Below are 57,671 nucleotides of genomic sequence, written 5' to 3'. Positions count from 1 at the left end.
ATTCTTCTCCGCTTCGTTTGTTTCTATTACCTTCTTAACATATCCGTCGTCTTTTAACGCCGCAATGGCACCGACTAAAGATAATGAATTAACGTTAAACGGCTCTCTAACCTTATCCATTAAAGAAATTAACTCTTTGTGCCCTATTCCGTAACCTATCCTGAGTCCGGCCAATCCGTAAACCTTAGAAAATGTCCGTAAGACAAGCACATTTGGAAAATCGGCGATATCCGCCTCGTCTATTAACGAATTTCCGAAGTATTCGATATAGGCCTCGTCTATTACAATTAAGACATCATCTCTAACTTTTTTAATAAAGTCTACAATCTTATCGTTTGAAAAAAAAGTTCCGGTAGGATTATTCGGGTTTGATATGAAAACAATTTTAGTTTTATCGTCTATTAATCTACGCATATCGTCTAAATCAAGCGAATAGTCCTTCAATTCGCTCATCTTTAACTTTAAGCCTAATTGTTCTCCGGCAAGATAATATGCCACAAACGACGGAAAAGGAGAGAGCAGGTTTTCGTTCCTTTCGCAAAAAGTTCTGACGGCTATGTCTATTAATTCATTGGAACCATTTCCCAATATAAAATTTTCCGGCTTTAATATACCAGTCTTTCGGCTGTTTTGCCCGGTATCTTTATTTTCGTTTCCGGCTTTATTTCTGTCTGAATTAAAAAACCCGACGAGCCCTTGTTTTAGGTAAAACCCGGAACCGTCAGGGTATCTGTTTAAGTTCTTAAGATAGGCCCTTATCGCCTTAACGGCTTCCGGCGACGGTCCGAGAGGATTTTCGTTTGATGCAGATTTTACTATATGTTTAATCCCCTTCTCTCTTTTGACCTCTTCGATCGGCTTTCCGGGAATATAGGGATTAATTTTATAAATATAATCCGGCGCTTTAACGTTAAAGGATTTCATGGACTATTTATTTTATTTATTATTTATGCTTTTTACCTGTGTGAACCGGTGAATTTAAGAGTCGCGGCGGGTTTCTTAAGCGAATAATCCTTCGGTTTTGCTATTTTTTTGATGTCTTTGACTGTGTCTTGAATAATAGACCTTTCATATATCTTAACCCATGCGCAGTCCAAATTTTCGTCTATCTCGCATTTATAATTTTTCATGCCGCCGCAAGGACCGTTTAACAAACCTTTTGGGCATAATGTTACGGGACATATTCCGCCTGTTTCGTTTAAAACACAGTTACCGCACAGCGAACACATCTCTTTCAGCGAGGACAGATTTTCGATATTGCCTAAAAATACGGTATCGACACCAGAAACTATTTTTATTGTATCCGGCAAAACGCCGACAGCCGACTGTACTCCGCTTCCGCATGACAAAACCAAAGCCGTTCCTGCATTAGATATACCCTCTTTATTATCCCTTACCGCTTTTCTTACCTTTTGAAAATGACACATGGCGTCTATTACGTAAGTCCCTTCTATCGTAATATTTTTATCTTCTAAAATAAGGCGCATAGCTTCAACTTCTTTGCGTCCGCCCGTCCTTGAAGTATCCGAACAAATGCCGCACCCGAATATAAAAACAGAGCCTTTTATCTTTCCGATAATTTCGTCTAATTTTTTCTGTTTAGTTACAATCATTTTGTTTTATATAAATAATGGTTAAATCAGACATGCTTCCGCGGGTCTTTGTTTTTTTTCATCATTACAGATTTAACCGTATTTTCCATCAAAACAGCAACGGTAACCGGACCGACCCCTCCCGGCACAGGCGTTATTTTGGAGACTTTATCTATAACTCTGTCATAATTGACGTCTCCATAAATTTTTCCATTAATATTTGAAATTCCGACATCTATTACAACCGCTCCTTCCTTTATGAAACTCTCATCTATCAAATGCATTTTGCCTGTAGCAGATATTAAAATATCCGCTTTTTGCGTAAAAGATTTAATATCTTTCGTAAAAATATTAAGAGATACGACCGTAGCAAATCTATTTATAAGCATAAGGGCCATAGGCTTGCCCGCGATATTGCCTTGCCCTATTATGACGCAATTTCTTCCTTTGACGGAAATATCGTAGTAATCCAACATCTTAATTATTCCGTATGGAGTACAGGGGTAAAAAGGAGAATTATCCGTAAATATTTTTCCGGTGTTTAGGGGATGAAAACCATCCACATCCTTAGCCGGGCTTATTGCCTCCATTACAGTTCTTTCGTCAATATGACGCGGAAGAGGCAATTGAACGAGTATGCCATGGACAAGGGGATCGTTATTTAATTCCTCTATTCTGTTTATAAGATCTCTTTCGGTAAAGGATTCTGGATAAACGTCCTTCTTGGATAATATTCCGCACCTATGTGCAGATCGTTCCTTATTTTTTACGTATACTACGGAAGCATGGTTGTCTCCAACGAGAATAACCGAGATTAGCGGAATAATTCCTTCACTTTCAAGCCTTGCTATCTTTTTAATTAAAGACGCCTCTATCTCCTCGGCAATTAATCTTCCGTCTATTATTTTTTCTTTAGGATCGGGATTATTTTCGGTCATTAATCTAAAAATAGGCTAAATTAAAGCATATCGAGCAATGTTTTCATCGGCAATCTTTTGAATTTTTTCTATCTCCGCCTTGCCTGCTTCGTCCTTAAACAGATGTTTAAACCTTCCCTGAAGTTTAAGGTATTCCTCCACCGGAACCCTTCTGCTTATCTTTTTAACGGAAATTATTTTATCGTATTCTGCCTCAAACAGGGGATAAAGACCTGTTTGAACGGCAAGCTTGGCAAGCTTAACGGAATATCTCGGCTCATATTTCCAACCGGGAACGCATGGAACATCCACCTGTAAATATTTAGCGCCCTTTATGGACTTTGCCTTCTTAACCTTTTTCTGGAGATCCAATGGATAGCCCGCCGAAGCTACCGCCGTATAAGGAATTCTATGTGCCATAGCAATTTCCGGCATATATTTTTTAGGTCTGGAATTTCCAAAAGACTCTTTTCCTGACGGACTCGTGGTAGTATAAGCATTTAATGGGGTCAAACCGCTTCTTTGATAACCCGTATTCATATATGCACCATTATCGTAACAGATATACAATATATCCTGATTTCTCTCGAACATGCCACTAAGTGCCTGAATCCCAATATCCGCCGTCCCGCCATCCCCGCCTTGACCAAGAACGGTAATACCGTCTTTTTTACCTGTAATTTTAAGTGCGGCTTCTATTCCGGAAGCCACTGCAGCAGAATTTTCAAAAAGGGAATGTATCCACGGAATCCTCCATGACGATTCCGGATAGCGTGTAGAAAAAACCTCAAGACACCCCGTCGAAGTGGCTGCAATCGTATTTTTACCCAGAACCTCCATGATCAGCTTAACGCTCATAGACTGAGCGCAACCGGAACAAGCGGTATGCCCCATAGTAAAAATCCCGTTATGTGTTTCCTCTTTTGTCAGCATATTTATTTTTCTTTTTATGTTTATTTTATTTACTACTTTTTATTCAAGTCGGCGCAATCCTATGAACTTACCGTCGACGTTCTCTTCTCTTTCCGCTCTCATGGCAAGGTCGTATATATTCTTTGGAGTAATATCCCTGCCCCCAAGACCGAGAATATATCCGTTAACGTTGATCGAAGTCATTTTATTCTTATATAAGGTATCTCTAATTTCCACTGAAAGAATACCCCCTTTTCCCGGAGATACGGCTTTCTCTATTACTATGACATTTTCTGCGTTTCTAAGGGCGGAAACAATCTCGTCTTCAGGAAAAGGTCTAAACGAACGTATCTTTAAAACGCCTATCTTTTTGCCCGATTCTCTCAATTCGTCAACCGCATCCTTTATAGTTCCGATTACGGAACCCATCGCTATTATTACGGTATTTGCATCATCCATCTTATAAGTATCCGTTAGAGCCCCGTGGAACTTACCGAACATATTTTTAAAGTCTCCTGCTGCTTCTACTATAACCTTTTTTGATAAGTTCATGGCATTATAGAGATTGTATCTGGATTCCATATAAACCGACGGCTCGCCGAGCGTCCCGAAAGAATAAGGATTGTCAACATCGAGTTTATATTTCATATTTAAAGGGGGAAGATATTCTCTCACCTTTTCTATAGAGTCTATCGTTTCTACTATTTCAAAAGTATGCGTTAAAACAAAGCCATCCACATTGACCACTACCGGAAGCATTACGTCGGGATTTTCGGCGATTTTAAACGCCTGAATATGCATATCGTATGCCTCTTGGTTATTCTCCGCAACTAACATAATAGCCCCGGTATCCCTTATCGCCATTGCATCCTGCATATCGTTCCAGATATTTATCGGTGCGGAAAGCGCCCTGTTTGCGACAGTCAAAACAACCGGAAGCCTCATGCCCGCAATATTATATATGACCTCTTCCATATATATAAGCCCTTGGGAAGCCGTAGCCGTGTAGGTTCTAACCCCGCAAGCACTTGCACCCAGAACGACCGAAGCGGCGGAATGTTCGCTTTCGACCATAATAAATTCGGATTTCAGATTGCCGTCGGCAACCATTTTTGAAAGATGTTCAACTATGTGTGTCTGCGGCGTTATAGGATAAGCCGAAATAACATGCGGCTCCACCATTCTGACACCATCGGAAACAGCCATCGAACCTTCAAGAACCTGTCTCATATCGTTATATCCGCCATTATATTATATATATTAAAATTATTTTTCTACAAGAATCATTTCTATGTCGTTAACCGGACACTCTTCAACGCATATCGCACATCCCTTACAATAATCGACATCGTAATCGTATATTTTTGTTTTCTTGTCGCCGTAAACAACGCCTTCCGGACAAAAATAAATGCACAGATTGCATCCCGTACATTTTTCATGTTTAAACACGGGGTTTTCATTTGCAAAAGAACCGGTTTTATTCAGAAGCGCCGTCCCCGGCATAGCGATAATTCCGATCTTAAAATCCACTCATGTCTCCCTTTATGTAATTATAAGCAACCTGAGCCGCTTCCGCATTGAGCCTGCCCAACTTTGAACCGAACCTGTTTTCTATTTCTTTTTTAATAGATTCTATATCGACGTCTCTGCTTATTGCAGAAAAAGCCCCAAGTAGTGTAGTATTAACAATGGGTTTATTCAAGATTTTAAGCGCGATTTTTAATGCAGGAAATAAGATAACACCTTCTTCACCGACTCCACCGAGCTCTTCGATAATATCCTTCATACTTATTTCGGAATTTATTAAAATCTTTCCGCCTTCCTTAATGCCTTTGTAAACCGGAACCGACTTAATAATAGTTGCATCCTGAACTATTATATAGTCCGGATCATATATTTGATGCCTCGTTCTTATAGGTTTATTGGAAAACCTCACAAAGGCCTGAACCGGGGCACCCGTTCTCTCCGATCCGAATGACGGAAATGCTTGACAGTAATTTCCATCGTCAAAAAAACTTAAAGCGAGAATGGAAGCCATCGTAACAGAACCTTGACCACCCCTGCCATGTATCCTAATCTCTTTCATCATGAAATCATCCTTGGTTTTTTTATATGCAATAAACCACAAAGATCTTAAAAAATTTTATATTGACGTTTCAGAGATTATACATTTTCAACCCCACCTATGTCAATAATTTTCCTAATTTTACGAATTTCTATTTTTCAAATTCGTCTAAAAAATAGGGAATTTTATCCTCTATGCCGTATGCCATTACATGGATCCCGTGTACCATATGTTTTAATCTCCTTGCAATCCCGGCGGCAATTTCAATCCCTTTTTTTAATGGTTCACCCGCATTTTCAAGCTCGTTTATGATCCTGTCGGTTATATAAATTCCCGGGATGGATTTATTCATAAAACGGGCTGTTTTTGCGGATTTTAATATATATATTCCTGCAATGATCTTAATATCTTTATATTTTTTATAAAAATCGTAAAATTTGCCGAACTTATCCGTATCAAATACTGCCTGAGTTTGAAAGAAATTGCATCCGGAGTCTATCTTTTTTTCAAATTTTATGAGTTGCGGTTCCAGCGGAACAGATTCCGGGTTGACCGCCGCCCCAATATAAAAATCAGTGCAACCGGCAAGTTTATTACCGTTCATATCTACTCCGGAGTTCAATCCTTTTATTATTTCGATTAAGTTAACCGAATCTATGTCGTAAACGGCCTTTGCGTGCTTGTGGTCTCCGAATGAAATATAATCGCCGGTGAGGGTTAAAATATTTTTTACTCCAAACGCGGCAGCACCTAATAAGTCCGATTCTAAGGCCATGCGGTTTCTATCCCTGCACGTCTGCTGAAAAATAGGCTCTCCTCCAAATTGTTTTATGCAAATGACTCCGGCAAGGGAAGACATTTTCATATTTGCGCCCTGATTATCGGTAATATTAAATGCCGTAATACGGTCCTTTAATAATTCATACGTAGCCCGTATTTTTGAAATGTCGGTTCCTCTTTCCGGAGACAATTCCGATGTATAAACAAACTTGCCATTATTTAAACCTTCTTTTAGTTTATTACCGGATTTCAAATTAATAGGCATCATAAAATTACTCCCTCCTCCCCGTCAAGGACATGCCGACATACGAATTATATAATCTTTGCGGCGGATTCGTATGAACCCAATACCTTTATAAATATAGTATAACTTTCTACGGCCTTTAATGTCTCCTTAAGTTTTTCATCGGATTCATGGGAACTTACGTCTATAAAAAACAGATAGTCCCAGTTAAACTTTTTAGAAGGCCTCGATTCTATTTTGGTTATATTAATTTTATTTTCAAAAAACGGTTTCAAGATTTTATATAACGCTCCTACAGAGTTTTTAATAGAAAATAAAATAGATGTCTTGTCGTTACCGGTTTTAGATGTTTTTTCGCCGTTAGAAATAATTAAAAATCTCGTAAAATTATTGCCGTAATCCTCAATATGCGGAAACAGCACGTTCATGCCATAAATCCTACCGGCAACCTCCGATGCTATTGCAGCGGAGCTATCATCCCCATGTGCAGTAATACAGGCGTCTGCGGTCGAAAAAGCATCTATCAGTTTCACGTTTTTAAAGTTTTCTTCGAGAAATTTTCTACACTGGCCAAATGCCTGGGGATGGGAATAAATCCTTTCAATCTTTTCTATATCTCCTTTCCTTGAGAAAAGAAAGTGACTTATAGGTATAACCTCTTCACCTATAATGGTTACATCGGAATTCACAAACATATCAAACGTTGCATTGACCATGCCTTCTATCGTATTTTCCACAGGAACAACGCCGTAATCGGAAAATCCCTTCGATACGGAGCTGAAAACATCGGAAATAGTCTTAGCCGGCATAAGCATTCTGGAGAAACCAAATCTTTTAATGGCGGCAAGGTGTGTAAATGTCCCCTTGGGACCAAAATAGCTGACCCTTATGCCGGACTGTACGGCAATGCAGGCAGAAATTATCTCTCTAAATATATTCTGTAAATGCTCGTCTTTTAACGGTCCTTCGTTGCTACCCGTTATATTTTTACAAACCTCGCCTTCCCTTGAGGGATTATAATACGTTTTATTATTCGAAGACTTTACTTGGCCGATATTTAAGGCAATTCTACCTCTTTCGTTAAGAAGTCGTACAATCTCGCGGTCTATTAAATCAATATCGTTTCTTAATTTTTTTAGTTCGTCCATTCCATTGTTAATTTAGCGGTTTATTTTTCTATTTTCTCTTTAAACGTAGTGTATTTTACATAATTTTTTAAGAAAAGCAAAGTGTTTTATATATCCGCAAAGAAGCGAATAGGATATTGCCCTGTCACTCTTTCTTTTTTTCCTTGACGTAGGAGATTATAAGCGAAACGAGTTCGTCATTAGACTCCGTGGCAAAAATATTCTGAGCATGTACACTTCCCTTAAAAAAATGAAGGGTTTTAGGGGATTCGGTGATCTCATGCATTTTTCTTATGCCTTCCGCAAACTGCTCGCCTTCCGTCCCAAGATAATGAATCGGCACATCTATGAAACTTACACCTTCGATAAAAACGGGAGACAAAACGATAACCGATTTTATTTCCGAGGGCTTATATAGCTTAGATGCGTTCAATACCGCTCCGCCGCCCATACTTGAACCCAAAAGAGTAATGCTTTTTACAAAATCCAAACCCTTGGCAAAATTGACTGCCCCTACGATATCCTCTCCGTATGCATTTGCGCCGGCACTTCCCTGCTTTGAATTTCCGTAACCTCTAAAATCAAACGACAGGGACGATATCTTATTTTTCAAAAGAATATCGCACAGGTCGTAGTAGCTTTCTTTATTAAAAACCCTTCCGTGTGCCGTTATGACGATATTGGGATAAGAACCGAATAAAGACCCCTTGATATCCCCGCCGTCAGCAGTTTCAAAATCAACATCTCTAAAATTCATGTTCATAACCGTTCACCTTAAGTTTATTATGCTATATTCATAATAATATCACTTAAATATCGGGTGTTTATTTGCAAGAACCTCATTAACTCGCCCCACCTTGGTTTTTTGAGGAGATTTAACCGCTTTAAGCTTTTTAATCTTAAATCTGATCGCCTCTACGGCTTTTATAAAACTGTCCAAGGTCTTTACCGATTCGGTTTCGGTAGGCTCTATCATAATTGCCCCGTGAATATTTTTGGGAAAATATATGGTAGGCGGATGAAAACCGTAATCTATCAAGAGCTTTGCAAATTCAATGGTAGATATGTCGTTTTTCTCAAGCGCCGCATCATTAAAAACGCATTCATGCATGCAAAACCCTTTCTCAAAAGGATCCGAGCCTTCAAGTATCTTCCCGAGCTTTTTCTTGATATAATTCGCATTCAGTATTGCAATCTCGCTTACTGACGAAATATTATCCCTCCCTAGGGAGAGAAGATATGCATACGCCCTTACAATGACGGCGAAATTACACAAAAAAGGCGCAATTCTTCCTATGGTGTGCTCTTTATCTTCCGAAATTTTATAACGGGCGTTGCCAAAATTTACATACGGTACAGGCAAATATTCTTTTAATAAATCGACAACCCCTATCGCACCGCTTCCGGGTCCGCCTCCCCCGTGAGGCGCAGAAAACGTTTTATGCAGATTAAGCTGAACCATATCTATACCCATATCGGAAATCTTCACATTGCCTATAAAGGCGTTAAAATTAGCCCCGTCCATATAAACAAGTGAACCGTTTTCATGCATAATTTCGCTAATCTTCTTTATGTCCTTTTCGAAAATCCCAAACGTATTCGGATTAGTAATCATTATACCTGCAACATCTTTGGAAATATATTCTTTTACGTCTTTGGCATTTAGGGTTCCGTCCGTGCCTGTTTTAATTTCTACGGGTGTGAACCCCGCCAAAACCGAACTCGCGGGATTAGTTCCATGAGAGCTATCCGGAATAAGTATTATTTTCCTGCTCTCGCCGTTGGAATCAAAATATTTTCTAATAATCTTTAATCCGGAAAATTCCCCTGCCGCGCCGGCTTGAGGTGCAAAACCAAATTCGGCTAATCCCGTGAGCTCGCATAAAATAAGATTGAAATCGTGAATAATCTTCAGCGCCGGTTGAACTAAAAAATCAGGGGTCAAGGGGTGCAAGTTTTTTATGTTGCCGAGTGAAACTATAGTCTCGTTTATTTTAGGATTGTATTTCATCGTACAAGAACCAAGCGGATAGAAAACCGAATCTACAGACATATTCCAGCTTGAAAGCCTGGTAAAGTGCCTGATTACCGTTGGTTCTGACACCTCCGGAAGCCTCGGCGCCTTTTTTCTGATAAATTTTTTATCTATATACACCCCTCCGCTCTTTTTTAAATCGGAGGAATTTAAGCCGGAGCATGGGATGCTTATACCTGTAACACCCTTAGAGCTTTGCTTGCTTAACAGCTCTTCGTCGAAAAACAAACCTTTAATTCCCGGAAATTTTAACATATTTATTATTTTAACCCCATTAATCCGGCAAATACATATACTGCCGTTTCCATATCCCTTACGTTAAAACCGCTTTGGCATTTTCTACATACCCGTCTATATCGCTCAGATTATTATTCTCTGTTACGGAAATTAAAATATCGCTTTCTGAAATTTCTATTCCCGCCAAAATCTCTCTTTTCGCCATATCCTCTATGAATCTCGCAACGTTGACGCCGTTATTCAGAATTCTTAGAGAAAATTCGTTAAAAAAATCACCCGAATATAGCAACTTGAAAAGTTTGGTTTCTAATAACTTCTCCTTCAATATATGAGATAATTTGAGATTTAAAAGCGATATTTTACTGAATCCCTCCTTAGAGCAAAGAGATAAGTATATCGCCGCCCTGACTGCGTTCAAAGAGCTATTGGTACATATATTGGAAGTTGCCGCCCCTCTCCTTATGTGCTGCTCCCTCGTAGAAAGAATAAACGAGTAAGCATCTTTGTTTCTATTATCTTTTGTTTTACCGACTATTCTCCCGGGCATTTGCCGAACATACTCTTTTTTTGCACCGAACAATCCCAAAAGCGGTCCCCCAAAATTCATATAATTTCCGAAAGAATTTCCTTCTCCGGCAAATATATCGACATTATAAGACCCGGGTGGAGATATGACTCCAAAGCTGTAAGGTTCGGTGGAAGACGCAATAAAAAAGGGTCTCGGATTAAAGCCGTGAATAACCGGCTCTAATTCTTCCAGATCTTCTATTACTCCAAAATAATTGGGCTGCTGAACTACTACCGTCGCCCCGCTTTTGCCTTTCAATCTTAGTTTAAGCTTCAAATCTTCTATATTCGTCCTGCCCGTTTTATCATTTAATACGACATTTTCTATTTTTATGCCGGTATCGCCTATAAAGGTCTTAACAACCGAAACAAAACGTGGATTCACACCTTCAGAAATTAGAATTAAATTATTATTGCCCTTAGAAAGCCTTATAGACATCAAAACCGCTTCCGCCAAGCTTTCAGCCCCATCATACATAGAAGCATTTACTACATCCATTCCGGATATTTCGGCTATCATAGACTGAAATTCGAACAGCGCAAAGAGCGTACCCTGACTGACCTCCGGCTGATAGGGCGTATAAGGCGTATAAAATTCCGACCTTGAAATCAAGCTGTCTACTGCCGCCGGGATGAAATGATTATATATACCGCCGCCGGCAAATATAGAAAATTTATCTTTATCGGGAAGATTTGAATCAATATCGGAAAAAAACCTGTATAGAGTCTTTTCGTCCATATATTGCGAAAGTGTCCTTAATAGACTTTCGTCCATTAGAGGAATATCTCCCATAATCCTGCTGAAGAGCTCATTTTTATTCTTTATTTCTATAATACGATATAGCCGTTTAATGTCTTTTTCTGAATTGGGAAAGTAACGAAAACTATTCATGAATGGAGGTTATAAAAGATTCATACGCATTTTTGTCCATTAGCCCATCCATATCGGAAGAATCTGACACCTCTGCCTCGGCGATAAAACCGGTATCGTAGGGTTGTTGGTTGATCAGTTCGGGGTTATCGTTTAATTTGGAATTGATGGAAATAATTTTAAGACTAACGGGTGCATAAATTTCCGAAACAGACTTGACTGATTCTATTTCTCCTATTTTATCGCCCTTCTCGTAAGTCTTGCCTACCTCCGGAAAAGAAACATACACTACGTCTCCCAGTTCTGATTGCGCAAAGTCGGATATCCCGACATAAAACTTATCGTTTGCATTCTTTGCAATCCATTCATGGGACTTTGCAAAATAAAATTCACCGTTTATCGCCATTTTTGAACCCCTTTGATATTTACGCTCTAATATTTTTTATTATTATCACAATATTCGGCATTCGTTAAACGAATGTAGTCTGTTTCGTCCCGGCTAGTTCTAATTTTCTGATTTACGATCTCTTAAAATTTCGATGAAACGGAGGCGTAACCACCTCTGCCTTTTCGAAGTTGCCTCTAATATCAATAAAGAAGTCTTTCAAAAATAAAGGATCTATATTGGCATCCGAAAGATAAGCACTGCCTATCGGAAATTTATTGGACGGACTGTAAGTTCCGCTTGCAATACATCCTATCGGCTTAAGATTATTGTCTAAAATTCTTTGCAGATGCCTTGGTATCTGTTTGCCGGAAAGTTTAAAAAAAATTAACCTCTTTTCTTTATTTTTAATATTGCTTAAAGCCTCTTTGCCTATGAAATTTTTAGTCGTTGAAAGGTATTTCTCAAAGCCTGCGTCATACGGATTAATGGTTTCGTCAAGTTCATGTCCGTAAAGAGGCAGAGCAGCCTCAAACCTCAAGGTATCTCTTGCACCTAAACCTATGGGAATAAGGTTTGAAAGACGCGAATTCTTCAAAAGATAATTCCATAAAACAACTGTTTTTTCGGCGGACACGAACATCTCGAACCCGAATTCCCCTGTATAACCGCTTCTTGATATTAACGCCTCTACATTAATATCCTTAAAAACAGCACAACCAAACTCGAAGTGCTTCAATTCTTTGACCGGTTTAGCATTAAACTTAAAGTCGAATAATCCGCACTTGCCCTTATTAACGGCATCGCTCGCTAAAGAATATACCAAATCCCTCGATTTTGGTCCCTGCACGGAAAGGAGACCCACCGTTTCGCTTATATTTTCTACCGTAACATCGTTCCCTGCTTTTTGAAATTCGATTTGTTGATAATGCATCCATGAAAAATCCTTTGGGGTATTTGCGGCATTTACTACCGCCATATAATCGCTATCGGAAAACTTAAAAACCGTAACATCGTCTATTATCCCGCCCTTCTCGTTCAATATTAACGAGTACATGATTTCCCCATTCCTTATTTTCGATACGTCTGCCGTGAAAATATAATCCACAAAAGAACTTGCGTCCCTTCCCTTTATAATTATTTCTCCCATATGGCTTATGTCGAAAATTCCGGAATCGTTCCTTACGTTTAAATGCTCTTCTATAATGCTTTTATAATAAAGAGGCATAAAAAAACCGGCAAAAGAAACAATCTTTGCACCTGCCTTAACATGCTCGTCGTATAAAGGTGTCCTTTTATTAACTCTGGCGTCCATAATAATATTGTTTCCTAATTTAAATTTACTATACTCATGATTTTCCGTATCTAATCATTATCATAGATGTTATTATAATGAGTCGGATACCTAATGTCAACTTTTACGACATACCTATAATTAAATAGGTCTCCCCCAATAAATAAGCTTGCATTAAGATTTAAAAAAATATACAATAATTCCCTGCAAGTTATTATAGTGATTACAGCGGGGTGGAGCAGTCCGGTAGCTCGTTGGGCTCATAACCCAAAGGTCGCAGGTTCGAATCCTGCCCCCGCAACCAATCAAAGCTGTTGTCATCATACTTTGTCTTATGAATTCAAAACCTAAATGTAAACAATCAGGCTTCCCGCTTCATGGCATTGTAACTGACAGTAATCGTATACCGCCCAGAAATGAGGATACACTGTTTGCCCCTAAAACCATAGTTTCCAACATTAAAATCACTTTAAGCATTAGAAGAAACAGAAATGTCTCGGGGTGAGAGAGAAAATAAATATATCCGATACCGTCTTTTAAGTAAACTTTCCTTATCCCGAATAAGCCTCAAACAATATCTCGATAGGATGCAAAACCTTTTTACCCGTACCCATTTCTATCTGGTCGGAGGCTAACGGGCAATCGGATATATAATAATCCATTTTCATTGAATCTATGTCTTCGAATAAACTTTTACCTACCCCTAAAGCATATTCAAAAGTCTTTTTTTTCACGCCGAAGGTTCCGTCGTGTCCCGAACATTTTTCAATAATCTGAACGCTCGTTTCGGGAATAAGCCTTAGAAGATTTAATGCTTTATAACCGACATTTAAAGACTTTAAGTGACATGAAATATGATATCCTATTTTGCCCATAGATTTTTTAAAATCGGTATTAAATTTTCCGTTTTGATATAGGCGGTATAAATACTCATGAATATCAAAAGTTTTATTTGCAATCGCGACAGCATCGTCTGAATCCGGCAATAATAAAGGATATTCATGTTTTATTTGCATTGCGCATGTCGGAACCGGAACGATTATATCAAAACCGTCTTCGACATATTTTTTTAAATTTTTTATATTATATTTCGCTTTTTTAATAGAATTATCAATATCCCCCGTGTCGTAATAAGGTATACCGCAACACTGGATGTCGGGGAGTTCGACATATACGTTATTCTTTTCAAGAACTTTTATTAACGCAATACCCCTGTCTAAAAAATTATAATTTAACATACAAGTATAGAAAAGGACGACCTTGCCGTTAAATTTATTTACATCCGAAACGGTATCATCTATTTTATAGTTGCCATGAAACCACTTCTCAAAACTAATTTTATTAAAAGAAGGAACCTTAGCTCTCTTATCTATCCCCATAACAGGTTCTAAGATATAACGAAACAGCTTCATATTATTAAGCTTATTCACAATAGACGCAACAGGAATAGAGCTTTTTCCCATCTTGTCCGTATCGACAAGCAGCTTATCTCGAATTCCCGCTCCTTCTTTTTTAAATCTGAATATTTTATATCTTAACGCCAAATGGGGGAAATCGACTTTCCATTCATGGGGAGGCGTAAACGGACATTTGAAATAACACTGTTTGCAATAAAAACAAAGATCCAAGGGTTTAATAAGTTCTTCTTGCGTTAAAGCCTCAATATCGTCGCTCTTATCGTCAACGGCATTAAACAGGGCGGGAAAAGACGGGCAAAATCCTATACATAATCTGCAGCTCTTGCATTTTGAATATACCCTTTTAATTTCATTAAAAAGATTTTTTTCATCCAAAAAATCGGTGTCTCTTATATTGAAATTTTGGGTAATTTTAGGATCGGCATCCGTCTTATACATAAACAAAACCCTGCAATCGAACTTAAAATTTTATTTAAAGTTGTCTAAAATTTTCTTAAACCTTTCGGCATGTGACTTTTCGGCCTTAGCAAGCATTTCAAACCATAAAGCAATGTCTTCAAATCCTTCTTCTTTTGCCGTTTTCGCAAACCCCGGATACATTTCCGTGTATTCGTATGTTTCTCCTGCCAACGAAGACTCAAGCATTTCTTTTAACGTACCTATGGGTTTACCCGTAGCAGGATCCCCTCCTTCATATTTTTTTAAATAATCGAGATGTCCGAAAGCGTGTCCCGTTTCGCCCTCTCCCGTTTCTCTAAAATTATTAGCCACATCCGGATACCCTTGTATATCGGCTTCTTTGCCAAAATATAAATATCTTCTGTTTGCTTCCGATTCCCCTGCAAACGCAGCCTTTAAATTCTCGAAAGTTTTTGTTCCATGTACTGTTTTAGCCATGACTTACAACCTCCTGTTTAGATTAATTAGGACCAGAAAGATAAAGATTTCCTATAAAAACAAAGCATCGTGAAAATTAAATCCGTTTGCGGACCTGCTATAAAATAACATGTCCGTATCCGTAAACTAATTCCTGAGTGTTGCAATTATTCTTTTTGAATTTAAGAATAAGTTTAATGCATCTTCTATTTTCGGCACTATTACGTCACAATGCAATAGCGCCTTGACGGAAAGCCCTTCAACACCCACAATACCTATTCCTATAACACCCTGTTTAAGCATCTCATGATCGTTGTAACCGTTACCTACGATTGCGGTTTCGGGATATCCTAATTTGTAGACTATTTCTTTTTTTTTGTCGGCAGAGTTTTCACCACTTATTATGAATAGTTTGGCATTTATATCTTTTACCATGTTTTCGGCGGTTCCGAATGTATCGGATGTTATTATATATATCTCTACAATCTTAGATAATTTGTTTAAAAGGATTTTTACGCTGTCTCGAATTATTCCATCTTCCGAAAGCGTTCCGTTCATGTCAAAAACTACGTTTTTTAATGTTACTTCGGCATTTCCAGGTATATCGATTTTTATCATATCCACACCCCTTCCGCACTATTAATATAAATATTCTCTAAATTATGCATCGGTTACGGCGGCGGTATATAAATCCGTTAACGTCTCGATTAAAAATCAAACAATATATTATGTATACCACCGTTTGACCAAATAATCAACTCAAGTTAAAGTTCTATTTTTTATTAATGGAGTGAGGGGTTAAGCAAACAAACCGTTTTCTACCAGTTCGCAGATAATGTGAGCAATTAGAATGTGTTGTTCCTGAATCCTAGGTGTATCTTTGGATGGAATTTTAATTATCAGGTCGCACATGTCGGACATTTTTCCACCGTCACTGCCCGTAAAACCTATAATTTTCATACCCGTATCCCTCGCAGTGATTATAGCGGATATAATATTTTTAGAGTTTCCGGACGTGGATATTCCCCAAAATATATCGCCTTTTCTTGCATTTGCTTCAAGCTGACGGGAAAAAATAACCGAAAAATCATAATCATTAGCTATTGCCGTTATATCAGAGGTATTTACGGTAAGGCTTTCTGCGGCAAGTGCTTTCCTTTCTCTGTAAAACCTCGAGACAAGTTCCGCCGTAATATGCTGGGCATCTGCCGCCGAACCGCCGTTTCCGGCAATAAAGATTTTTCCGCTATTATTATAAACCGATATGATTGCTTGAGACATTGCACTCATCGTTTTTATTATTTTTTCGTCTCTTACCGTTAGTTCAAGTAGTGCTGCCGCTTCATTAAACCTCTTTATAATCAATTTTTTCATTTCGTATTTTATATTTCATTTAAAATTAACTAAAATTATAGCATATTTTTTATTTTTAAATATGGGTATCCGATCAATGGCGAACTATCTCGTTATAATAGAGATGTAGTTCACGATATCTCGGTAAAACCCTTGGACTCGAATAATGAGGAATACAATTTAAGCGCATACATATCAGTCATGCCGCTGATATAATCGGCACACATCACATAAAAACCGTCTTCCCCGAAAACATTGTAAAACCCGAAATTAAATATTTCCTGAAAATCATCCGGGTAAAGATTTATGTTTTTGATATCCGAAAAAACATTAAAAAGCATACTTACAATATTTTCCGCTTTATATCTGTTTAACAATATCTCCCTATTCTCCATAAGAAGTTTATAGGAAATCTGCTTTAAGGCGTTAATCTCTATATTAACATCGTTCTTCCATGTAAGACCATATTTATAGGAATCTTCGCATAAATCAAGGGGTATATTTTTGATTACGTTGTCTTTAGCGTCAGCAAAAAACTTTTCTCTCTCCTCTATATCTATATTCATTATGAATTTAGAAATGTACCGTGAAAAAAATTCCTTCAAATCGGTTTTAACCTTCACATGGTACATTATTTCATTATTATTTATTTTATCCGTTTTGGTTTTAAAAATTTTATTAAGATTAAAGAAAAAATTATCTATTTTCTCACTCATCTTGTCCAAATCTCCAGAAAAAGAGCTGTCTTCCTTTAAATATTTTTTGACCTTAAGGTGTCCGTTTATATCTATAAGCTTAGATTCTACACCGTCTTCCAAATCGTGGGCAGCATATGCTATGTCGTCTGCAGCGTTTAATATTTGGCACTCCAAACACCTTGTAGCTTGAAAAAAGTTTTCTTTAATTTTCTTATTTTTTGGATCATTCAGCAACTCAAAATTATTTTTTAAGAAATTTACGAATTTCTTTCCGTGAAGCCTTTCCAATATAAAGATATCGTTATCATATATAAAATGCTTGTTTTTATCCGACAATGAATATGGTAGTTTGTACTTTAATATTCCGTCAATGGTCTTTAGCGTGGGATTTAGCCCGTATATTTTATTGTCGACGGTATCATAGAACTTTTTTTCTAAAAAATTTAGTATTCTTATATTCTGCGCATTGGCTTCAAAACCGAATTTACCTCTCGTAATCGTCTTCAACTCTTGGTTTATTATGTCTTCGCCGAGATGACCGAAGGGCGGATGCCCTATATCGTGGGCTAGAGAAATGGCCTCCATGACATCGCGGTCTATTTTTATATCATATTTATCAACCAATATGGTTGCTATGGAACGGGCTATTTGAGACACCTCAAGAGAATGGGTAAGCCTCGTCCTGTAATAATCTAAGGTAAAAACCCCGAAAACCTGAGTTTTATTTCTCATCCGCCTGAAAGCACTTGAGTGTATTATTCTGTCTCTGTCTATCTGGAAAGGAGACCTCACACCCCTTTCCTTCTTTTCTTTATTTGTATAACCGTAATTGAATATCCTTTCTTCATCCATTTAAAAATACCTCCTTGAAAAGCGGTTTTGTTACCGACCCCGTTTTTTAACTTTTAAACTTGCTTTTAAACTTGATTAAATATATACTATTTCAAATTTTTTAAAAAGTAAATTTTACTTAAGGAGCTGGAGCGCAAATGAAAAATAAAATTAAAGATGACAAGGACAAACAGACATTTTCGCCGGAGGAACTTGAGGAAATAAAAGAAACACTGATAAATATGAAAAAGGTTATTTTCAAAGAAATAGATGCCAGCATTAAAGAGGGTTCATCCAAAGATCCCGCTGAGTATCGCGGAGACAATTACGATATAGCTTCAAACGAGAGAGACCGTGAATTGTCCTATATGCTTGGAGACAGAGAGAGAAAAAAGGTAAGGGAGATAGACGACGCCCTTTACAAAATAAAGGAGGGAGAATACGGGATTTGCGATGAATGCGGGGAAACGATTTCAAAAAAAAGACTAAAAATAATTCCTTATTCCAACTTGTGCATAAACTGCAGGTCGCGGGAGGAAGAGGAAGAAAAAAGGCGAATAAGCGAGGATTATATGGATCATTTAACGGGCATGCCTTTGATAAATGAAGATGAAATATTTAAGGATTCGGACGACTAAACGGAAAAAAACAGGCAACCGTCCTGTTTCCGCCTTGACCCTTATTTTCCATGGTGGGTTCGTTCACCCTGCAAATATCTTGAGACGCATAACATTTATCAAAATATACACACCCTCTCTCTTTATCGCTGTCGATATTTCGACCGCTATTCTTAACCGGTTTAATCTTTTTCTGCTCGTTCCTCGCTCTTGATAGATTTTCCATGCTCAAATCAGGTTTACTTTTAAAGTCAAAGGCCATCATAGAGTCGTAAAGGACATTGGAATACGGATGGGCAGGCATGTTGAAGAATTCTGCGGAACCGGCTATCTCTACTATTTTTCCTCCGTACATTACGCATACCCTGTCTGCAATATGTCTGACTAATTTTAGATCATGAGTTATAAACATATAACTCATCTTTGTTTTTTCCTGAATATCCATCAGTAAATTCAAAATTTGCGCCGATATTGACATATCTAAAGCAGATACCGGCTCGTCAAGAACTAAAAGCTCCGGATTCACCGACAGACACCTTGCGATGCCGACTCTTTGCCTTTGACCCCCTGATAGCATATGGGGGTAGCAATAAGCCGTATTTTCCTGCAATCCCACGTTCTTTAGCTGAGAAACGGCAAAATCTACTCTATCCCTCTTTCTTATAATGCCGTTTTTAACAGCGGGATAAGAAACAATCTTATATATCTTTTTTTTGGGATTAAGCGAAGAATAGGGATCTTGAAAAAGTATCTGAATATCTTTCCTCAATTTTTTGCCCCTGTTTCCGTAATCCAGCGGCTTACCTTTAAAATATACGGTTCCGGACGTTTTAGTTATAAGTCCGGTAATCAGTTTGGAAAGGGTCGATTTACCGCATCCCGTTTCTCCAACCACGGCAAAAATCTCGTTTATTAAAACGTCAAAGGTTACATCCGAGACGGCTTTTATCACATTCTTTTTGATATCGAATAGGGTTTTATAATATTTAAAATGTTTAGAAAGCCCTGAAGCGGTCAGAATTGCGTTTTTTTCCTTAAGATTCGTAATTTTTTCCATATTTTATTTTTTCGGTTTCTTTTTCATATCTTAATACACCTTACGTATCTGTCATCGGTGTCATAATGAACCAAAGGAATATTCATCAGGCAGTCTTTATTGCTTCTAAAACATCGAGAATAAAACCGGCATTTTCCATCGCTAAAATCATCTTCCGTCAAAAAACCGGGTATAGTGGATAATCTCTGTTTTGGAACATAATTTGCAGATAAAGTGGGGATGCTTTTAATCAAAGAAATCGTATAAGGGTGTATCGGATTTTCTATTAATTCTTTTGTTTTCCCAAGCTCCATAACCTGTCCTGCATAGAAAACGCACGTCATATCGGAAATACTTTCTGCAATGGTTAAATCGTGTGTAATAAAAATAATCCCAACATTCGATCTTTCCTTAATATCCTTGATAAGTTTCAAGACCTGCAGTGAAGTCGTTACGTCTAAGGCCGTCGTAGGTTCGTCCGCTATTAAAAAGCATGGATTTAAAACCATGGCCATTGCAATCATGACCCTCTGTCTCATACCCCCCGATAATTCATAAGGATATGAAGCAAACTGAAATTTGCCGTCTATATTCATGGAATCTAAGTAGGAAATAGCAATATCCTTAGCCTCCGCTTTAGAAACTTTTCTGTGTGCCAGTATCGCCTCGGTAATCTGCTCTCCTATCTTCATTACCGGATTCAACGATGTATTAGGGTCCTGAAATATCATGGATATCAGTCTACCCCTCGCTCCCGTAAGTTCTCTCTGTTTTAGCTTTAAAATATCTACCTTATCCTTTTGAGAGGAACATCTCACTCTAATTTCGCCGCGAATTATTTTTGAAATGACCGGGGGATTCAACCTTAAAATAGACAAACCAAGAAAAGATTTGCCGCTGCCGGACTCTCCGACTATCGAAACAACCTCTTTTTCTTTAACGGTTAAAAAAAAAGAATCCACGACATTAATGCCGTCGCAACAATCGATCGCCTTGCCTGATTTTTTTTTAGAACAAAGCCGTACCGTTAAATCTCTTATTTCAAGACTCATCGTTTTTTAACTTGACCCCTTGCCGAATTAATATCTTTACCACTGCTCACACCGACGACTCTTTGCATGCCGGCTGTATTTTTAGTGTTATTATTTTACATTCTTTCAATAACGGGTATGCACAATAGCCTTAAGACCTGCATCAAAACTATCTTCATCGCATATATTATATAAAGACGAGGCTTTATATAATCGCATTCCTTCCCCAGGAGCCTATAATTTTGATAATATTTATTAAAAAGGGCCGATAATTCTAAAGCATAAGAGCTTATGACGGACGGCTCGTTTTGATTGAGCGCCTCATCAACAGCATCCTTAAAGTATGAGATCTGTTTTATTATTAAAAATATATCATTAAAATCTGCATCTTCTTCCGAAATGTTAAAAATCCCGTCGAAATTAGCCTGGTTATACATATTCAACGATCCGAAACCCCGTTCCTTCTTAACCGTATCGGGACTCAATCTAAGCATAAGGCTATTTATTCTTGATATGGTATATTGAAGATAAGGACCCGTCTGTCCCTCAAAAGACAGGACATTGTCCCAGTTAAAGCTTACGTCGGTAGTTCGCCTTGTCTTTAAATCGTTAAACATAACCGCCCCTATGCCTATTTTTAAAGCTACGGATTCCGTCTCCTCCGGATTGATGCCGGCATTGCCGCTCGCTTCCCTTAACGCAAAACCGTCTTCAAGTTTTTCTTTTGCCTTAAGACTTGCCTCTTCTATATAATCGTTTAAAAACACGAGATTACCCTTTCTTGTGGACATGCCTATGATTCTGCCAAATTTAACATGGACAATCCTGCCATCTATTAAAGAGGCATAGCTTTTAAAAATCGGATTTTCGGATATTTTATCGGCATTATCTTTCAATATGCGAAATATGCCGGAAAGCTGGCTAAAGTGCAGCGACTGCTCCGAACCGACCACGTAAATCATCTTATCGTAGGAATATTTTGCCATTCTCGTCACAGCGGTAACGATATCCCTTGAAAGGTAAAGAGATGTTCCGTCGCTTTTTGCAATTAGAGCGGGGGCTTTTACCCCTTTTACCCGAATTATTACGGCACCCTCGCTTATAGAGGCGATACCGCTTTTAAGCAAGATTTCCGTGGTTTCGTTTGCAAATTCCGCGCTCTGAGCCTCCCCCTCGTAAACATCGAACTCTATGCCTATTGATTTATAAATTCGCTTAAATTCATCTATGCTCAATCCCCTGAATAATTTCCATAAATTATACTGACCGGATTCTGTTTCGCAAAAACCGCCCTTATTTTTTTCGGATATCTCTATTCCTTTCCATCCGTCATCTACGCTATTTTTAGTGTTGCCGGGAATACGTAAATACTCTTCGATACTGCGCCTGTTTCGCGACATAAAATTCTCAAGAGTCTTAAATCTCCTTTTCGCTTCTTTCTCAAGGGTTTCATCGATCTGTTCGTCTTTATGGATTCTGACATAAAGACCGTATAGAACATTTATAGGGTCTTTATTAAATTCGGAGAAATCTACGTCATAACGACAAAAAGCGGTTATAAGTTTACCGAATTGCGTACCGAAATCCCCTAAATAATTTACTTTTACGACACTATGACCACAGAATTCATAAATATTAGATAAACTCATTCCGATTACCGTTGACCTTAAATGCCCTACTCCGAAAGGTTTAGCTATGTTGGGAGAAGAAAAATCTATTACTACTTTAAGCGGTTTTTCCTGATGCTCTCTACCATAATCCGTTCCTGCGGAAAGAACGTCTTTTATGGTAAGATAAGCAAACTTTTTTTTATTGACGAAAAAATTTACATATGCGTCCTTCATTTCTATTTTATCAAATAAGGCTGCGTCTTTCGCCTTGTCAAAACTTGTCAATGCCATGCGGAAAATTTCTTTCGCAATATTTACTGGGATTCCCTTGAAATCATATTTTCCAAAATAATAAGAAGCTATAGAATAATCACCGAAAGAGTTGTCAGGAGAATTTTTTATAAGCCTTGCGGCTTCTTTTTCGGATACCGCCGTGTTATTCTTTTCTTTAACAATTTTTTGAATAAATAAAATAAGACTGCGTTTAAATATATCCATATTATTTATGATAACCTATAATTATGTCAATTAAAAGACTTTAAAAAAATAATAAATTTGGTATAATGGAAAATAAGAGAGTTTCAAAATAAATAATTATATTAATGGTTGATTTAATATTAAGGAGACGCCTAATGTCAACAGCTGAAGAGCTTGCTTTGCCGAAATATCAATGTGATGTTTGCGGTTATATTTACGACCCAGAAGTTGGAGATTCCGAAGGGGGAATAGAACCCGGGACGCCTTTTGACAGATTGCCGGATGACTGGGTATGTCCCATATGTGGCGCCGACAAAACGCATTTTAATCATTTTACGGGATAAGCGGGTTGACTTTAATAATATAATATGATAATTTAGCTTCATGAAGCCATTGAAAAAAAATATACTGGTTGCATTTATTTCTATTATCTTATTGATTATAGCCGTTTTTTATGTCACTCCTAAAGTTTATGCATTTTCTTACGGTAGTTTTGCCGCTAAGGTAAATAATAATCGGCAGATAGGCAATCCGAACGCAAACGTTACTATAGTGATATATACGGATTTTCAATGCTCTTGGTGTAGAAAATTTGAGGAAAACGACCTTCCTTATATTATGTCGGACTATGTGAAGACCCAAAAAGTTTTATTGCAGTTTCGAGATTTTCCGTTAACTCGAATTCATAAGTATGCCTTTAAAAGTGCCGAATATGCCGACTGTGCCGCTTTTCAGGGGAAATCTAACTATATGCAAATAAGAGGGCTTTTATATAAAGATCAAAGTAAATGGAGTGAAATAGGAGACTTATATTACTTCTTCAAAACTAAAGCCGGTAACATGGTAAATCTTAAAAAAGAGGAAGCTTGCGTCAAAAGCGGAATAGCCAAAAAACTTATTCATACTGATATGACTTCAGGAATAAACGCCGAAGTAGAGGGAACTCCTACTCTTTTCATATATAAAGGACTTACGCTTTACAAAAAGGTAACAGGCTATATACCGTTTACTTCTTTAAATAAAATATTGTCGGGTGCTTCAAACTAAATATTTCCGGTAATATAAATATCCTTTTCAGAATCATTATCCGGTATTTTTGAAAGTTCTCGTATAATTTTATTCACGAATTTTTCGGTATAGTTAAGCGCTTCCTTTATTTCGACCCCGTTTGCAAGTTGCGAAGCAAGACATGCTGAAAAAGCACAACCAGTCCCATGGATTTCTTTTTTTAGTTCCAATCTGTTGCCTGAACATATAAAAAACTCATTTTTTGAATTTAATACAATATCGAATATTTTATTCCGGTCGGATTTTTTCGAAAGATGCGAACCCTTTATTATTATATTTTCAATTTCCGGTATTTTTTTTCTAATAACCCTTGCCGCTGTCTTCATTCCTTCAATATCTTTAATATCCATACCAGCAATAAGTTCTGCTTCGCATATATTAGGGGTAATAACCGTTGCATATCTAAAAAGCGGCATAAGAAAATCGGGGTAAGCACTTTCCCCCGTCAAAACTTTATTAGAAGTGGAAATATAAACGGGGTCTACAATAATCGTTTTAGGCTTATATTTATTCAGAAATTTGCTTAAAATCAGACCCTGGCGTTCATTAAATATCAATCCTATTTTTACGACGTCTATAACAAAGTAATCGAATATGGCATTAAGTTCCGATAAAAAAAAGGCATCCGAAACCGGCTCAGCTAAATAAATATTGTCCGGATTCTGTGCCGTCATAACCGTTATCGCCGATAAACCAAAAATTTTAAATCTTGAAAATATTTTGGCGTCGGACGTTATCCCTGCCCCTCCGGAGCCGTCGAATCCGGCAACGGATAGAGCTTTTACAGTCTTAATACTCGCCATAATTTTATCGCAATATCAATCATAACCGCATTCAATGCCTCTACATCGGGCGGTTCATTTTAGCTTCTTTTTGTGATCCCTTATCGACGTTAAGATATTCGCCACCACCGAAGCATCTCTTGTGTTTAAAATATCCGTCTTTTCTGCCCACCCCTTTCTGGCGGTATTTATGCCATAGTTGACTAAGTTGACAGATGATGCGTCATGGGCATCCGGATTTATTGAAAGCAGTACCCCTTTACCTATTGCTTCCTTTATGTATCTCCAGTCTATATCTAACCTTTTCGGTCTTGCGTTGAGTTCAATAATGGTTTTATACTCGGAAGCATAATCTAATATTTTTGAAACATTTATGGGATAACCGTTTCTTTCTAAAAGAAGCCTGCCGGTAAGGTGCCCTATCATAGTGGTATACGGATTTTTAATGGCTTTTATAATCCTTTCGGTCATCATGCTTTCCGACATATTAAATTTAGAATGAACGGAAGCTATCACGAAGTCAAGCATAGACAACGTCTTATCATTATAATCAAGGCTCCCGTCGGACAAAATATCCGATTCTATACCTTTAAATATTTTAACCCTGCCCTTGTATTTTTTATTTAATCTATCGATATATTCAATTTGGGATTCCAGTTCGGAAGCTGAAAGCCCATTTGCATAATACGCCGAAACCGAGTGGTCGGAAATGCCGGCATATGAATAACCCTCTCTTATACAGGCTTCAACTATCACCTCAAGGCTGTCTTTTCCGTCCGTATAAGTAGTATGAATATGAAAAACTCCCTTTAGATCTTTTTCCTCTACCATATCGGGTATATCCCTGTTTAACGCCGCAGTTATTTCCCCGACACCCTCTCTTAATTCCGGAGGAATATACTGCATCGCAAATAGGCCGTAAAATTCGGATTCGTTATTGACCCTAATTCTATCCTTACCGCCTGCCGTTTCTTTGTTCGTAAATATTCCATGTTCGTTTATATCGTAACCGCATTTTCTTACCGTCATTCTTAATTCTTCGTTATGCAGCTTAGAGCCGGTGAAGTGTTGCAGTGCGCAAACGAAATTGTCATCCGAAACTATATGTAAGCTTACATTAATCCCGCTCTTTAAAACAAGGCTTATTCTGGTCTCCCCGACAAATTCGACCCTAAGAATTTCGCCGTAATTCAAAAACCATTCCTTAAATTTTTTTTTGTTCTTATCCTTAACGGCAACTACAATGTTTATATCCCCTATGGTCTCCGTCTTTCTTCTTAAGGAGCCGGCTATGGCAATATCTCCCTTTATATCCGTATTTTGCAGATAAGCCTCTAACAACAATGCCTGCTCGGCGGCAACGGGATATAAAAAACGCTGCCGAAAAACCATATATTCTTCTATAGATTTTCTTAGGTTTTCTATCGTTTTTTCTCCAAAGCCGCGAACGTTGTAAAGTTTACCCGCATCAATAGCATTACGTAGATTATCTATACTTTTTATATTTAAATTTTCGTATAAAAAATTAGCCTTCCTTGGTCCTAATCCGTGCAATCTGACTAATTCAAGTATTCCAGAAGGGATGGAGTCTGCGAGTTCATCGTAATAAGCAAGATGCCCCGTATTTACAATTTCTTTTATTTTAGAAAAGAGGTCTTTGCCTATGCCTTGAATATCTGTCTGCCCGCCGCCTATGATATCCGTCAAGTTTTCACTCATGCGGCTTATAATTCCGGAAGCATTTAAATAAGCGCGTATTTTAAATGGATTTTCATTTTTTATTTCAAGAATATCCGCTATTTTTTCAAAAATTCCGGCAATTTCAATATTCGTCATAATTATTTTGCATATTCTTTTAGGGTTATGTTATATTATATAACAAATGAAGGTATAAAGGGTATAATTAATATAATATTTAACATTAAAAAACGATGCTTCTATTTAGTTTTGTCAGATATTTTTTCGATATTTTAAGCACTATTCTTACGGTATACATGTGGATAATTATCATAAAAGCCTTGCTTTCATGGGTAAATCCCGACCCGTACAATCAGATTGTCCGACTCATAAACGATATTACCGAACCGGTCCTTAACAAGATTAGACTCATATTGCCGCTCGGGACGAGCTTTGCTTTTGATTTTTCTCCTGTCATAGTCATCCTAATAATATTAATTATTCAATTTATGCTAAATTATATAGAATTCGATTATATTTTGCCTCTTATAATCAGGTAACGGCTGACAAGATATGGCAATTTTAATAAAAAATAATAGTCAAAGATAGAGAGGAAAACCATGGAATTTTCCCCGATAGACATAAAATCTCAAAAGTTTTCTAAAAAAATAAAAGGATACGACGTAACCGAAGTAGAAAATTTTTTAGAAATAGTATCGGATGACCTTGAAAAACTTTACGGCGAATATTACGACTTAAAAGAAGAACTCGTTAAAAAGAACCAAGAAATTGCCAGTTACAAAGAGAAAGACAAAGCTATAAGCGAGGCTATTCTTATGGTCCAATCCGTTTCCGGCGATATAAAAAAAGCCGCAATCGCAGAAGCGGAAGCTATAAGAAAATCGGCGATTGCAGAATCGGAAAAAATAGTAAACAATGCAAACCGAAAATATATAGAGATAGCAAATCATATCAACGACCTGTTAAATAAAAGACTTATTATAATGGATTCTATAAAAAATCTTCTTTCTACAAATATGGATTTGATAAATCAGGAAATAGCAAAAAATACGGAGGTTTCGGTTGTCCTCGAACAGGTTAAGCTGGATACAACAGATAACAATAAACCCCTGCATGGCAAACCAATGGATAAAAGTTCGGAACCGGACGATAAAACCGCCTATGATGCACTCAAAAATGAAGAATTAGAGGAATTTTTGTGATACAAATGAGTTCACGTTTTAGCCGAAAAGAATCAAATAAAATTTTCTGCCGACAATTTTTTACAATTCTGCAATAATAATTTGGCTATTTTATTTTTTTATGGTATATATATAAAATAGAGATAGATATAAAATATAAGGTATGGCATAAGGAGGCAAAGATGAATATTTTGCTAGTTCAACCTAATAACAAAAGTACCATAGGGCTAAGCAACGTCTCTCTAATAGAACCAACGGGGCTCGAAGCGATAGCCGGGGGTCTTCTTATGGACGAACACAGAGTCCAGATAATAGATTTAAGAGCCATAAACTACGATCCCGATAAATATTTATATGATGCAATAGAAGAATTCAAACCGGACGCTATAGGCTTCTCATGCTCTTTCACCCCCGACGTGTACAGAACCATAGAGCTTGTTAAAAGGGTGAAAAATGAATATGGCGTGCGTTATGTCTTCGTGGGCGGACACCATGTCTCCGTTTATCCGGTAGATTTTAACATTAAAGAAATAGATGCAGTAATCGTGGGAGAGGGGGAAAATACCGCAAGGGAACTCATTAACTCTTTTTTATCCGGCACTTCGCTATCCAAGGTGAACGGAATCATATATAATGAAAACGGTCATCAGATAAAAACTCCTGCTCGCGGTATGCTTAAGAATATAAACGACCTTCCTTTCTTTGCGAGGCATCTTACTAAAGAATACAGAAAAAAATATTTTCTCGGCATAAGAACCTCTATTGCATGTCTTGAAACGGCAAGGGGTTGTCCGTTTAAATGCAGTTTTTGCAGCGTTTGGAATTTCTACGGAGGCTCTTACAGGTCAAAGTCTCCGGAAAGGGTCGTAGCCGAGCTTAAAGAAATAAAGGAAGATTACGTGTTTGTCGTAGACGATAATTTTTTCAGCGACGTCAGAAGAGTAAAGAAAATAGGCGAACTTTTAAAAAAAGAAAGGATACATAAACTGTATACTATTCAGGCCAGAAGCGATACTATCGTTAAGCATCCGGAGATTATCTCACAGTGGAAGGAGCTCGGGCTATCTAATATTTTTATAGGATTCGAAAGTGTAGACGATAGCAAGCTAAACAGCATCAATAAAAACAACTCTTCTTCTAATAACGAGAAGGCTTATTATATCGCGAAGAAATACAATATTGCCGTTACCGCTTCTTTTATAGTATCTCCGGACTTTACTAAATTGGATTTTAAAAAGCTTATAGATTTCGTAACGAGGCTTAAAATCAGCGTACCTGCTTTTTCCGTATTAACACCGCTTCCCGGAACAAAGCTATACGAAGAATTAAAAGAAAAATTAACTATTAAGAATTATACTTATTACGACTTATTTCATCCGGTTATGAAAACCTTTTTGCCTAAAAACGATTTTTTTAAGGAATTTTCGAATCTCTATAAAATATCCTATAAAAGCCTTAATTTAAGAACGGGCGATATCTTATTCGTAATGAAATATATACTATCCGGAAAGATGTCGTTAAATCACATGTTTAAGCTTAAAAAAGTTATGAAATGTATCTCCACACCCAAGACATATATAGATTCTTTATCCGAGACCTATGTAAATTCTTTGGTCATGGAGAGTAAAACCTAAAAATTTTTATTGCAAATTTATCTTTCAAATATTATAATAATGATTTTAAAATATTAGCGTAACTACGGGAGGGTCGTATAATTGGCTAAAAAAGTTTTTTTAGAAGAAATTAGACATATATTTCCTAAAAAATACGAGATATTGATTATTCTTAATCCGGATATCGACGAAAATAAGTTTAATCAATTTCTTGATAAAATAAAGGGTATAATGTCCAAGAATAATGCCGAATTTTTAGATTTCGAAGACTGGGGTACAAAAAAACTTTCTTATGATATTAAAAAATTTAATAAGGGAAGGTTTATAATAGTACATTTTGAAGCCAATGGTTCTTTTATTCAGGAACTTGAAAGAAATCTTAAAATTGCGGATGACTGTATGAGGTTTCAAACGGTAGTATTAATAAAAAGCACTAAACCTAAGAAGAAAGAGAAAAACAAAGAGAAAGAGGAAAACAAAGAGGAGAGCGTCGTAAATGAATAATTATCAACATAAAAGAACAACAAAATCCGCCAGGCCCGGTTTTATTCGCAGGGCATATTCAAGGAAAAAGATATGTAGATTTTGCTCCGACGGAAAATTAAAAATAGACTATAAAGATTTTAAGCTTATGCGTAATTTCATAACGGAAAGAGGCAAAATAATGCCGAGAAGAATTACCGGCAACTGTGCTTACCATCAAAAAAGGATATCGCGGGCAATAAAAATTTCGAGAATTGTTTCCATAATACCTTACACGTCCGTTAACATTTGATGCTTAAATTAAAAAGTGCAGTTTTTAGTTTGTTGCTGCTGTTTTTGTTGTTTTTATTCATTGTAAATTCGGTAAGTCTTGGGATATATTCATTTATAAATCCCTTTATGTATGTATACTGTAGCATAATCTTAATACTTCTCTTTTCTATTATAGGATATTTATCTATCGTTCCGATATTTATAGTCGTATTCGTTGCCATTGCCGTCATGTTTACGACTCTTGGCGGTCAGAGCCACGATCTCGGACATTCTGCTATTCTGCTTATATTAATTCAGCTTTCTGTTTTCATCGCTATCCCTTACCTGTTTTCTTATTTCATCTCAAAGGGACGGGGGCTGGTGATGTCCATCTATTACCCGGTATCGGTAATGTTTTTTCTGATATTTACGTTTGTTGCATTATATTTGTATATCAATAAAATAGATATCACTGCGTCTTTAAATTATTTTTCCGGCAATATGACTAAAAAATTGATAAGCACTTACAATGAGATGGGTGTGCACTATCTTACTACGTTAAAAATGCGGCATTTAATTTCAAAATTATTTAAGATTATATTTTTCCTCCTGCCTTCCTTAATTATAACATTTTCATGGGTAGGACTCTGGATAAGCCATACTATATTAAAGAAATTTTTGAAAAGGGACAAAATACTCTTTTTTAAAAAGGAAGAAAATCTGTCTCTTTGGAAAACCTCCGATTATTTTATCCTATTTCTTATCGTAGGAATAATAATATCTATTTTTTCGATTGGCATATATAAGTTTATAGGCTATAATATAATTTTATTATCCTCTTCCGTTTATCTGATTCAGGGGTTAACGATAATATCGTTCTTTTTAAATAAATTTAGTCTAAACATCTTTTTAAAAATATTAGTTTACGGAATAATTTTTATTTTTGCCAATCCGATTATGATTTTTGTCGTCATCGCTGGGATATTCGATATGTGGTTTAATTTTAGAACAATAAAAACAACAATAAATAAAGAAAGGGAGGTATAATCCGTATATGAAAGTCATACTTAAAGAAGACGTCCAAAATTTGGGTTCTATGGGGGAAACGGTTAATGTTGCCGACGGTTACGGAAGAAATTTTCTACTGACTAAAAGGCTTGCCATACTGGCAACAAACTCTAACCTTAAAATGGTCGAACATGAAAAAAAACTCATAGATAAAAAGAAAGAAAAAATAGCCGAGCATTTTACGAAAATTAAGAATAATCTGGAAAAAACAGAAATCATAATCCCTGTGAAGGTCGGCGAAAACGATAGAATATTCGGCAGCATAACCTCTATGGATATCGAAAATAAACTTAAAGAATCGGGCTTCAATATTGAACGCAAGCTAATAGACCTTGATAATCCAATAAAAGAACTTGGAGTGCAAACCGTCAAAATAAAACTTTCCAAGGATATAGTGGCGGAGATAAAAGTTCAGGCAGTACCGGAAGTTTAAGGCCGAAATATTCTTTATGAATAATAACAGAGATAAAAAGGGAACTTCGGGCGATAATATTGCAGGCATGGTTCCGCCAAATTCTATCGAAGCGGAAAAGGCATTGCTTTCGTCAATATTAGTGGATAACTCTCAGGTTAATTCCGTATTGGGAATTATTGAGGCGGAGGATTTCTATGACAGTATAAATGCAAAGATATTTAATGTAATTAGTAAGTTAAGCGAAAAAGACGAACCCATAGACGTTATTACTATTTTATCCGGTTTAGAAAAAGACCAGTCTAAAGATTTTGATTTTAAAACTTACATTACATCGCTCTTTGAGATGCCGGAAGGACTTTTCAACGTTGAGCAATATTCCAAAATCGTCAAAGAAAAATGTACACTAAGAAACCTCATACATGCATCTAACAAAATCAGGCAAAAGTGCTATGAACAACGCGACGACATTGAAGATATAGTAGATTTTACTGAAAGAACTATTTTCGATGTTACCGAGAAGGATGCGCCTAAAAATTACGTAGATGTTTATCCGTTATTATTAGATTACTTTAAGAAGCTTACCTCAAAAAAACACGAAGACGAAATCTTTACCGGTATTCACAGTGGTTTTAACTACTTAGACGAATACACCAACGGTTTTCAACCTTCTGACCTTGTTATTATAGCGGGGAGACCATCCATGGGAAAAACCGCACTATCACTGTGCATAGCAAAAAACATCGCGGTAAAAAAAATACCGGTAGCATTTTTCTCGCTTGAAATGTCTAAGGAACAGCTTGCAACAAGACTTTTAGCCATGACTGCAAAAATAGACTCGTCGACACTGCGAAAAGGCAAGATACATGATCCCGATATAGAAAATATTCATACGGCACTTGCTATTCTTGAGGATATTCCGATTTATATCGATGACAGCGCCGGAATTACAATAACCGAATTGAGGGCAAAAACACGCAGATTAAAAAGGGAGAAAGGGGTGGGGATAGTAATAGTAGACTATCTTCAACTTATGAAAACCTCCCGCAATATTGAATCAAGAGAACAGGCTATAGCCGAAATATCCCGTTCGTTGAAAGGACTTGCAAAAGAGCTCAATATTCCGATAATAGCCCTTTCCCAATTAAATAGAATGGTGGAATCAAGGTCAGACAAAAGACCTCAACTCGCAGATTTAAGGGAATCCGGAGCCATAGAACAGGATGCCGATTTGATTATGTTCGTTTACAGGGAAGAGGTTTACAAGAAGGACACGGAAAGCAAGGGAGTAGCCGAATTAATAATAGGCAAACAAAGAAACGGACCTACTGGTATCGTAAAACTTTCCTATATTGCTCAATACACGTCTTTTGAAAATCTTGCATTCGAGGACGACGAAAGCTATATATGAGTCTTGAAATACATCGCTGCCAAACCTGCTGCGCCTATAATACCGGAATCTTTTCCTAATCCCGCCTTTAATATTTTAATATTAGAAACCGAGGCTTTGAGTGCCCTTCTATGGACTTCTTCATTGACTATATCAAGCAAATCGGGGATTCCGTCTATCACTCCGCCGCCCATCACTATGGCGCAGGGATTAATGAAATTAACCGAAGTTATCACGCCATCGGACAGATATCTGCCGATTTCTTCGACTAATTTAACGGCATTACCGTCTCTTTCGCGATATGCGTCGGCAAGGGTTTCTGCCGAAATATTATCTATTCCGCCGGCTATACGTATTATGTCCTTAAAACCAACACTATCCTGCAGCGCCCTTTCTTTTATTATCTCGGCAATACCCCATCCGCCCGCATATGCTTCTAAACAACCGGAGTTTCCACATGTACACTTCCTGCCGCCGGAAACAACCGTGATGTGCCCTATTTCACCCGCTACGTTAGAACAGCCTACATATAACGAACCGTTTATAACTATTCCGGAACCTATTCCTGTCCCGACAAAAATACAGACGAGATCGTTCTCCCCTCTTCCGGCACCAAACTTCCATTCTCCGTAAGTAATCGCCGTCAAATCATTTGCCACATTGACCCTTAGCCCGGTTTCTTTCTCGAGTATTTTTTTTAAAGGAACATTGCGCCAATTTAAATTGGGAGAAAATAAAATATTGCCGGTTTTGTGGTCTATCTGTCCTGCAATACCTACACCTGCGGCTTCTGCTCCGTAAATTTTAACGTCTTCCAAGAACCTCTTTGCTTGTTGAGTTATAAAATCTACCTGCCTGCTCATATTATCTTCGTCATACTTATTTAAGGGAAAGGACCTGCTGTTTTTTATAACCCCGTCTTCGCTCATTACTCCAAATCTTAAATTTGTCCCTCCGATATCCATGCCGATGATATGTTTATCATATTTATTCATAAAATTCACTATTTTAAATTATTTTATTTTAATACCTTTCTTAAACCTAAGTGTTCTTAGATAAGTTATATTTATGTTTTTGTAGGGTATATATATTTATATGCCTTTAACACATTGACTCCTTATTGATTATGTCACATTTACATAAAAAATCAAGAGATTATGAAAAATAAAATATAGGATCATTGAAAAAAATGCATTATCGGCATTAAATTTAAGAAACCGACATATATATTGCTACAGGGAGTCGATGAAGTATGATGTTTAAATACCCTTGTGATGACACAAAAAATGAGCCCTGCTCCTGCCAACATAATATTTGTTATGTCTTTATGCAGAAAAAACAAACAACCATGATACTTTAACAGATTGGCGCATGTTAAAAAACACCGATGAGTTCAAATTGACTTTTGCTCCCTTAGCAAATACAATAATATTGGAAAAGAACATTTTGTGAAATTGCTTGTTGTTAATATAATATATATATGATATCTTATATTTAATTAAAAAAACAAAGCAATTTGGACGGCGAAACAATGGATGTAATAGATAGTTTAGATTATATATTACAAAATAATAAGATCTCCGAAACCGGCGTCAGGAACATATATAAGCTTTTTTCCAAAGACAACATAAATCTCCTGCATACCTTAACAAAATATAGTGAAACCGATAAAAACAATCTTGCAAAAATAAAGAAATGCATGGAGAAATTAGCGCCTACGGTTGCCTCTGATTTTTGTGACTATCTGATGACGATAGATGAAACAAAAAAAATAATTTCATCTAAACCGGGTATCTTGAATAATCTCATATTAGCCCATACGAATTACATAAAATCTTTATTTAACCTAACCTACGATGAAAAATATTTTAAAAACCGGATTATTGTGGGTTTTGTGCATTATATATATAAAATTTCCACGGTTATTTACATCGGCTCTTACGGCTATTATAATACATTAATCGCGTCGGCCGTAATGACCTGCTGCAAAAAAAACGATTTAACCGATGAAGAATCGATATCTATACTGTATTCCGTTCAAAAAATAATCTCAATAGACATTGCCCTTGTGATTGAAGCATATTATCAAAAATCTATCGACGATACTTATAAAATGGAGCGGGATTCTTTTAACAGGCTTATTACCCTTGCGGAATATAGAGATGAGGATACCGGCAATCATATTTTAAGAATGTCCACTTTTGCCAAAATTATCTCAAAAAAATTGGGAATGAATGAAATAGAACAGGAAAATATACTAAATGCCGCCCCTATGCACGACGTAGGGAAAGTCGGCATACCGGACAAAATACTGCTAAAACCCGGAAAACTGACTAAGGAAGAATTTAAAATCATGAAATCCCATTCGATTATCGGTTATGAAATTTTAAAAGATTCCGAATCTTCTATCCTTAGAGAAGGGGCTATCATCGCATTATCGCATCACGAAAACTTTGACGGCAGCGGCTACCCCGACGGATTAAAGGGCAAAAAAATTCCCCTGAACGGTAGTATCTGTAAAATAGCAGACGTATTCGACGCATTGATAAGCAAAAGGATATATAAACAAGCATATCCGCTTGACAAAACAATCGAAATTATGAAAAATGAAATGGGGCCGGGACGCGCATTTGATCCTGATTGCTTTAACGCTTTCATGAAGGGCTTGGATGAAATAATACAGATAAAAAACATCAATCGTTAGTCTCTGCGTAAAATCTTTCTAATACTTAATCTTTAATAAGACTCACGGCATATTGCTTTGCCGTTCTGCCTGACCTCGAACCCTTGATAGAGGCATAGCTTATCGCATTTTTTCTGATACTATTCATATCTATCGAAGGTACTTTTATGTCATATTTTTTTAAATATAATTCGACCATTTTAAGGTATGTCTCCTGATCAAAGTTATACAAACCGTATGTTAAACCAAACCTATCGCTCAAAGAAAGGCCTTCTTCCGCCTCTTCTTCCGGATGTATAAGCTTAGATTCAAAATCAAGTCCTTCTCCGGAGAACTTTTCAGTGGTAAGATGCCGCTTATTAGATGTAGCGTAAATAATGATATTCTCCGGAAGTTCATCTAACCCTCCGTCAAGAATAGACTTAAGCTTTTTATAAAAAAGAGAGTCTGCATCAAATGCAACGTCATCGAAAATAAGAATAAATCTATAGGGTTTAACCTTAATAATCGTAATTAACTCATAAATAAGCTCTGCGGTATCCTCAACGACATCTATAAATTTAATCTTATTTATGTAGGGTTCTTCACCGAAAGATTTTGCCATAGCCCTTATGAGCGAAGACTTACCTGTCCCTCTGTCCCCCCATAAAAGAACATTGTTGGCGGACTTACCCGAGGCAAATTTCATTGTATTTTTAAAAACACTCATTATTACGTCGTCTATGCCGATAAAATCCGATAGGGATAATGAGTATGTCGAACCGGTACTCTTTTCAAAATCGCCGGCGGAACCGGATATGGGCTTTAAAATATAGCTGCCGTTTATTTTAAAAAACTTGAAAGAACCAAATTTATTCAAAAAATCAGCGTCATATTTTATAATGCTTTTCTCGGTCGAATCGCCTTTAGCGATGTCTTTAAACTTGTCGTAAATTTCAGAAGCTATACGACTTATATTCCGAACATCTTTAAATAATTCTTCGGTCATTTTTTACCCTGTTATTTATTGCTTATTTATTTATAAAGAATCATTTAACTTTATTGAACAGTACGATGAACACATTGAACAAACCTTATCGTCTTTAAGCGGAAGCGAGGCACGCATCTGTCTTGCTTTTTCCGGGTCCAAGGAACAATCGTATTGTTTTTCCCAGTCCATAGACCGTCTATGTTTGCTCATCAATATATCCCTTTCTAACGCACCCTTTACACCCTTGGCTATATCTCCGGCATGAGCCGCAATTTTAGAAGCAATGACACCTTCTTTTACATCCGACACGGACGGAAGCCTCAAGTGTTCGGCGGGAGTAACGTAGCAAAGAAAATCTGCTCCGGCTCCGGCGGCTATCGCCCCTCCTATTGCACTAGAAATATGATCGTAGCCGGGGGCTATATCGGTAACCAATGGACCCAAAACATAAAACGGAGCACCGTTGCAGAGGCTTTTTTCTAATTTTATATTAGTTTCAACCTGGCTTAACGGAACGTGTCCGGGGCCTTCTATCATCACCTGAACCCCTTCTTCAAGGGCTGTTTTTTGTAATTCGCCGAGAATTATCAGCTCCGACACCTGGGCCCTATCGGTTGCATCCGCAAGGCTTCCGGGTCTTAATCCATCACCCAAACTTAACACCACGTCGTTTTTTTTTGCAATCCTCAAAAGCTTATCATAATTCTCATAAAGAGGATTTTCTCTATTTTTTCTTATCATCCATGAAGCTATTAACGACCCGCCCCTTGATACTATGCCCATAATCCTCGTCTGCTTATTCATCGTTTTTACGGCCCTTAAGGTCAATCCGCAATGGACGGTAATAAAATCAACGCCTTCTTCGCATTGCCTTTCTATAACCTCAAAAAGATATTCCGGATCGAATCTGTCTATGAAACTGGTATCGCCTGCACTTGCTATTCCGTCGCCATTCTCCATAGCCGGTTGAAACGCTTCGTACAGCGGAACCGTTCCGATAGAAACAGTTGAATTTTTAACAATATCACGTCTAAATTCTATTATGTTACCGCCTGTAGAGAGATCCATTACCGCATCTGCGCCGCTTTTTACCGCCGTAAATAATTTTTCCAATTCTTCTTTAATGTCGCAATTATCTCCGGACGAACCTATATTGGCGTTGACCTTCGTTCTTAAGTCCTTGCCTATGGCAAGGGGCGAAATACTCCTCAAGCGGTTTTTTATTATCACGGTAAAACCGTTCATTATATCGGAACGAATTTTTTCGGGAGAGACTCCTTCAACCTCAGAGCAATACTTCATCTCTTCGGTTATTATATTATTTCTTGCCGCTTCTATTTGATTCATATATTTATTCCTTTAGCATCCTCTTTATTCATTTATTATAGTGTTATATGCAGCATTCCGCTTATCGCGTTAATCTATGTCGTTAAGAGTCAAAATGCTGGCAAACGACCTTACGGCGCTGCCGATATCCCGATTTCTCAATATACCTGATTGAACGGCAACATAGCGCCCTCCGACGCCTTTAATTTCGAACAAATTATTCTCGTTTATACCACCGAGAGCAAAAACAGGAATTCTAAGCAGTTTTAGCACTTTTTTAAAGACATCGATTCCTTGTTCGAAACCATTATTTTTTGTTTTAAAAATAGGACTGAATGTTATAAAATCAGCTCCGGCCTCCTCCGCTTTTTTTGCTTCTTCAGAAGAATGAGATGAATAAAAAATTTTAATGCCTTTAATTTTTTCCCTAACGGCGTTAATTGGTACACTGTTTTTGTTTAAATGTACGCCGTATGCCCCTAATGCTAATGCGACATCTACCCTGTCGTTGACAAAAAGCTTAATATCGGGATATCTTTTTAATATTATCCTGATTTTTTCGCCTAACTTAAAAAACTCCTTAGCGCTTATGTCTTTTTGTCTTAATTGAAATGCACCTATACCGCTATCAAAACATTTATCTAACGCTTCAAGATAACCCTTCTCATCGTCGAAAATATTTTTATCGCCGATTAGATATATGTTAAAATCTATCAATTTTATTTACTTCGCATTAACTTTTTTATTTTATCACGCTTTTTATAGCATATTATATAATTTAATCTATATATTGTCAATTTAATCGTATCCCAAATCTGATAGTAATTAATATCAATTACCCAAAATTTACTGCAATCTGTTTTTTTTTATGATATAATTGAAAAATAATAGCTAAATTAAACTTTAATTGCGGAGGTTTATCATGAAATGGAAGTGTTCCGTATGTGGTTATATTCATGACGGGAATAGTGCTCCGGACATATGTCCGAGGTGCGGCGCGCCCAAGGAAAAGTTTGAACGCGTTGCCGCCGATATAGAACAAATAATCGACCGTTCCAGAAAAACAAATCAACTGCACATAAACTTAATGCATTTGCTTTCCAAGGTATCAGAATTTGCCGATGCCGGAATAGAGGACAACTTAGACCCGGGGTGCCTTAACGTATTCCAGAAAGCCAAAAAAACCGCATGGGAAATAAGACAAATGTCTAAAGCGGAAATAGCCGTCCACGTAAGTAAGCAAAAGTGGGGTTAATTCTAATCGTATATTTTCGGTACTCTCCCCTTTTCTATCGGGGAGATATCGAAAATATCAATGTTTTAATTATAAATTACAAATCAATTATATTGCTTTTTAGAAAGTTTTTTGGTAGTATATCTAATGTTTAAGCAAATAAGAAAAAATAAGTTTTATACCAATTTAATGATCTTACCGATACGGAGGGGATAAAATGAATGAAAATATGCATTCTAATAGTATAATGTGGGTTATCGTAATACTCGGCATCATAACCGTCGTAGGACTCGGGATTTTCGCCGCAAGCGGACTTAACTATTCTTTTCCGGATTTGACTACATTGTTACCTTTATAAAAAACAATAAACATCTCTATTCACTGTTAATTTTAGTAAAATAAAAATAGAGCCGCTAGCTCAACTGGTAGAGCACCTGACTTTTAATCAGGTGGTCGCGGGTTCGACCCCCGCGCGGCTCACCACTTTAAACCGCAGCAAATAAGTACTTCAGGTAACTTTTCTCTTGATTAGGATCCGTAAATTATGAAGTTGTTATTTTAAGGCATTTTTCTAACTCGTCGATAGTTTACCGACTCTTCTGAGGCCTGATTCTCGTTGTAACATGCAGGGAGAGTTGCGAACAATATCTTATAACTTATCCCTACAAAGCTCAGTTGCAGCCACTACATTTTTCAATGACGGTATAACCTCGCACCATCGCCGCGTTTTAAGTCCGCAATCGGGGTTGATCCACAAATGTTCTTTGGGCACAACGGCAAGCGCTTTGGTTATAAGACCGATTATCTCCTCTACGGTTGGTATTCTTGGTGAGTGAATGTCGTAAATGCCGGGACATATCTCGTTCGGATATTCGAAATTTTTGAATACCTTTAATAATTCCATGTTTGATCGTGATGCCTCTATCGATATAACATCAGCATCCATTTCATATATCGATTTAATGATATCGTTAAATTCGCTGTAGCACATGTGAGTATGAATCTGGGTCGTGTCCGCGACCCCCTTGCGGCAAGCCTGAAACTGTCTATCGCCCATTTGAGATACTCATTCCATCTGCTTTTTCTCAACGGCAAGCCCTCCCGCAACGCCGGTTCATCGACCTGAATTATCTTTATTCCTGCTTCTTCAAGATCAGATACTTCATCGCGAATTGCCAGTGCAATTTGAACAACAGTTTGACTTAAGGGTTGATCATCGCGCACAAAACTCCATTGCAGTATCGTATTCGGTCCGGTAAGCATCCCCTTGACGGGTTTTTTGCTTAACGATTGCGCATATTTAGTCCATTTTACTGTCATATAAGATTTTCTTGATACATCGGCATAAATAATAGGCGGCTTAACACATCTTGTGCCATAGCTTCTGACCCATCCATTTTGTGTTACGAGGAAGCCGTTTAATTTGTCGGCAAAATACTCCACCATGTCGTTTCGTTCAGGCTCACCATGAACAAAAAGATCCAGTCCAATCTTCTGCTGAATACCGATAACGCGCCCGATCTCATCCTTTATAAAATTTTCATAACGCATCTTTGTCTATTCTACTATTTTTGAAATCGGACCTCGCTTTTCTAATCTCCTTTGTTTGTGGAAAAGAGCCTATTGTTGTGACAGGAAGTAACGGAAAATAAAACATTTCCCTCTGCTTTGCCGCCCTGATCGGATATCCGGACTTTCTGAACAGCATGTCTTGCGTTATTTTTCCACATCTCTCTCTTACTTTACGGTCGACCTGAAAATCAATCTTCGATCCGATAATTTTATCTTGCAGCACTTTGTCGCCCGGGTTACTATTGATTGCTTCAGATAGTATGGATAATTCGACTATCTTTTCTTTCGCAAATGAGAGTTGATTTTTTATCGCCCCATCCATATTTTCTTCATACCTGATACTTACAGGAACATACTCCAGCGAAGAGGATGTTCCTGCCATCATATTGGTCTTTCCGATGACATCGGCAATATTTGATATCTCCCTCATCTTTTTGTGCTGATCCCTGTAGATAATATATGACTTTGCTGTTTTCCTGCAGGGCGAACCGATCAGTACCTCCTCAACAATATCCTGTATCTCCTCTACGGTTGGCACCGAATTTATGGTGGACAGGGCAAGACCAACAACACGCAATGCAATCCTTTTAGCTTCTTCCCTTTCAAATTCACCGGTTACAGCACCGGCGGCAATTATGGCATCGGTTATTTTTGTAATATTAAACGGGACAATGCGCCCATCTCTTTTCTTTATCTGCTTAAACATTAAGCGATATCCTTTAAAATATTAGTATATTTTATGGCAAGATAGAAAACTAACTATGAATTGGTAAATGAATACTGACCTCCCGTCATAAAAAAATCATCAGATAAGTCTTCTGGCTTAGCTTTATCCTACTTCCCTGCCTTCCCGGAAATTCCAGTGGCATAATTGGGGTTCGTCTGCATCACAGTAGCGGGGGCTGCGCCGGATTCTCACCGGGCTTCCTTTGAACCTGATAAGCTAATTTATAATATTTTTTTCTCTTTTGTCAAGCCTAAAATTGCCTATAGAAATTATACGCACCAATTTCAACCCATTAGACCAGTCTTCTTAAAAAAACTATAATAAATCTAAAAGCAAAAATTAAACAAACCTATTATATTGTCACCTTAATTTATATTTAATATCTTAACTTCAGACTAGACCTTTTATGAAGATTTTTATATATTGCTCCCATGACGATAAAAAAGGTATAATTAGATTCAACGAACACGCTGAATTTTTAAATTACCGCAGCGAGCTTGCAAACGTCGATTCCAAAGGATATTTGTAAAAGCAAATATAATACTGATTTTAATTGGGCACTCGTGGATTAAATCCCAGTGTGGCTCATCACCTAAATATGGAAACTCTTGAAAAAATAAAATTAATTTATTCTTTTATGGATAATGACGTTTCAAATTTATCGCATTTAAGTAACCTAATGAAATCCGGCACAAATGACTTTATCGTCCATGTTTATTCTTTTATTTCTAATTTCGAAGGTTTCAGTGAATTTCTCCCCAATGAAGAAATAATGGATAAGCACCAGGAAGAACTTAAACAATGGTTCACGGATCTTTTTTCGGGAACATACAATAATGTGTATTTTCGAAAACTTAAAAGAATCGGCAAGGCACATGCAGACATAAAATTACCCTCTCATTATGTCAGTGCAACAATGAATTATATAAGAAATTATATACATGACATTATTCTTGAAAATTTTCAAATTTCAAACAAAAGAGATGAACTTATTGTATCGGTAAATAAGATTATAGACATGAATCTGGATATTATTATCAGTTCTTACATAGATGAAGGAAAATTATACGTTACATCCACGAGATTAGAAACCAAAATCATTAAATTTACTTCTAAATTTGCCTATGCATTAGACCTTACATTAGTAATATCGCTCATAGTAGCGACAATTATGGTATTTCTATTGTTTGCATTTGAGGTTTATAGATTTGCTTCCGGAGGTGTCCCGTTTGAAAATACCGTAGTGGATATCTTGGGTGTTATGCTGATAGTTTGGGCAATAAGGGAATTGTTGGAAGAAGAGGTTAAAAAACTAAGGGGACATAAATTCGCTTTAAGCGCCTTTATAGGCCTTGCAATGGCGGCGTTACTAAGGAAAGTTTTGATTTTTTCTCTGATTCCCAAAAAATCAGAGGAAGTGGTCATATTGGGCTTTCTTATCCTCGTCCTAGGCATAGTATACTGGCTGATGAATAAAAGCGAAAAATCATAAAATTTAAAATTTGCAGAAAACTATTGCCAACATAATCAATTATTGCTAAAATTAATAAAAGGGATTGATTACGGTCATTTTTTCGGGATGTGGCGCAGTTGGTAGCGCACCTGCTTTGGGAGCAGGGGGTCGCAGGTTCAAATCCTGTCATCCCGACCAGTTAAAACCGCAACAAATAGGATTTAATGCCTGATTGATATGAAATTAAGATCCATATTAATTTTAGAATAAGTAGACCATACACCTATCTATTCTTATATATTTTAACGATATAAAAGATTATACGTTTTTCAATTCGGCATGCTTTATTATTTTCGGTATATCGAGGACAAAAGCGATGCTGCCGTTGCCGAGTATAGTGGCCCCACTGAAAAATTTTGCCTCTTTATAGATTTTACCCATCGGTTTAAGTACGGTCTGTATCTCTCCGAATATTTTATCAACGGCAAACCCTACGACTTGACCGGCACATTTGACTACTATTATGTTATTTTCACTAGTTTCTCCTTTTTGCCTACCGAAAATATCGGAAAACTTAATATACGGAAGCAATTTTCCCCTTAAATTTATGCAATCGACTTCATCATTGGTTTTATCGGATTCATTATAATCTATACATTCCAAAATTAATTCAAGGGGAATAACATATTTGTTTCCATCGTAACCGACCATAAATCCATCCACGATTGCAAGGGTAAGAGGGAGTCTTAACTCGATAGCGGTGTATTCCGATTCTTTAGTTTTAATCTCAATAATACCCCTTAAATCTGCAATATTTCTTTTTACGACATCCATCCCTACGCCTCTTCCTGAAATGCTCGTAACTTCATCGGCGGTAGAAAAACCGGGTTCGAATATAAGATTGTATATCTTTGAATCCGTTAAATTATCGCGGTCTTCATTTATTAAGCCTTTTTCTAATGCTTTTTTTAGAATTTTTTCCTTACTCAAACCGTTTCCGTCATCTCTAACCTCTATAACTATGCTTCCGGAATCATTATAAGCATTTAATGTAATTTTGCCGTTTTCGGGTTTCCCTTTTGCAATTCTTTCATCAGGCATCTCGATACCGTGATCTATTGAATTCCTGATAAGGTGAATAAGCGGATCTGTGATCTTTTCCATATAAGTCCTGTCAAATTCAGTGTCTGCCCCTTTAACCTCCAAGGTTATAATTTTGCCGAGATCCTTGCTTATATCCCTTACTATACGCCTCATTCTATTAAACACCTCTTCCACGGGAACCATCCTCAATTCTATAGAGCCGTCCCTTAAATCGTTGACAAGTCGTATAAGCATAGACGTGTATTCCTCAAGCATAGAATTGTTTATAGTCTTTGACAATTCGGCAATCCCTGTCGTCACGGTAACAAGTTCCCCGGCTATGTTAACGACGAGGTCGAGTTTGTCGGCATCTATTCGGAATGTTTTAGACTCTTTACCCTTCTTTTTTTTAATCTTTTCCTGTTTTTCAATTACACCTTTTATAATGTTTTTATCCGTGGCGTTATTTTCGACGAGAATATTTTTATCATCCCCTTTTTCTTTTTCTACCTGAACACGTAACGCCCTTTCAAGTTCTGCTTCGGTCAGTGCGCCTGAAGCTACTAAAATCTCTCCAAGCCTGACCTTATCTTCCGGCGACTCTTTTATTAAATTCATATATTCGACAATCTTAAATTTTGGAGGCAAAATACAAATATCGCAATCGTCCATTACAAACTCAAAAATATCTATTATTTCTTCACGACCCAAATTGGTTTCAAGATTTATCTCAAAACCAAGATAACACAACTCGGGATTTAATTCGTCGAAGGGCGGAATATTATCCAATATTGGATAACTATTTTTTATAGTACCTATTTTATTCAGATAATAAATAAAAGAGAAGGGATCCATCCCGTCTATGAAGGTATTTTCTTTAAACCTTATGGAAATATGCCAATATTCCAATAACGCTTCGTCTTCATTCGTATCTTCGGATTTACTCTCGACTTTGATATTTTTAATTAAGTCCGCATTTTCGATAGACACAAGGCTGTTTAACATTAAATCGCTTTCGGATTTAAATTCTGAAAAATCTTCCATATCCGAATCTAAATGTTTTATTAGTTCCACTAAATGGTCTCTTATCTTAAAAAACAAATTTAAAATATCTCCGTTCAGGATGATTGCGCCCTCTCTCGTTTTATCTAAAAAATTTTCCAAATTATGCGTAAAATCCTGTATATAATCCGCACCTATAGCGCCGGCAGAGCCTTTTATCGTATGCATTGCCCTGAAAATATTGTTTATATCTTCTTGATATTGCTGCTTGTCGCTTCGGTCGTCCATCATGCCATCTATATTTAGCAGGCTTTCCTCGACCCCCTGCAGCAGTTCAAATGCTTCTTGCACAAATATGTTTTTAATATTCCGCTCTATCTCTTCCATCGTTATATCTCCATACCGTAAGTTTTAAAAAATAGGTCGGTTTTGCTATTATTTGCTACAATTTCAACATTAATCCCTCTGTTTTTCATATATATTGAAAAAGCATATAATAGCTGAAGAGCCGAGCTGTCAAACTCGGCTACGTCCGAAAGGTCTATTTTTAGAATCAAGTTTTCCTTAATTAAGTCCATAAATTTTTCTTTTGCCTTTAAAATATGCGAAATGGTAAACTCGCCGGATATTTTTACGGCGAGTTTACCATTTCCCTTTATCGTTCTAATATCCATAAATTAAAATCTCCTTTAAAAATGCGCATGAAAACATATTGTAAGCATCTCTTTTACGGTAAAATTAGTTTATTTACCGCGGATAAAAGCTGTTCCGGCCTGAACGGTTTCACAAGCCATGCCTTGGCACCCGCAAGTTTACCTTCCTGAACCCTTGTCTTCTGCGATTCAGTAGTCAGCATCATTATTGGAACAAATTTGTGAGAAGCAGTCTTTTTTATTTCTTTTAACAGGGCAATGCCGTCCATATTGGGCATGTTAACATCGCTTATTATTAGATGAACTTTCTTTCCGTTCAATTTGTTTAAGGCGTCTTTTCCGTCATTTGCTTCAATAATTTCATATCCGGCTTTTATTAAGGTCAGCTTCAATGTTTGCCTTATGGTTGCCGAATCGTCAACTATCATAATATATTTAGACATTTTCCCAATATACCTCCCATTATAATTATCTATAAGATTAGAAAAAAATTAAGTTATCGCCGGCAATTTCACCGGTTGATTTGAGATTCTCCTCGTCAGGATCTCCGTTTATTACCTTATCATGTACAATTATCTGCTGTTTCATGATATATTTTTTCTGAATGTTTTGAATATTAAAATTATCGAAATATTCAATTTTTTTTGACGCACCCTCACTGTCATCCCAATCTATATTTGCCGCATGATTGATATTATCGTTTATATCATTATTAATTTTTATTATGGTTTCCAGTTGTTGCCTCACTATATCTTGAAATTGGACCTTAGATAAAAGATCCATGACCTTTTCACTCACTATTTCCGAATGTGAAGAAATTTTTTCTATAATTTCGTTTTTAAGGCTGTCTATCAAATTATAGCTTTTAAAAAGGTCCTCCAATTGTAAATCAATCTCTTTCAATATTTCTTCGTTTGAAAAAGATAACTCGTTTTCTAATTTTATTCTGAATTTCTCGGATATTATTTCGGTAATATCCGTGATACCCCTTGAAATTTTAGTGGCAGCGTCTTCAGACTTTTGAGATAACCTTCGAACCTCATCCGCAACCACCGCAAAACCCCTTCCATGCTCCCCGGCGCGGGCGGCTTCTATGGCGGCGTTAAGGGCAAGTAAATTTGTCTGATCGGCTATTTCTTCTATCAAAACCGTCAAATCCCTTATGGTTCCAATATTGTTTTTAAGAAATAATGCAATATCTTTATCTTTTTCTATATCATCAAGCCTCATTTTCATGTAATCGTTTAAATCTTTCAAAACCTTATCATTGTTAGAAAGTATGTACTCCATCTTCTTCGAAAAATTTTCAGATTCTTTTTTTGTATCTTTTACAGTGTCCATCAACTCGGACATGGCAGAATCAATTGACTGAGTACTCTCTATCACGCTAAATGCGGCATTCTCGGTTTCTTTTATCGTATTCTTTATATGCCCGTTAGATAAAGCGTTTATCTCCGATATTTTACCGATAAATTCGGTAACCTTGCCTTGAAAACTTTTTAGAACGCTTATTGAATTCAGAAAATTTCTTTTTAAGTGATTTAATCCGTTTACATCATTATTTTCAACGGGTTTCCGTAAAAATATAAAAGATGAAACGAAAAAAAATAAAAAAGAAGTAATACCGGAAAAATAATACCATACAGTAAGATAACGGCCGTTAAATAAAAGAAATTTTAACAAAAGAAACACCGGGACCGACAAAAATATGGAAACAAAAATAGAAATTATAAAAATTTTCACATAATGTTCATCAACTTTATTGAAAATTTCGTCATAATCTTTGTTTTTCATCAAAAACTCCTTTTATGTAAAGGTTTTTTTAATCTAATTTGAAAATTGTCAGTATTAAATACTATTCTTCTTGCTTCTTGCCCTCCGACATCATAATTTACTATTTTAATTTTTTCTCCGCTTAATATTTTAAATGCCATTTCTATATTTTTTTCCCCGATGTTTAAGAAATTTACTTTTTTTTCGTTTATTTTTAATATATTTGCCCCTCCAAAGACTTTTGCCCGAAGTTCGCCCTTTTTTGCGCCTAATTCTATTAGCTTATTCATTAAATTTAATATCGATGTATTCCCATATCTATTCGAGCCATCGTCATTATATTCGCTATAAGGCAATAAATAATGGTTCATTCCGCCTATTTTTGAGAACGGCGACCACAAACAAATAGAAACGCAAGACCCTAATAGGGTTTGTATATACACGGGCGTTCTGCTCACATAAATTTCAGCCGGAAGAACATAAAACATTTCCATTTTATAATTTATTAAAAATATAACGGCATATATCCTGCAATGGCAAGACAACATTAATCGCGCCCCTTTCAACCGCCAGTTTTGGCATCCCGTACACAACGCAAGTTTCTTCGTCCTGCGCTACGGTAAAAGCGCCCGCACTCTTTAACTCCGAGATACCCGCTACTCCGTCGTCTCCCATTCCGGTCATTATTATCGCTATGGCATTCTTACCGACATATTTTGCTCCGCTTCTGAACAATACGTCTACGGACGGCCTATGCCTGCAAACGAGGGGTCCGTTTTTAATTTCCGCATAATACATAGTTCCGCTTCTTTTTACAAGCATGTGCTTATTCCCGGGCGCTATTAGCGCCTTTCCTCTTATAACGGGCTCGCCGTCTTCGGCTTCCTTAACCTGAATATTACAGGTATCGTTAAGCCTGCCGGCAAATGATTTTGTGAAACCCTCCGGCATATGCTGGACAATAACTATTCCCGGAGAATCTGCCGGAAAATCTTCTAAAAAAACCTTTAACGCTTTTGTTCCTCCGGTTGAAACACCTACTATAATAATTTTTTCTGTGGTTTTAATTACCGATACATTTTCAGATTTAGGCAATACTACGTCGGCCGACAATTTTGGTTCGACGTTAAAAAGTACCGACGGTTCTAATATCTTTTTATTACCCGCTTTGACTGCAGCGTTAATGGAATCGATTATTAGCGTCCTGGATTCTTCCAGAAAAACTTTAGTACCGATCTTCGGCTTTTCAATTATATCCACCGCTCCATATTCCAAGGCTTTAAAAGCGGCTTCGGAATTTTGAACCGCGAGACTGGAGCATATTATGACCGGAACGGGATGCTGTTCCATTATTTTTTTTAAGAAAGTGAGACCGTCCATTTTCGGCATTTCAATATCGAGTATTATCGCATCGGGAACAAAATTCTTCAATCTATTAACGGCAACGAAGGGATCCTGAGCGGTTATTACCGTCTCTATATCGGGATTTTCCGTTAATATTCTGATAAACGTCTGCCTTATTAAGGCAGAATCATCTACTACGAGTATTTTTAATTTACCGGACATAATTATAAATTAAAAAACAATAACTTTAATGGGTTATATTTTAACATAAACAGACGAAGCTATTTTCTTTAACGGTAAATCCAGACCGTGCAACGATTCGGAATGTCCGACTAAAAGAAATCCATTCTTATCGAGATGTTTAAGTATTTTTCTTATTATTGCCTGCTGTATGGCTTTATCGAAATATATCAAAACATTCCTGCAAAATACAATGTGAAACTTACCTTCTAAACCGTAATTCTCGTCCATAAAATTTAACCTGCCGAACATAGATTTTTCTCTCATCTCCGGTTTAATTCTTACTAAAAGATCTTTTTTATTTTTGCTTTTCAAGAAATATCTTTTTTTAATAAAGTCGGGCAAACTTCTAACGGAATCAAGCCTGTATATAGCCTTTTCCGCCGTTTTAATCACCTTAACGGATATATCCGTTCCGTATATAAAAAAATCCGAGAGCCGTAAACCTAAAAGCCTTTCTTCCTCAATACTTATAGCTATAGAATAGACCTCTTCTCCGGTAGAACATCCGGCACTCCAAATTTTTACTTTTTTATCTGTTTTTTTTGATAGATTAACTAAAATATGGGGTACGGCTTTTTTCCTCAAGAAATTAAAATGTTCATTTTCCCTAAAAAATTCAGTCTTATTAGTGGTTATAGCATCTATTAAATTAAATATTTCTTTTCTTCCGTCTGCAAATTCAAATACAAATTTAATATATTCGGTAAAATCTCTAATTTTTAAAAGATTTAATCTCTTTATGAGCCGGCTTTCCACCATAATTTTCTTTGAATAAGGCATTTTAATACCCGCCGTAGTCTCAATAAAATTCTTAAGCCTGTTAAACTGCATGTCTGTTAATTTTTCATTTAATAAATTCACATAATCGCCGTTTTATAATTATGTTTAGATAATTCTAAATATTATCTTGATCTTCTTGCGGATTAGATGTTTCTTGGTTTTGACTATCATTAATAACCTTCAATTCTTCATCGGAGAACACTTTCTCAACGTCTAATATTATTACAAAATCATTGTCTTTCTTTGCCATCCCTCTAATAAATTTATTGTTGATATTTAACCCTATTTTTGGAGCTTCTTCAACATTTGAAGATTCAATATCCATTACTTCGTATACGGAATCCGCTAAGGCGCCTATAACCGTAGGTTCTCCTTTCATCACCACTTCTGCTATAACTATGCAGGTATCGATTGTAATGTCCGTTTTACCTATATCTAATTTTAACTTTAAATCTATTACTGGAACTACGTTCCCGCGCAAATTAATAACCCCAAGCATAAAATCAAGCGACTGGGGTACTTTGGTGATTTTTTTATAGTCTAAAATTTCTCTGACGAGAAGAATGTCTATCCCATATATTCCATCGTCGAGCTTAAAGGTAAAAATGTTAATCGGATCCTGTTTTATGTCGTCATCCATTTAATTCTCCCCTCTTCCTGATATATCGAAATAATTTAATGCCGATAAATTAAAAACTTTCAAAATCATCGTCCGATTTACCGTTTTTTTTCTCATCAAGGTCAATATTCATACCTGATCCACCGCTTTTTTTAACTTTTTCGGCATGAGTCTGCTTTGTTTTAAAATTTGCCGTCAGCATCTTATGCTCTATTTTGCCTTTATTTTTAGAAGACGAACTTCCTCTTAAACGTTCCATTTTTGTGAAATGCGTTAATTTCTTTAAGGAATCCTCACTATCTTCATTATCTATTTTAAAAAATTGAATACTCTGATTTAAGGCACTTGCCTGACCGGAAAGTTCTTCCGCGGTGGATGCCGTTTCTTCTGAAGCGCTTGCGGTTTGCTGCACTACTTGGTCTAACTGTTGAACGGCAATGTTAATCTGATCTACGCCTGTTTTTTGTTCATTGCTTGCGGCGGTAATTTCCTGCACGAGTTCCGCATTTTTTCTAATGCCGGGAATAGCCGTTTCTATAAGATTTCCGGCAGATTCCGCTATCGCTACCGACGATCTTGAGAGATTACTGATTTCATTTGCCGCCTCTTTACTTCTTTCCGCAAGTTTTCTGACTTCGCTTGCTACAACCGCAAAGCCCTTGCCGTGTTCGCCTGCCCTTGCGGCTTCTATCGCCGCGTTTAAAGCAAGCAGGTTTGTCTGTCTTGATATTTCTTCTATAATGGATATCTTTTCGGCAATGTCTTTCATCGCTTTCACGGTGTTTGAAACGGCTTCGCTTGCCTTTACGGAATCTTCCGCAACTTTAGTGGCAATTTTTTCGGTCTGAAGTGCATTATCGGCATTCTGACTTATCGTAGAGGTCATCTCTTCCATTGAAGAGGAGATTTCTTCCAGCGATGAAGCCTGTTCGGTAGCACCGCTGGATAATTCCTGCGCCGCCGAATTTAACTGTTCGGAACCTGAAAAAACGTTATCCGAAGAAGTTTTTATATCGACGACGATACTTCTTAATTTTAAGGCCATATCTTTAAGGGCATTAATGAGCTGACCCAATTCATCTTTTTGGTCTAAATCTATATTTACGTTTAAATTACCGGCGGATAGTTCCTGCGCCAATTTAACGCCGATATTAAGCGGTTTTTTTATAACAGCGGTAAGGATTAAGGTTATTATAATGCCTATTATCAAAGATATTATCATGCCTATAAGCATTATTAAAGATGAACGGCTTATCAGGGAATCGGTAATTTTTCCGTGATTCATCGTCAAAGATATGCGATTTTCGGAGTCTTCGGAAATAAGATTATCCACCAAAGCAGCTTGCTTATCCTCCGTTTTTATTGCGCTTAATAATTTTATTTTATCAATCGCTCTCAATTTTTTTGAAATGTTTATGTTTGCTTCATATTTTTTTTTAAGCTTAGCGGTTTCCTTTGCAAATCTAATATAACTTGATAATGCTAATTGTATTTTAACCGTCTTTTGTTTAATATCTTTATTATTGATACGGCTTGCAAAAGCCTTCTGCTTTTTTAAATAAAACCCTGCCTTTTTTAGATAATTTTCTCCGGTTTCCAAATCTTTCGGATTGCTCAATGAATTATAAGACCTTATAAAACCGTTCCCGATTAAATAATTCCTCTCAAGGTTGTTATCTATACGTATTAACGGCAATTGAATTTTAGAGGTATCTCTGTTCATAGACTGAATACTCCTCAAATCATTCAGTCCTATCAATATTACGACGACCAAAACAAATATTACGGCACTGAATGCAATTCCTAATTTTGTGCCTATTTTTAAATTGTTAAAAATTTCGAACATCGGTTATCCTCCTGTTTTCTTTAATTGACTAAAAATCACCATAAAAGTATAAATAGCATGGAATCTGCCGTCAGGGGCGTTTTCTCCGTGTAGATTTTTCGATACTCTCGCATTAATTTATCGTAATAAATAGGTTAGTCCGGTTCTTCTATAAGAACTTATTTGTTGCTTGAGAAATCTATAAAATAGTTACAATTATCCCATTACGCAGCACATAAAACCTCATCGGCTTATCAGTAAAAGAAATAGTTCCGGAAATTTGCATAGCTGAACCCTTCATTGTTTCGTTGGATTCTACTTTTTTATGTGAATTGTGATAATTATTAAATTTTTTAGCAAGTAATTTATCTGCGGACAGATGTAATCCGGCAGCCGTACTTCTCGGGGGGGGGGGTCATTATGTTTTTATAAAAGTATTTCGTATGATTAATAACCTTCATGTTTACTCCACCGTTATTCAGTAAATAATAATGCAAGTTGTTCCTCTTGTCAATATCTTTTTTAATTAAAATTCCGATTTATAACAAAAAAATAATCACGGATATGACGTCGCAATCGGTCTTCCCATGTTTAAGTCGGCATGATGATTGACAAACTTATCGACCTATCTTTTTTATTTTATCAAATGTGCCGTTCTTATGAGAAAAAGCCCGGACATAATACCACTTCCTTATGTCATAATCAATACCCGCCGGAGCCGGCTCTATTCCTTTAATATCCCTTCTTACCGCAGACATGGAATAAGGCACATATAAAAAAGTGTAAGGGGCTTCTTCTGCGAGAAGTCTCTGGATTTCAAAATAATACTTCCTCTGTTTTTTCAGATCAAAAGTAGAACGAGCCTTATTATACAATTTATTTATCTTAGGGTCGTTAAATGATGTAATATTTAAGCCCTTGGGAACAATATTGGGACCCGTAAATATGTACGCGGTATTATATGGGTTTGATGTCACTATAAACCAAAACAGAACGCTTTGAAACCTCTTCTTCATTATTTTAGAGATTAAGACCGTGGATTCCATGACCCTTAAGCTGACCTTAATTCCGATTTTTTTAAGATTTTGCTTAATAATTTCCGCCGCAGCTAACCTCCCTGAATTTCCCTGAGAGGTTAAAATGGTAAATTTGAACGGCGTGCCGTTCTTCTCTAAAATTCCCTTTTTATCCAACTGCCATCCTTGTTTGTTTAAGATGGCAAGCGCTTTTCCCGGATTATACTCATAAGTCTTAACATTTTTGTTATAGAAATATGTTCCCGGCATAAACGGTCCATAGCTCGGAATCCCTAACCCTAACAATGCTCCTTGTATTATCTCTTTCTTGTTAATTGCGTAACTTAGGGCTCGCCTCACCTTTACGCTTTTAAACAAAGGGTATAGAAGATTGTACCCTAAAAACACGTAGCTTGCCGACGGATAGCTGTATTTTTTGTAATTCAGCTTAAATTTTCTGCCGTCAGATTCATATTTAAACTGAACCGGAGTTAGACCCATATAATCTATTTCATTTAATTTAAGCATGAGAAACATCGAGGAAGAATCCGGTACTACTTTAAAAATCAACCATTTTATGCGTGGGGCACCCATAAAATAATGCGGGTTTGCCTTTAAAACTATTTTATATCCATGAATCCATTTATAAAACATGTATGGACCGGTACCTACTGGATGACTCCTGAGTTTAGTCGTCATCAGATTTTTCCCTTTAAGTAATTTTTCCGGCAGAATGCTTAACGCCCATGAAGACAGAGCCGGCGCATAAGGTTTTTTATATGTCACCCTGAAAATATACTTTCCTATAATTTTAGCATTATAAACCTTAAGATATTTCGCGGCGTAAGGCGTTGGAGTTTTAGGATTTATCATTAAGTGATATGTGAATAAAACGTCTTTTGCGGTAAATCTCTGTCCATTCTGCCAGTAAACGTTGCGGTGAAGATAAAAGGTTATGGTTTTTCCGCCGTTACTAATTTTCCATGATTTTGCGAGGTCGGGAACTATTTTGAAATTTCTGTTATAGCGAACAAGACCGTCATATATTTGGGATGTTATCTCCGCGCTCGAGAAATCCACAGCCATATCGCCGAGAAGATTGACCGCATCGGCGGACAGTCCGATTATCAGGGTATTTTTTATACTACTATTTTTACCGATATTTTTTATAGGCAGAGAGCCTCGTTTGTAAAAAAAAACCCCACTTAAGATAAAAGCGGTAATACCGATAAATATAAATAAAATTAAAATCGCAAAAAATCGGATATAACCGGTTTTTATTTTATTCTTTAAAACCATAATATATTACTGAATAATCGTATATTTTCATAATCAGTTTAAATTTTAGAACAAAAATATATCGCCGACAAGTAAATATCCTGCCAATTCAACAGTCAAACAAGCCTAAAAAAAATATTAATATGCACGTAAATCGGCAAGTTTATATTCGATACAAAGGACACCGGTATGGGAGAAGAAGTTTTTAGAATCTTTAGAGCCGCCTCGTTTAAAGACCTGTAAGGGGATTTTTTCGTTATGTTGATATCTGTTATATGGCGATTTCTGCCGATTAAAAAAGTAACCCTGACAACGCCCTCCTCCTGCTCAAATATAGCTTCCCGAGGGTAAAACTTATGTTTCTCTATCCAACCTTTTATTTTTGGGAATTTCTTTATGTCTACATAGCCGTTTATATGATCTCTTAAGCTACTTTCTTTCTTTTGTTTTATTTTAAAATAACTGATTTTGCCGTTTTGCGTATCTTTCCGTATCGGGTTCGCTTCAGTTATCCGGTTAGTAACGTTAAAAAAATTGCTCTTTATGCGAGAACCCGTCGGCTTTTTATCTTGCTTTATCGCTTTATGAAATACGGGTATTACTACGGCCTTATCCCCTGAAGTTCTTCTCTTAGAATCCTTTGAGGCTGAATTTGAACTCAGGGGAATACTTGCCAAATAAATATCTATTCTATTTTGCCCGTTTTTAGCAGAAATATTCAAGAACCGGACAAAACCCCAGCTTACGCCAAGATTTATAATAACGGATAAAATAATGGCAATAGTTTTTGTGATAACCCCCTTAGAATTTATACCTGATTGTTGCATAGACAGATCTCTCCGGAGTGGTGTAACCGTATATATCCTGATAAAATCTGTTAAAGATATTACGTACGGCCAAAGAAACTTCTAAATTCTTTGTAAATCTATATGCTGCGTTTGCATTAAACACCGCATATCTTCCGGTTTGATGCTTATAATTATAATTATATCTCGTACCTACATACCTGCCACCCAAGTAGAGCGTTAATTTTTTAATAGGCGAATAATCTACGGAGCCCGTTAAAGTGTCATACGGAATACGCGCATTTTGCATGCCTGTCTTTGGATTTTTACTGTGTATATAGGTATAATTCAACGCAACCCTTAAGGATTTAATCGGCTTAAAAACGGCATTAACCTCAATGCCTGCAACTTTAGTATTACCGTTTACGTTTTCATACGTAGACTTGTAAGTCAGCGGGTTGGTATGCCATTCAATTCTATTGGTGATCAGGGTTTTAAATAAATTAGACCTAAAGGACAATTTATTGTTTAAAAAATTTTGCATAAATCCTAAACTCCAGCTTTTTGAATGTTCGGGCGATAAGTTGACATTGCCACCAAGAAAATACCATGCAGCCACGGGAGACGAATAAAGCTCAAACAAGCTCGGCGCTAAAAATCCTGTCCCGTAATTGACCTTTAAAATAGTGTTTGTAGGGCTAAAAAAGTAACTAGCGCCTAACTTGTACGTAAAGTGATTTCCAAATGTCTGAAAATGATCCTCCCTGAAAGAAGCTTGTAAGTTCATATTTCCGAATCTTGGCAAAACCTCTAAAAAACCGCCCGTATTATCACGAGAAGCACTAAAAAACGAGGGTTTGTCCTGACTCATTTTATCTACGATATAATTCATGCCGACAACCGTTTTTAAGTTTTTATTAAATCTATAATCTGCCTTTATATCGCTGCCATATCTGTACCCGTTAAATTTGTCGTTATAAAACAGAGACTGCGGAGCGGGCGGCGTTATGGGGGGATAAGGATTGCTGTAAATATCTATATATCGCCGCAAATACGTTACGTCGTAAGCATCCATGCTTAAATGAAGATTCCCGAAATCCTTCTCGGCATATATCTTCGTAAAATAAGATTTTTCATCTTCCCTATAATTTTTACCCGGATAAGTCCTGTTGAGCCAAGAGCTGTTGTTAGGCACAAATAGGTCCGGATCGTATTGATCTAAATAATTTTGTATTTTTTGGAAATTTAAAACGGTGCCAACCTCAAAATCCGCACCGTCGTACTCTAAACGCGTATTAAGCGCCGTTTCATGAAATGCGTCCGATGCCGCGTCGCCGTAAGAATATGTTTTGGTCTTAGGGTTATATGCGTTTGTTTTCGGAGTACCCGCAGTATCAAAGCGTAAACCGTTTAAGTAAAAAGAAAAACTATTTACTTTTCCGGAGTAAGTCAGGTTTTCCCTAAACGTTCCAAAAGAACCGTAAGTTTGAGCATATTCTATATGCGGCTTATTTTCGCCTTTTTTTGTGATAATGTTTACCACGCCCGCTATCGCATTCGCCCCGTAAAGCCCGCTTTGAGTGCCTTGCACCACCTCAATTCTGTTAATACTACTCGGTGTTAAATAGGCAAAGTTATAATAGACCTGCGTTAAAGACGGGTCGCCTATATTTACACCGTCCATCAGATATTTTGTGTAATAACTTGAGAGACCAAGCATGTCAAACGACGTCCCCCCTCCAAACGGACCGTATGAAATTACGGATACACCAGACAAATCGTTCAACGAATCCTGTGCAAATAGCGACCCCTGATTTTTAATATCTTTTTGTGTGATTACCTGAGTGTAAGACGGAGTAGAGATAATGTTGGATTTAATTCTTGAGGCCGTAATTACTATATTTTCGCCCGCAAAGGCAACGGAATTGAATCCAAAAACGTAATATAAAGCGGATGCCGCTATTATACTCAAAAATAAAACCGTAAATGCATAACGAACCGAAGAAGCAATCCGACGACTACCGGTTTCTTTACCGTCGTTTACCGGTCTTCTTATCGAGTCATCTATTGCTGCGATATTACCGATATCGAATACATGCCTTAAACCGAATAAAAAGAGAAGCATGCCTGCTGACAATGAATTTAAAAAAAGGTGTGAGAACATAATTAGACCTCCCGCTAATTAAAGTTATTAGTATCTTAAAAAGCAGGTCTTCCGGCTTAAACATGTAAAATATTCCGCCTTCCCGGCAATTATACGACTTACCAGTGGCAAATTCGGAACACTCTATATAACGGATAATAAAAAAACCGTTATAAGTTATTACGGCTGCGGGAACAGCACGGGATTTTCACCCGCTTCCCTTAAGCTTTTAAGATAAAATT

Annotated in this window: 55 protein-coding genes, 3 tRNA genes, 2 pseudogenes and 2 riboswitches (1 of these 62 running past the window's edge); of the genes and pseudogenes, 18 read left to right on the top strand and 42 right to left on the bottom strand. The window is 36.9% G+C overall.

Features of this window, described 5'->3' with window-relative positions; translation table 11 throughout:
* The 14 genes from hisC to gcvT form a co-directional block, all read right to left on the bottom strand.
* On the bottom strand, positions 1–924 hold the 5' portion of the coding sequence (gene hisC, locus ACMCNP_RS07695) for a histidinol-phosphate transaminase (RefSeq protein ID WP_419316045.1). It extends 234 nt beyond the left edge of the window; 924 of the gene's 1,158 nt are visible here — the first part of the coding sequence; the start codon lies at positions 922–924; its stop codon lies off the left edge, out of view.
* Positions 925–956: 32 nt separating this feature from the next.
* Positions 957–1,613 (bottom strand): methylenetetrahydrofolate reductase C-terminal domain-containing protein, encoded by a 657-nt coding sequence (locus tag ACMCNP_RS07690; protein WP_419316043.1) that lies wholly within the window; start codon positions 1,611–1,613, stop codon positions 957–959.
* A gap of 26 nt (positions 1,614–1,639) precedes the next feature.
* On the bottom strand, positions 1,640–2,530 hold the full coding sequence (locus ACMCNP_RS07685; protein WP_419316041.1) for a bifunctional 5,10-methylenetetrahydrofolate dehydrogenase/5,10-methenyltetrahydrofolate cyclohydrolase: 891 nt from the start codon (positions 2,528–2,530) through the stop codon (positions 1,640–1,642).
* Between the two features lie 15 nt (positions 2,531–2,545).
* The gene (locus ACMCNP_RS07680) at positions 2,546–3,442 is read right to left on the bottom strand and encodes a thiamine pyrophosphate-dependent enzyme (RefSeq protein WP_419316039.1); all 897 of its coding nucleotides are present in this window, start codon (positions 3,440–3,442) and stop codon (positions 2,546–2,548) included.
* Between the two features lie 39 nt (positions 3,443–3,481).
* Positions 3,482–4,651: a transketolase C-terminal domain-containing protein gene (locus ACMCNP_RS07675; RefSeq protein WP_419316037.1), complete on the bottom strand. Its 1,170-nt coding sequence runs from the start codon at positions 4,649–4,651 to the stop codon at positions 3,482–3,484.
* A gap of 36 nt (positions 4,652–4,687) precedes the next feature.
* The gene (locus ACMCNP_RS07670) at positions 4,688–4,951 is read right to left on the bottom strand and encodes a 4Fe-4S dicluster-binding protein (RefSeq protein WP_419316035.1); all 264 of its coding nucleotides are present in this window, start codon (positions 4,949–4,951) and stop codon (positions 4,688–4,690) included.
* On the bottom strand, positions 4,941–5,510 hold the full coding sequence (locus ACMCNP_RS07665) for a pyruvate ferredoxin oxidoreductase subunit gamma (RefSeq protein WP_419316033.1): 570 nt from the start codon (positions 5,508–5,510) through the stop codon (positions 4,941–4,943). Before ACMCNP_RS07665 ends, ACMCNP_RS07670 begins: the two co-directional genes overlap by 11 nt.
* Before the next feature lie 127 nt (positions 5,511–5,637).
* Positions 5,638–6,534, bottom strand: a complete 897-nt coding sequence (locus tag ACMCNP_RS07660; protein ID WP_419316031.1) for a methylenetetrahydrofolate reductase — start codon at positions 6,532–6,534, stop codon at positions 5,638–5,640.
* A gap of 44 nt (positions 6,535–6,578) precedes the next feature.
* Positions 6,579–7,658, bottom strand: a complete 1,080-nt coding sequence (pheA, locus tag ACMCNP_RS07655) for a prephenate dehydratase (RefSeq protein ID WP_419316030.1) — start codon at positions 7,656–7,658, stop codon at positions 6,579–6,581.
* A gap of 124 nt (positions 7,659–7,782) precedes the next feature.
* The gene (locus ACMCNP_RS07650) at positions 7,783–8,400 is read right to left on the bottom strand and encodes an alpha/beta hydrolase (protein WP_419316029.1); all 618 of its coding nucleotides are present in this window, start codon (positions 8,398–8,400) and stop codon (positions 7,783–7,785) included.
* Positions 8,401–8,442: 42 nt separating this feature from the next.
* A complete protein-coding gene (gcvPB, locus tag ACMCNP_RS07645; RefSeq protein WP_419316027.1) occupies positions 8,443–9,927 on the bottom strand; it encodes an aminomethyl-transferring glycine dehydrogenase subunit GcvPB in 1,485 nt (494 codons plus the stop codon).
* A gap of 58 nt (positions 9,928–9,985) precedes the next feature.
* Positions 9,986–11,368 (bottom strand): aminomethyl-transferring glycine dehydrogenase subunit GcvPA, encoded by a 1,383-nt coding sequence (gene gcvPA, locus ACMCNP_RS07640; RefSeq protein ID WP_419316025.1) that lies wholly within the window; start codon positions 11,366–11,368, stop codon positions 9,986–9,988.
* Complete coding sequence (gene gcvH, locus ACMCNP_RS07635) at positions 11,361–11,753, bottom strand: glycine cleavage system protein GcvH (protein ID WP_419316023.1); 393 nt, start codon at positions 11,751–11,753, stop codon at positions 11,361–11,363. Before gcvH ends, gcvPA begins: the two co-directional genes overlap by 8 nt.
* 112 nt (positions 11,754–11,865) lie before the next feature.
* A complete protein-coding gene (gene gcvT, locus ACMCNP_RS07630; RefSeq protein ID WP_419316021.1) occupies positions 11,866–13,047 on the bottom strand; it encodes a glycine cleavage system aminomethyltransferase GcvT in 1,182 nt (393 codons plus the stop codon).
* A gap of 206 nt (positions 13,048–13,253) precedes the next feature.
* Here gcvT and ACMCNP_RS07625 point away from each other — a divergent pair.
* A tRNA-Met gene (locus ACMCNP_RS07625) sits at positions 13,254–13,330 on the top strand.
* 247 nt (positions 13,331–13,577) lie between these two features.
* On the opposite strand, the gene ACMCNP_RS07620 is transcribed toward ACMCNP_RS07625, so the two are convergent.
* The 5 genes from ACMCNP_RS07620 to ACMCNP_RS07600 form a co-directional block, all read right to left on the bottom strand.
* Positions 13,578–14,882: a heterodisulfide reductase-related iron-sulfur binding cluster gene (locus ACMCNP_RS07620; RefSeq protein ID WP_419316019.1), complete on the bottom strand. Its 1,305-nt coding sequence runs from the start codon at positions 14,880–14,882 to the stop codon at positions 13,578–13,580.
* A gap of 30 nt (positions 14,883–14,912) precedes the next feature.
* Entirely contained in the window at positions 14,913–15,341 is a 429-nt protein-coding gene (locus ACMCNP_RS07615; protein WP_419316017.1) for a rubrerythrin family protein, read from the bottom strand.
* A gap of 126 nt (positions 15,342–15,467) precedes the next feature.
* Positions 15,468–15,938, bottom strand: a complete 471-nt coding sequence (locus ACMCNP_RS07610) for an HAD family hydrolase (RefSeq protein ID WP_419316015.1) — start codon at positions 15,936–15,938, stop codon at positions 15,468–15,470.
* 180 nt (positions 15,939–16,118) lie between these two features.
* Positions 16,119–16,694 (bottom strand): D-sedoheptulose-7-phosphate isomerase, encoded by a 576-nt coding sequence (locus ACMCNP_RS07605; protein WP_419316013.1) that lies wholly within the window; start codon positions 16,692–16,694, stop codon positions 16,119–16,121.
* A gap of 110 nt (positions 16,695–16,804) precedes the next feature.
* Positions 16,805–18,223: a deoxyguanosinetriphosphate triphosphohydrolase family protein gene (locus ACMCNP_RS07600; RefSeq protein WP_419316012.1), complete on the bottom strand. Its 1,419-nt coding sequence runs from the start codon at positions 18,221–18,223 to the stop codon at positions 16,805–16,807.
* Positions 18,224–18,360: 137 nt separating this feature from the next.
* Between ACMCNP_RS07600 and ACMCNP_RS07595 the strand changes: the two genes are divergently transcribed.
* On the top strand, positions 18,361–18,840 hold the full coding sequence (locus ACMCNP_RS07595) for a TraR/DksA family transcriptional regulator (RefSeq protein WP_419316010.1): 480 nt from the start codon (positions 18,361–18,363) through the stop codon (positions 18,838–18,840).
* Here ACMCNP_RS07595 and ACMCNP_RS07590 read toward each other — a convergent pair.
* From ACMCNP_RS07590 to ACMCNP_RS07580, 3 genes are all read right to left on the bottom strand, one after another.
* Positions 18,821–19,876, bottom strand: coding sequence for an ATP-binding cassette domain-containing protein (locus tag ACMCNP_RS07590; RefSeq protein WP_419316008.1), 1,056 nt, complete (start codon positions 19,874–19,876; stop codon positions 18,821–18,823). The genes ACMCNP_RS07595 and ACMCNP_RS07590 overlap by 20 nt on opposite strands.
* A gap of 23 nt (positions 19,877–19,899) precedes the next feature.
* Entirely contained in the window at positions 19,900–20,907 is a 1,008-nt protein-coding gene (locus tag ACMCNP_RS07585; RefSeq protein WP_419316006.1) for an ABC transporter ATP-binding protein, read from the bottom strand.
* Positions 20,908–21,002: 95 nt separating this feature from the next.
* Entirely contained in the window at positions 21,003–22,994 is a 1,992-nt protein-coding gene (locus ACMCNP_RS07580) for an arginine--tRNA ligase (protein WP_419316004.1), read from the bottom strand.
* 158 nt (positions 22,995–23,152) lie between these two features.
* Here ACMCNP_RS07580 and rd point away from each other — a divergent pair, with 158 nt between their 5' ends.
* On the top strand, positions 23,153–23,317 hold the full coding sequence (gene rd, locus ACMCNP_RS07575) for a rubredoxin (RefSeq protein WP_419316259.1): 165 nt from the start codon (positions 23,153–23,155) through the stop codon (positions 23,315–23,317).
* 40 nt (positions 23,318–23,357) lie between these two features.
* Positions 23,358–24,020, top strand: coding sequence for a DsbA family protein (locus ACMCNP_RS07570; protein ID WP_419316002.1), 663 nt, complete (start codon positions 23,358–23,360; stop codon positions 24,018–24,020).
* On the opposite strand, the gene ACMCNP_RS07565 is transcribed toward ACMCNP_RS07570, so the two are convergent.
* Both ACMCNP_RS07565 and polX read right to left on the bottom strand, forming a co-directional pair.
* A complete protein-coding gene (locus ACMCNP_RS07565; RefSeq protein ID WP_419316000.1) occupies positions 24,017–24,844 on the bottom strand; it encodes a hydroxymethylpyrimidine/phosphomethylpyrimidine kinase in 828 nt (275 codons plus the stop codon). The genes ACMCNP_RS07570 and ACMCNP_RS07565 overlap by 4 nt on opposite strands.
* A gap of 54 nt (positions 24,845–24,898) precedes the next feature.
* Entirely contained in the window at positions 24,899–26,659 is a 1,761-nt protein-coding gene (gene polX / locus ACMCNP_RS07560; protein ID WP_419315998.1) for a DNA polymerase/3'-5' exonuclease PolX, read from the bottom strand.
* Between the two features lie 95 nt (positions 26,660–26,754).
* On the opposite strand from polX, the gene ACMCNP_RS07555 reads away from it, so the two are divergent.
* The 8 genes from ACMCNP_RS07555 (at position 26,755) to dnaB (ending at position 32,941) form a co-directional block, all read left to right on the top strand.
* Positions 26,755–27,060: a YggT family protein gene (locus ACMCNP_RS07555; protein WP_419315996.1), complete on the top strand. Its 306-nt coding sequence runs from the start codon at positions 26,755–26,757 to the stop codon at positions 27,058–27,060.
* Positions 27,061–27,120: 60 nt separating this feature from the next.
* Positions 27,121–27,723 carry a DivIVA domain-containing protein gene (locus ACMCNP_RS07550; protein WP_419315994.1) on the top strand — a complete coding sequence of 201 codons (603 nt, stop codon included), beginning with the start codon at positions 27,121–27,123 and terminating at the stop codon, positions 27,721–27,723.
* Between the two features lie 161 nt (positions 27,724–27,884).
* Entirely contained in the window at positions 27,885–29,336 is a 1,452-nt protein-coding gene (locus ACMCNP_RS07545; RefSeq protein ID WP_419315992.1) for a B12-binding domain-containing radical SAM protein, read from the top strand.
* 81 nt (positions 29,337–29,417) lie between these two features.
* The gene (rpsF, locus tag ACMCNP_RS07540) at positions 29,418–29,819 is read left to right on the top strand and encodes a 30S ribosomal protein S6 (protein ID WP_419315990.1); all 402 of its coding nucleotides are present in this window, start codon (positions 29,418–29,420) and stop codon (positions 29,817–29,819) included.
* Positions 29,812–30,090, top strand: a complete 279-nt coding sequence (gene rpsR / locus ACMCNP_RS07535) for a 30S ribosomal protein S18 (RefSeq protein WP_419315989.1) — start codon at positions 29,812–29,814, stop codon at positions 30,088–30,090. The genes rpsF and rpsR overlap by 8 nt, the downstream gene beginning before the upstream one ends.
* The gene (locus ACMCNP_RS07530) at positions 30,090–31,097 is read left to right on the top strand and encodes a DUF2232 domain-containing protein (protein WP_419315988.1); all 1,008 of its coding nucleotides are present in this window, start codon (positions 30,090–30,092) and stop codon (positions 31,095–31,097) included. Before rpsR ends, ACMCNP_RS07530 begins: the two co-directional genes overlap by 1 nt.
* 7 nt (positions 31,098–31,104) lie before the next feature.
* Positions 31,105–31,551 carry a 50S ribosomal protein L9 gene (gene rplI / locus ACMCNP_RS07525; RefSeq protein WP_419315986.1) on the top strand — a complete coding sequence of 149 codons (447 nt, stop codon included), beginning with the start codon at positions 31,105–31,107 and terminating at the stop codon, positions 31,549–31,551.
* Positions 31,552–31,567: 16 nt separating this feature from the next.
* Positions 31,568–32,941: a replicative DNA helicase gene (gene dnaB / locus ACMCNP_RS07520; protein WP_419315984.1), complete on the top strand. Its 1,374-nt coding sequence runs from the start codon at positions 31,568–31,570 to the stop codon at positions 32,939–32,941.
* Here the strand turns inward: dnaB and ACMCNP_RS07515 are convergent.
* Positions 32,932–33,915 (bottom strand): ROK family protein, encoded by a 984-nt coding sequence (locus ACMCNP_RS07515; protein ID WP_419315982.1) that lies wholly within the window; start codon positions 33,913–33,915, stop codon positions 32,932–32,934. The genes dnaB and ACMCNP_RS07515 overlap by 10 nt on opposite strands.
* A 536-nt stretch (positions 33,916–34,451) precedes the next feature.
* On the opposite strand from ACMCNP_RS07515, the gene ACMCNP_RS07510 reads away from it, so the two are divergent.
* Complete coding sequence (locus tag ACMCNP_RS07510) at positions 34,452–35,624, top strand: HD domain-containing phosphohydrolase (protein WP_419315980.1); 1,173 nt, start codon at positions 34,452–34,454, stop codon at positions 35,622–35,624.
* A 25-nt stretch (positions 35,625–35,649) separates the two neighbouring features.
* On the opposite strand, the gene ACMCNP_RS07505 is transcribed toward ACMCNP_RS07510, so the two are convergent.
* From ACMCNP_RS07505 to ACMCNP_RS07495, 3 genes are all read right to left on the bottom strand, one after another.
* Positions 35,650–36,591, bottom strand: a complete 942-nt coding sequence (locus ACMCNP_RS07505) for a DUF815 domain-containing protein (RefSeq protein ID WP_419315978.1) — start codon at positions 36,589–36,591, stop codon at positions 35,650–35,652.
* Between the two features lie 30 nt (positions 36,592–36,621).
* Positions 36,622–37,920 (bottom strand): phosphomethylpyrimidine synthase ThiC, encoded by a 1,299-nt coding sequence (thiC, locus tag ACMCNP_RS07500; RefSeq protein WP_419315976.1) that lies wholly within the window; start codon positions 37,918–37,920, stop codon positions 36,622–36,624.
* A 69-nt stretch (positions 37,921–37,989) separates the two neighbouring features.
* Entirely contained in the window at positions 37,990–38,616 is a 627-nt protein-coding gene (locus tag ACMCNP_RS07495) for a thiamine phosphate synthase (protein ID WP_419315974.1), read from the bottom strand.
* Positions 38,617–38,821: 205 nt separating this feature from the next.
* Between ACMCNP_RS07495 and ACMCNP_RS07490 the strand changes: the two genes are divergently transcribed.
* The 3 genes from ACMCNP_RS07490 (at position 38,822) to ACMCNP_RS07480 (ending at position 39,616) form a co-directional block, all read left to right on the top strand.
* Complete coding sequence (locus ACMCNP_RS07490; protein ID WP_419315972.1) at positions 38,822–39,154, top strand: rubredoxin-like domain-containing protein; 333 nt, start codon at positions 38,822–38,824, stop codon at positions 39,152–39,154.
* 196 nt (positions 39,155–39,350) lie between these two features.
* On the top strand, positions 39,351–39,491 hold the full coding sequence (locus ACMCNP_RS07485) for a hypothetical protein (RefSeq protein ID WP_419315970.1): 141 nt from the start codon (positions 39,351–39,353) through the stop codon (positions 39,489–39,491).
* Between the two features lie 49 nt (positions 39,492–39,540).
* Positions 39,541–39,616: transfer RNA gene (locus tag ACMCNP_RS07480), tRNA-Lys, on the top strand.
* 166 nt (positions 39,617–39,782) lie between these two features.
* Here the strand turns inward: ACMCNP_RS07480 and metE are convergent.
* Both metE and ACMCNP_RS07470 read right to left on the bottom strand, forming a co-directional pair.
* Positions 39,783–40,684: pseudogene (gene metE, locus ACMCNP_RS07475) on the bottom strand (5-methyltetrahydropteroyltriglutamate--homocysteine S-methyltransferase).
* Positions 40,674–41,411, bottom strand: a complete 738-nt coding sequence (locus ACMCNP_RS07470; protein WP_419315968.1) for an ATP cone domain-containing protein — start codon at positions 41,409–41,411, stop codon at positions 40,674–40,676. Before ACMCNP_RS07470 ends, metE begins: the two are co-directional and overlap by 11 nt.
* An 85-nt stretch (positions 41,412–41,496) precedes the next feature.
* Positions 41,497–41,659: riboswitch (cobalamin riboswitch) on the bottom strand.
* A gap of 371 nt (positions 41,660–42,030) precedes the next feature.
* On the opposite strand from ACMCNP_RS07470, the gene ACMCNP_RS07465 reads away from it, so the two are divergent.
* Together ACMCNP_RS07465 and ACMCNP_RS07460 are read left to right on the top strand one after the other, a co-directional pair.
* A complete protein-coding gene (locus tag ACMCNP_RS07465) occupies positions 42,031–42,924 on the top strand; it encodes a protoglobin domain-containing protein (protein ID WP_419315966.1) in 894 nt (297 codons plus the stop codon).
* 83 nt (positions 42,925–43,007) lie between these two features.
* Positions 43,008–43,083, top strand: a tRNA-Pro gene (locus tag ACMCNP_RS07460).
* 120 nt (positions 43,084–43,203) lie between these two features.
* On the opposite strand, the gene ACMCNP_RS07455 is transcribed toward ACMCNP_RS07460, so the two are convergent.
* The 12 genes and pseudogenes from ACMCNP_RS07455 to ACMCNP_RS07400 all read right to left on the bottom strand — a co-directional run bounded on the left by ACMCNP_RS07455 (position 43,204) and on the right by ACMCNP_RS07400 (position 57,450).
* Positions 43,204–45,357 (bottom strand): chemotaxis protein CheA, encoded by a 2,154-nt coding sequence (locus ACMCNP_RS07455; RefSeq protein WP_419315965.1) that lies wholly within the window; start codon positions 45,355–45,357, stop codon positions 43,204–43,206.
* A gap of 2 nt (positions 45,358–45,359) precedes the next feature.
* Entirely contained in the window at positions 45,360–45,644 is a 285-nt protein-coding gene (locus tag ACMCNP_RS07450) for an STAS domain-containing protein (RefSeq protein WP_419315963.1), read from the bottom strand.
* 53 nt (positions 45,645–45,697) lie between these two features.
* The gene (locus ACMCNP_RS07445; protein WP_419315961.1) at positions 45,698–46,066 is read right to left on the bottom strand and encodes a response regulator; all 369 of its coding nucleotides are present in this window, start codon (positions 46,064–46,066) and stop codon (positions 45,698–45,700) included.
* Positions 46,067–46,103: 37 nt separating this feature from the next.
* Positions 46,104–46,766 (bottom strand): annotated as a pseudogene (locus ACMCNP_RS07440) (methyl-accepting chemotaxis protein); the annotation flags it as partial.
* A gap of 650 nt (positions 46,767–47,416) precedes the next feature.
* The gene (locus ACMCNP_RS07435; RefSeq protein WP_419315959.1) at positions 47,417–47,767 is read right to left on the bottom strand and encodes a chemotaxis protein CheD; all 351 of its coding nucleotides are present in this window, start codon (positions 47,765–47,767) and stop codon (positions 47,417–47,419) included.
* Positions 47,768–47,891: 124 nt separating this feature from the next.
* The gene (locus ACMCNP_RS07430; RefSeq protein ID WP_419315957.1) at positions 47,892–48,962 is read right to left on the bottom strand and encodes a protein-glutamate methylesterase/protein-glutamine glutaminase; all 1,071 of its coding nucleotides are present in this window, start codon (positions 48,960–48,962) and stop codon (positions 47,892–47,894) included.
* 33 nt (positions 48,963–48,995) lie between these two features.
* Complete coding sequence (locus ACMCNP_RS07425; protein WP_419315955.1) at positions 48,996–49,844, bottom strand: CheR family methyltransferase; 849 nt, start codon at positions 49,842–49,844, stop codon at positions 48,996–48,998.
* Positions 49,845–49,878: 34 nt separating this feature from the next.
* Positions 49,879–50,403, bottom strand: coding sequence for a chemotaxis protein CheW (locus ACMCNP_RS07420; protein WP_419315953.1), 525 nt, complete (start codon positions 50,401–50,403; stop codon positions 49,879–49,881).
* Between the two features lie 49 nt (positions 50,404–50,452).
* The gene (locus ACMCNP_RS07415; RefSeq protein WP_419315950.1) at positions 50,453–52,228 is read right to left on the bottom strand and encodes a methyl-accepting chemotaxis protein; all 1,776 of its coding nucleotides are present in this window, start codon (positions 52,226–52,228) and stop codon (positions 50,453–50,455) included.
* Between the two features lie 596 nt (positions 52,229–52,824).
* On the bottom strand, positions 52,825–54,522 hold the full coding sequence (locus ACMCNP_RS07410; protein ID WP_419315947.1) for a peptide-binding protein: 1,698 nt from the start codon (positions 54,520–54,522) through the stop codon (positions 52,825–52,827).
* A 95-nt stretch (positions 54,523–54,617) separates the two neighbouring features.
* The gene (locus ACMCNP_RS07405; protein WP_419315944.1) at positions 54,618–55,328 is read right to left on the bottom strand and encodes an energy transducer TonB; all 711 of its coding nucleotides are present in this window, start codon (positions 55,326–55,328) and stop codon (positions 54,618–54,620) included.
* Complete coding sequence (locus ACMCNP_RS07400; RefSeq protein WP_419315941.1) at positions 55,303–57,450, bottom strand: TonB-dependent receptor plug domain-containing protein; 2,148 nt, start codon at positions 57,448–57,450, stop codon at positions 55,303–55,305. The genes ACMCNP_RS07405 and ACMCNP_RS07400 overlap by 26 nt, the downstream gene beginning before the upstream one ends.
* A 24-nt stretch (positions 57,451–57,474) precedes the next feature.
* Positions 57,475–57,671: riboswitch (cobalamin riboswitch) on the bottom strand. This riboswitch is flagged as partial in the annotation.

The sequence above is a fragment of the Candidatus Acidulodesulfobacterium sp. H_13 genome (genome assembly GCF_048541835.1).
GTDB lineage: Bacteria > SZUA-79 > SZUA-79 > Acidulodesulfobacterales > Acidulodesulfobacteraceae > QIJE01.
Note: the sequence above shows the minus strand (reverse complement) of the source record. Positions and strands in the feature narration are given on the sequence as shown.

Excerpts from the sequence above, each read along its gene's own strand:
- ACMCNP_RS07690 (WP_419316043.1), bottom strand. The coding sequence starts at position 1,613 with ATGATTGTAACTAAACAGAAAAAATTAGACGAAATTATCGGAAAGATA.
- ACMCNP_RS07685 (WP_419316041.1), bottom strand. The coding sequence starts at position 2,530 with ATGACCGAAAATAATCCCGATCCTAAAGAAAAAATAATAGACGGAAGA.
- ACMCNP_RS07680 (WP_419316039.1), bottom strand. The coding sequence starts at position 3,442 with ATGCTGACAAAAGAGGAAACACATAACGGGATTTTTACTATGGGGCAT.
- ACMCNP_RS07675 (WP_419316037.1), bottom strand. The coding sequence starts at position 4,651 with ATGAGACAGGTTCTTGAAGGTTCGATGGCTGTTTCCGATGGTGTCAGA.
- ACMCNP_RS07665 (WP_419316033.1), bottom strand. The coding sequence starts at position 5,510 with ATGATGAAAGAGATTAGGATACATGGCAGGGGTGGTCAAGGTTCTGTT.
- ACMCNP_RS07660 (WP_419316031.1), bottom strand. The coding sequence starts at position 6,534 with ATGATGCCTATTAATTTGAAATCCGGTAATAAACTAAAAGAAGGTTTA.
- pheA (WP_419316030.1), bottom strand. The coding sequence starts at position 7,658 with ATGGACGAACTAAAAAAATTAAGAAACGATATTGATTTAATAGACCGC.
- ACMCNP_RS07650 (WP_419316029.1), bottom strand. The coding sequence starts at position 8,400 with ATGAACATGAATTTTAGAGATGTTGATTTTGAAACTGCTGACGGCGGG.
- gcvPB (WP_419316027.1), bottom strand. The coding sequence starts at position 9,927 with ATGTTAAAATTTCCGGGAATTAAAGGTTTGTTTTTCGACGAAGAGCTG.
- gcvPA (WP_419316025.1), bottom strand. The coding sequence starts at position 11,368 with ATGAATAGTTTTCGTTACTTTCCCAATTCAGAAAAAGACATTAAACGG.
- gcvH (WP_419316023.1), bottom strand. The coding sequence starts at position 11,753 with ATGGCGATAAACGGTGAATTTTATTTTGCAAAGTCCCATGAATGGATT.
- gcvT (WP_419316021.1), bottom strand. The coding sequence starts at position 13,047 with ATGGACGCCAGAGTTAATAAAAGGACACCTTTATACGACGAGCATGTT.
- ACMCNP_RS07620 (WP_419316019.1), bottom strand. The coding sequence starts at position 14,882 with ATGTATAAGACGGATGCCGATCCTAAAATTACCCAAAATTTCAATATA.
- ACMCNP_RS07615 (WP_419316017.1), bottom strand. The coding sequence starts at position 15,341 with ATGGCTAAAACAGTACATGGAACAAAAACTTTCGAGAATTTAAAGGCT.
- ACMCNP_RS07610 (WP_419316015.1), bottom strand. The coding sequence starts at position 15,938 with ATGATAAAAATCGATATACCTGGAAATGCCGAAGTAACATTAAAAAAC.
- ACMCNP_RS07605 (WP_419316013.1), bottom strand. The coding sequence starts at position 16,694 with ATGAAAAAATTGATTATAAAGAGGTTTAATGAAGCGGCAGCACTACTT.
- ACMCNP_RS07600 (WP_419316012.1), bottom strand. The coding sequence starts at position 18,223 with ATGGATGAAGAAAGGATATTCAATTACGGTTATACAAATAAAGAAAAG.
- ACMCNP_RS07595 (WP_419316010.1), top strand. The coding sequence starts at position 18,361 with ATGAAAAATAAAATTAAAGATGACAAGGACAAACAGACATTTTCGCCG.
- ACMCNP_RS07590 (WP_419316008.1), bottom strand. The coding sequence starts at position 19,876 with ATGGAAAAAATTACGAATCTTAAGGAAAAAAACGCAATTCTGACCGCT.
- ACMCNP_RS07585 (WP_419316006.1), bottom strand. The coding sequence starts at position 20,907 with ATGAGTCTTGAAATAAGAGATTTAACGGTACGGCTTTGTTCTAAAAAA.
- ACMCNP_RS07580 (WP_419316004.1), bottom strand. The coding sequence starts at position 22,994 with ATGGATATATTTAAACGCAGTCTTATTTTATTTATTCAAAAAATTGTT.
- ACMCNP_RS07570 (WP_419316002.1), top strand. The coding sequence starts at position 23,358 with ATGAAGCCATTGAAAAAAAATATACTGGTTGCATTTATTTCTATTATC.
- ACMCNP_RS07565 (WP_419316000.1), bottom strand. The coding sequence starts at position 24,844 with ATGGCGAGTATTAAGACTGTAAAAGCTCTATCCGTTGCCGGATTCGAC.
- polX (WP_419315998.1), bottom strand. The coding sequence starts at position 26,659 with ATGACGAATATTGAAATTGCCGGAATTTTTGAAAAAATAGCGGATATT.
- ACMCNP_RS07555 (WP_419315996.1), top strand. The coding sequence starts at position 26,755 with ATGCTTCTATTTAGTTTTGTCAGATATTTTTTCGATATTTTAAGCACT.
- ACMCNP_RS07550 (WP_419315994.1), top strand. The coding sequence starts at position 27,121 with ATGGAATTTTCCCCGATAGACATAAAATCTCAAAAGTTTTCTAAAAAA.
- ACMCNP_RS07545 (WP_419315992.1), top strand. The coding sequence starts at position 27,885 with ATGAATATTTTGCTAGTTCAACCTAATAACAAAAGTACCATAGGGCTA.
- rpsR (WP_419315989.1), top strand. The coding sequence starts at position 29,812 with ATGAATAATTATCAACATAAAAGAACAACAAAATCCGCCAGGCCCGGT.
- ACMCNP_RS07530 (WP_419315988.1), top strand. The coding sequence starts at position 30,090 with ATGCTTAAATTAAAAAGTGCAGTTTTTAGTTTGTTGCTGCTGTTTTTG.
- rplI (WP_419315986.1), top strand. The coding sequence starts at position 31,105 with ATGAAAGTCATACTTAAAGAAGACGTCCAAAATTTGGGTTCTATGGGG.
- dnaB (WP_419315984.1), top strand. The coding sequence starts at position 31,568 with ATGAATAATAACAGAGATAAAAAGGGAACTTCGGGCGATAATATTGCA.
- ACMCNP_RS07515 (WP_419315982.1), bottom strand. The coding sequence starts at position 33,915 with ATGAATAAATATGATAAACATATCATCGGCATGGATATCGGAGGGACA.
- ACMCNP_RS07510 (WP_419315980.1), top strand. The coding sequence starts at position 34,452 with ATGGATGTAATAGATAGTTTAGATTATATATTACAAAATAATAAGATC.
- ACMCNP_RS07505 (WP_419315978.1), bottom strand. The coding sequence starts at position 36,591 with ATGACCGAAGAATTATTTAAAGATGTTCGGAATATAAGTCGTATAGCT.
- thiC (WP_419315976.1), bottom strand. The coding sequence starts at position 37,920 with ATGAATCAAATAGAAGCGGCAAGAAATAATATAATAACCGAAGAGATG.
- ACMCNP_RS07490 (WP_419315972.1), top strand. The coding sequence starts at position 38,822 with ATGAAATGGAAGTGTTCCGTATGTGGTTATATTCATGACGGGAATAGT.
- ACMCNP_RS07485 (WP_419315970.1), top strand. The coding sequence starts at position 39,351 with ATGAATGAAAATATGCATTCTAATAGTATAATGTGGGTTATCGTAATA.
- ACMCNP_RS07470 (WP_419315968.1), bottom strand. The coding sequence starts at position 41,411 with ATGTTTAAGCAGATAAAGAAAAGAGATGGGCGCATTGTCCCGTTTAAT.
- ACMCNP_RS07465 (WP_419315966.1), top strand. The coding sequence starts at position 42,031 with ATGGAAACTCTTGAAAAAATAAAATTAATTTATTCTTTTATGGATAAT.
- ACMCNP_RS07455 (WP_419315965.1), bottom strand. The coding sequence starts at position 45,357 with ATGGAAGAGATAGAGCGGAATATTAAAAACATATTTGTGCAAGAAGCA.
- ACMCNP_RS07450 (WP_419315963.1), bottom strand. The coding sequence starts at position 45,644 with ATGGATATTAGAACGATAAAGGGAAATGGTAAACTCGCCGTAAAAATA.
- ACMCNP_RS07445 (WP_419315961.1), bottom strand. The coding sequence starts at position 46,066 with ATGTCTAAATATATTATGATAGTTGACGATTCGGCAACCATAAGGCAA.
- ACMCNP_RS07435 (WP_419315959.1), bottom strand. The coding sequence starts at position 47,767 with ATGAACCATTATTTATTGCCTTATAGCGAATATAATGACGATGGCTCG.
- ACMCNP_RS07430 (WP_419315957.1), bottom strand. The coding sequence starts at position 48,962 with ATGTCCGGTAAATTAAAAATACTCGTAGTAGATGATTCTGCCTTAATA.
- ACMCNP_RS07420 (WP_419315953.1), bottom strand. The coding sequence starts at position 50,403 with ATGGATGACGACATAAAACAGGATCCGATTAACATTTTTACCTTTAAG.
- ACMCNP_RS07415 (WP_419315950.1), bottom strand. The coding sequence starts at position 52,228 with ATGTTCGAAATTTTTAACAATTTAAAAATAGGCACAAAATTAGGAATT.
- ACMCNP_RS07410 (WP_419315947.1), bottom strand. The coding sequence starts at position 54,522 with ATGGTTTTAAAGAATAAAATAAAAACCGGTTATATCCGATTTTTTGCG.
- ACMCNP_RS07405 (WP_419315944.1), bottom strand. The coding sequence starts at position 55,328 with ATGCAACAATCAGGTATAAATTCTAAGGGGGTTATCACAAAAACTATT.
- ACMCNP_RS07400 (WP_419315941.1), bottom strand. The coding sequence starts at position 57,450 with ATGTTCTCACACCTTTTTTTAAATTCATTGTCAGCAGGCATGCTTCTC.